Origin of the sequence: Azospirillum aestuarii (assembly GCF_016632405.1) — a bacterium.
GTDB classification, from domain to species: domain Bacteria; phylum Pseudomonadota; class Alphaproteobacteria; order Azospirillales; family Azospirillaceae; genus Azospirillum; species Azospirillum aestuarii.
Genome location: NZ_JAEPIV010000030.1, coordinates 1 through 56,160, shown reverse-complemented (window position 1 = coordinate 56,160; position 56,160 = coordinate 1). Strand labels below are relative to the sequence as shown.

50 protein-coding genes and 2 pseudogenes (1 of these 52 only partly in view) are annotated in these 56,160 nt (G+C 69.5%); 28 read left to right on the top strand and 24 right to left on the bottom strand.

Annotated features, from left to right (window positions below; all coding sequences use genetic code 11):
* The 3 genes in view from JJL56_RS28485 to JJL56_RS28475 are tightly spaced (at most 27 nt apart) and all read left to right on the top strand, a layout consistent with a single transcriptional unit that may run on beyond the window.
* Positions 1-846 carry the 3' portion of an ATP-dependent 6-phosphofructokinase gene (locus tag JJL56_RS28485; RefSeq protein ID WP_014239910.1) on the top strand. Its footprint begins 240 nt before the window's first position, so only the last 846 of its 1,086 coding nucleotides appear in the window; its start codon lies off the left edge, out of view; its stop codon occupies positions 844-846.
* Between the two features lie 27 nt (positions 847-873).
* Positions 874-1,332, top strand: coding sequence for a TIGR02444 family protein (locus JJL56_RS28480; protein ID WP_200487168.1), 459 nt, complete (start codon positions 874-876; stop codon positions 1,330-1,332).
* A gap of 13 nt (positions 1,333-1,345) precedes the next feature.
* On the top strand, positions 1,346-1,933 hold the full coding sequence (locus JJL56_RS28475; protein ID WP_200487167.1) for a GNAT family N-acetyltransferase: 588 nt from the start codon (positions 1,346-1,348) through the stop codon (positions 1,931-1,933).
* On the opposite strand, the gene JJL56_RS28470 is transcribed toward JJL56_RS28475, so the two are convergent.
* Positions 1,917-2,309, bottom strand: a complete 393-nt coding sequence (locus JJL56_RS28470; RefSeq protein ID WP_145628508.1) for a hypothetical protein — start codon at positions 2,307-2,309, stop codon at positions 1,917-1,919. The two genes, JJL56_RS28475 and JJL56_RS28470, sit on opposite strands and share 17 nt — an antisense overlap.
* Before the next feature lie 216 nt (positions 2,310-2,525).
* On the opposite strand from JJL56_RS28470, the gene JJL56_RS28465 reads away from it, so the two are divergent.
* Positions 2,526-4,313, top strand: a complete 1,788-nt coding sequence (locus JJL56_RS28465; RefSeq protein ID WP_200487165.1) for a tetratricopeptide repeat protein — start codon at positions 2,526-2,528, stop codon at positions 4,311-4,313.
* On the opposite strand, the gene JJL56_RS28460 is transcribed toward JJL56_RS28465, so the two are convergent.
* The 5 genes from JJL56_RS28460 to JJL56_RS28440 all read right to left on the bottom strand — a co-directional run bounded on the left by JJL56_RS28460 (position 4,297) and on the right by JJL56_RS28440 (position 9,306).
* Complete coding sequence (locus tag JJL56_RS28460) at positions 4,297-5,661, bottom strand: flagellar hook-basal body complex protein (RefSeq protein ID WP_200487164.1); 1,365 nt, start codon at positions 5,659-5,661, stop codon at positions 4,297-4,299. The genes JJL56_RS28465 and JJL56_RS28460 overlap by 17 nt on opposite strands.
* Positions 5,662-5,860: 199 nt before the next feature.
* Positions 5,861-6,553: a carbonic anhydrase gene (locus tag JJL56_RS28455; RefSeq protein WP_014239916.1), complete on the bottom strand. Its 693-nt coding sequence runs from the start codon at positions 6,551-6,553 to the stop codon at positions 5,861-5,863.
* 57 nt (positions 6,554-6,610) lie between these two features.
* Positions 6,611-7,204, bottom strand: a complete 594-nt coding sequence (locus JJL56_RS28450) for a UbiX family flavin prenyltransferase (RefSeq protein ID WP_200487163.1) — start codon at positions 7,202-7,204, stop codon at positions 6,611-6,613.
* Positions 7,205-7,362: 158 nt separating this feature from the next.
* Entirely contained in the window at positions 7,363-7,980 is a 618-nt protein-coding gene (locus JJL56_RS28445; protein ID WP_145628520.1) for a DUF1013 domain-containing protein, read from the bottom strand.
* Positions 7,981-8,301: 321 nt separating this feature from the next.
* Complete coding sequence (locus JJL56_RS28440) at positions 8,302-9,306, bottom strand: NAD(P)H-quinone oxidoreductase (protein WP_145628523.1); 1,005 nt, start codon at positions 9,304-9,306, stop codon at positions 8,302-8,304.
* 206 nt (positions 9,307-9,512) lie between these two features.
* Here JJL56_RS28440 and JJL56_RS28435 point away from each other — a divergent pair, with 206 nt between their 5' ends.
* The gene (locus JJL56_RS28435; protein ID WP_200487162.1) at positions 9,513-9,701 is read left to right on the top strand and encodes a DUF1192 family protein; all 189 of its coding nucleotides are present in this window, start codon (positions 9,513-9,515) and stop codon (positions 9,699-9,701) included.
* A 54-nt stretch (positions 9,702-9,755) separates the two neighbouring features.
* On the opposite strand, the gene JJL56_RS28430 is transcribed toward JJL56_RS28435, so the two are convergent.
* Together JJL56_RS28430 and JJL56_RS28425 are read right to left on the bottom strand one after the other, a co-directional pair.
* A complete protein-coding gene (locus JJL56_RS28430; RefSeq protein WP_145628529.1) occupies positions 9,756-10,595 on the bottom strand; it encodes a DUF2189 domain-containing protein in 840 nt (279 codons plus the stop codon).
* Positions 10,596-10,740: 145 nt separating this feature from the next.
* Complete coding sequence (locus tag JJL56_RS28425) at positions 10,741-10,947, bottom strand: DUF4169 family protein (protein WP_200487160.1); 207 nt, start codon at positions 10,945-10,947, stop codon at positions 10,741-10,743.
* A 219-nt stretch (positions 10,948-11,166) separates the two neighbouring features.
* Between JJL56_RS28425 and JJL56_RS28420 the strand changes: the two genes are divergently transcribed.
* The 11 genes from JJL56_RS28420 to JJL56_RS28370 all read left to right on the top strand — a co-directional run bounded on the left by JJL56_RS28420 (position 11,167) and on the right by JJL56_RS28370 (position 25,947).
* Positions 11,167-14,613 (top strand): AsmA family protein, encoded by a 3,447-nt coding sequence (locus JJL56_RS28420; protein WP_200487159.1) that lies wholly within the window; start codon positions 11,167-11,169, stop codon positions 14,611-14,613.
* Positions 14,614-14,730: 117 nt separating this feature from the next.
* A complete protein-coding gene (locus JJL56_RS28415) occupies positions 14,731-15,066 on the top strand; it encodes an accessory factor UbiK family protein (protein ID WP_145628538.1) in 336 nt (111 codons plus the stop codon).
* A gap of 199 nt (positions 15,067-15,265) precedes the next feature.
* The gene (locus JJL56_RS28410) at positions 15,266-15,769 is read left to right on the top strand and encodes a type III secretion system chaperone family protein (RefSeq protein ID WP_014239927.1); all 504 of its coding nucleotides are present in this window, start codon (positions 15,266-15,268) and stop codon (positions 15,767-15,769) included.
* A 5-nt stretch (positions 15,770-15,774) separates the two neighbouring features.
* Positions 15,775-16,602, top strand: a complete 828-nt coding sequence (gene proC / locus JJL56_RS28405; RefSeq protein WP_200487157.1) for a pyrroline-5-carboxylate reductase — start codon at positions 15,775-15,777, stop codon at positions 16,600-16,602.
* Between the two features lie 6 nt (positions 16,603-16,608).
* Positions 16,609-17,091 (top strand): YbaK/EbsC family protein, encoded by a 483-nt coding sequence (locus tag JJL56_RS28400; RefSeq protein ID WP_200487156.1) that lies wholly within the window; start codon positions 16,609-16,611, stop codon positions 17,089-17,091.
* A 151-nt stretch (positions 17,092-17,242) separates the two neighbouring features.
* Positions 17,243-18,898: an acyl-CoA synthetase gene (locus JJL56_RS28395; RefSeq protein ID WP_145628546.1), complete on the top strand. Its 1,656-nt coding sequence runs from the start codon at positions 17,243-17,245 to the stop codon at positions 18,896-18,898.
* Positions 18,895-20,115: a GNAT family N-acetyltransferase gene (locus tag JJL56_RS28390; protein WP_345772655.1), complete on the top strand. Its 1,221-nt coding sequence runs from the start codon at positions 18,895-18,897 to the stop codon at positions 20,113-20,115. Before JJL56_RS28395 ends, JJL56_RS28390 begins: the two co-directional genes overlap by 4 nt.
* 122 nt (positions 20,116-20,237) lie before the next feature.
* Entirely contained in the window at positions 20,238-22,640 is a 2,403-nt protein-coding gene (locus JJL56_RS28385; RefSeq protein WP_145628549.1) for a methyl-accepting chemotaxis protein, read from the top strand.
* 107 nt (positions 22,641-22,747) lie between these two features.
* Positions 22,748-23,983: an O-antigen ligase family protein gene (locus JJL56_RS28380; RefSeq protein WP_200487154.1), complete on the top strand. Its 1,236-nt coding sequence runs from the start codon at positions 22,748-22,750 to the stop codon at positions 23,981-23,983.
* Entirely contained in the window at positions 23,980-24,924 is a 945-nt protein-coding gene (locus tag JJL56_RS28375; protein ID WP_200487153.1) for a glycosyltransferase family 9 protein, read from the top strand. The genes JJL56_RS28380 and JJL56_RS28375 overlap by 4 nt, the downstream gene beginning before the upstream one ends.
* 60 nt (positions 24,925-24,984) lie before the next feature.
* Positions 24,985-25,947, top strand: coding sequence for a lysylphosphatidylglycerol synthase transmembrane domain-containing protein (locus JJL56_RS28370; protein WP_200487151.1), 963 nt, complete (start codon positions 24,985-24,987; stop codon positions 25,945-25,947).
* Here the strand turns inward: JJL56_RS28370 and queG are convergent.
* The 11 genes from queG to JJL56_RS28315 form a co-directional block, all read right to left on the bottom strand.
* Complete coding sequence (gene queG / locus JJL56_RS28365; protein ID WP_145628560.1) at positions 25,919-26,980, bottom strand: tRNA epoxyqueuosine(34) reductase QueG; 1,062 nt, start codon at positions 26,978-26,980, stop codon at positions 25,919-25,921. The genes JJL56_RS28370 and queG overlap by 29 nt on opposite strands.
* 75 nt (positions 26,981-27,055) lie before the next feature.
* Positions 27,056-27,520: a preQ(1) synthase gene (gene queF, locus JJL56_RS28360; protein ID WP_200487150.1), complete on the bottom strand. Its 465-nt coding sequence runs from the start codon at positions 27,518-27,520 to the stop codon at positions 27,056-27,058.
* Positions 27,513-28,715, bottom strand: coding sequence for a tRNA guanosine(34) transglycosylase Tgt (gene tgt / locus JJL56_RS28355; protein ID WP_200487149.1), 1,203 nt, complete (start codon positions 28,713-28,715; stop codon positions 27,513-27,515). The genes queF and tgt overlap by 8 nt, the downstream gene beginning before the upstream one ends.
* Positions 28,715-29,734: a tRNA preQ1(34) S-adenosylmethionine ribosyltransferase-isomerase QueA gene (gene queA, locus JJL56_RS28350; protein ID WP_200487147.1), complete on the bottom strand. Its 1,020-nt coding sequence runs from the start codon at positions 29,732-29,734 to the stop codon at positions 28,715-28,717. The genes tgt and queA overlap by 1 nt, the downstream gene beginning before the upstream one ends.
* Before the next feature lie 57 nt (positions 29,735-29,791).
* Positions 29,792-31,138 carry an ABC1 kinase family protein gene (locus tag JJL56_RS28345; RefSeq protein WP_145628577.1) on the bottom strand — a complete coding sequence of 449 codons (1,347 nt, stop codon included), beginning with the start codon at positions 31,136-31,138 and terminating at the stop codon, positions 29,792-29,794.
* Between the two features lie 51 nt (positions 31,139-31,189).
* Entirely contained in the window at positions 31,190-31,582 is a 393-nt protein-coding gene (locus JJL56_RS28340) for a type II toxin-antitoxin system VapC family toxin (RefSeq protein ID WP_200487146.1), read from the bottom strand.
* A gap of 46 nt (positions 31,583-31,628) precedes the next feature.
* On the bottom strand, positions 31,629-31,865 hold the full coding sequence (locus JJL56_RS28335) for a FitA-like ribbon-helix-helix domain-containing protein (RefSeq protein WP_145628583.1): 237 nt from the start codon (positions 31,863-31,865) through the stop codon (positions 31,629-31,631).
* Positions 31,866-31,941: 76 nt separating this feature from the next.
* Positions 31,942-33,366, bottom strand: coding sequence for an FAD-binding oxidoreductase (locus JJL56_RS28330; protein ID WP_200487145.1), 1,425 nt, complete (start codon positions 33,364-33,366; stop codon positions 31,942-31,944).
* A gap of 179 nt (positions 33,367-33,545) precedes the next feature.
* Complete coding sequence (locus tag JJL56_RS28325; protein WP_186453042.1) at positions 33,546-33,947, bottom strand: bacteriohemerythrin; 402 nt, start codon at positions 33,945-33,947, stop codon at positions 33,546-33,548.
* Positions 33,948-34,027: 80 nt separating this feature from the next.
* Positions 34,028-35,833, bottom strand: coding sequence for a M3 family oligoendopeptidase (locus JJL56_RS28320; RefSeq protein ID WP_200487171.1), 1,806 nt, complete (start codon positions 35,831-35,833; stop codon positions 34,028-34,030).
* A gap of 152 nt (positions 35,834-35,985) precedes the next feature.
* Positions 35,986-36,342 (bottom strand): hypothetical protein, encoded by a 357-nt coding sequence (locus JJL56_RS28315; protein ID WP_200487144.1) that lies wholly within the window; start codon positions 36,340-36,342, stop codon positions 35,986-35,988.
* Between the two features lie 291 nt (positions 36,343-36,633).
* Here JJL56_RS28315 and JJL56_RS28310 point away from each other — a divergent pair, with 291 nt between their 5' ends.
* Positions 36,634-37,758: an extracellular catalytic domain type 1 short-chain-length polyhydroxyalkanoate depolymerase gene (locus JJL56_RS28310; RefSeq protein ID WP_200487143.1), complete on the top strand. Its 1,125-nt coding sequence runs from the start codon at positions 36,634-36,636 to the stop codon at positions 37,756-37,758.
* Positions 37,759-37,941: 183 nt separating this feature from the next.
* Entirely contained in the window at positions 37,942-39,864 is a 1,923-nt protein-coding gene (locus tag JJL56_RS28305; RefSeq protein WP_200487142.1) for a propionyl-CoA synthetase, read from the top strand.
* A gap of 61 nt (positions 39,865-39,925) precedes the next feature.
* On the opposite strand, the gene JJL56_RS28300 is transcribed toward JJL56_RS28305, so the two are convergent.
* Positions 39,926-40,222 carry a DNA-binding protein gene (locus JJL56_RS28300; RefSeq protein WP_145628603.1) on the bottom strand — a complete coding sequence of 99 codons (297 nt, stop codon included), beginning with the start codon at positions 40,220-40,222 and terminating at the stop codon, positions 39,926-39,928.
* Between the two features lie 323 nt (positions 40,223-40,545).
* Between JJL56_RS28300 and JJL56_RS28295 the strand changes: the two genes are divergently transcribed.
* The 6 genes from JJL56_RS28295 (at position 40,546) to JJL56_RS28270 (ending at position 45,474) form a co-directional block, all read left to right on the top strand.
* On the top strand, positions 40,546-41,055 hold the full coding sequence (locus JJL56_RS28295) for a sigma-70 family RNA polymerase sigma factor (RefSeq protein ID WP_014239953.1): 510 nt from the start codon (positions 40,546-40,548) through the stop codon (positions 41,053-41,055).
* Positions 41,055-42,002 (top strand): anti-sigma factor family protein, encoded by a 948-nt coding sequence (locus JJL56_RS28290; RefSeq protein WP_186453044.1) that lies wholly within the window; start codon positions 41,055-41,057, stop codon positions 42,000-42,002. Before JJL56_RS28295 ends, JJL56_RS28290 begins: the two co-directional genes overlap by 1 nt.
* Positions 42,003-42,172: 170 nt before the next feature.
* A complete protein-coding gene (locus tag JJL56_RS28285; protein WP_200487141.1) occupies positions 42,173-42,838 on the top strand; it encodes an SGNH/GDSL hydrolase family protein in 666 nt (221 codons plus the stop codon).
* 40 nt (positions 42,839-42,878) lie between these two features.
* Positions 42,879-44,549 carry a tetratricopeptide repeat protein gene (locus JJL56_RS28280; RefSeq protein ID WP_200487140.1) on the top strand — a complete coding sequence of 557 codons (1,671 nt, stop codon included), beginning with the start codon at positions 42,879-42,881 and terminating at the stop codon, positions 44,547-44,549.
* On the top strand, positions 44,546-45,274 hold the full coding sequence (locus JJL56_RS28275) for a hypothetical protein (RefSeq protein ID WP_200487139.1): 729 nt from the start codon (positions 44,546-44,548) through the stop codon (positions 45,272-45,274). The genes JJL56_RS28280 and JJL56_RS28275 overlap by 4 nt, the downstream gene beginning before the upstream one ends.
* Positions 45,253-45,474 (top strand): hypothetical protein, encoded by a 222-nt coding sequence (locus JJL56_RS28270; protein WP_211112000.1) that lies wholly within the window; start codon positions 45,253-45,255, stop codon positions 45,472-45,474. Before JJL56_RS28275 ends, JJL56_RS28270 begins: the two co-directional genes overlap by 22 nt.
* A gap of 57 nt (positions 45,475-45,531) precedes the next feature.
* Here the strand turns inward: JJL56_RS28270 and JJL56_RS28265 are convergent.
* The 3 genes and pseudogenes from JJL56_RS28265 to JJL56_RS28255 form a co-directional block, all read right to left on the bottom strand.
* Positions 45,532-49,038, bottom strand: a pseudogene (locus JJL56_RS28265) (indolepyruvate ferredoxin oxidoreductase family protein); the annotation flags it as partial.
* Between the two features lie 313 nt (positions 49,039-49,351).
* Positions 49,352-50,359 (bottom strand): response regulator, encoded by a 1,008-nt coding sequence (locus JJL56_RS28260; protein ID WP_145628619.1) that lies wholly within the window; start codon positions 50,357-50,359, stop codon positions 49,352-49,354.
* A gap of 181 nt (positions 50,360-50,540) precedes the next feature.
* Positions 50,541-50,978 (bottom strand): CBS domain-containing protein, encoded by a 438-nt coding sequence (locus JJL56_RS28255; RefSeq protein WP_145628624.1) that lies wholly within the window; start codon positions 50,976-50,978, stop codon positions 50,541-50,543.
* A gap of 198 nt (positions 50,979-51,176) precedes the next feature.
* Between JJL56_RS28255 and JJL56_RS28250 the strand changes: the two genes are divergently transcribed.
* The 3 genes from JJL56_RS28250 (at position 51,177) to JJL56_RS28240 (ending at position 55,305) form a co-directional block, all read left to right on the top strand.
* Positions 51,177-52,103, top strand: coding sequence for a cation diffusion facilitator family transporter (locus JJL56_RS28250; RefSeq protein WP_145628627.1), 927 nt, complete (start codon positions 51,177-51,179; stop codon positions 52,101-52,103).
* Positions 52,104-52,283: 180 nt separating this feature from the next.
* Entirely contained in the window at positions 52,284-52,865 is a 582-nt protein-coding gene (locus JJL56_RS28245; protein ID WP_200487136.1) for a cation transporter, read from the top strand.
* Between the two features lie 238 nt (positions 52,866-53,103).
* Positions 53,104-55,305: an anthranilate synthase gene (locus JJL56_RS28240; protein WP_200487135.1), complete on the top strand. Its 2,202-nt coding sequence runs from the start codon at positions 53,104-53,106 to the stop codon at positions 55,303-55,305.
* 21 nt (positions 55,306-55,326) lie between these two features.
* On the opposite strand, the gene JJL56_RS28235 is transcribed toward JJL56_RS28240, so the two are convergent.
* Positions 55,327-55,575, bottom strand: a complete 249-nt coding sequence (locus JJL56_RS28235) for a DUF2312 domain-containing protein (RefSeq protein ID WP_012973951.1) — start codon at positions 55,573-55,575, stop codon at positions 55,327-55,329.
* A 424-nt stretch (positions 55,576-55,999) separates the two neighbouring features.
* Between JJL56_RS28235 and JJL56_RS28230 the strand changes: the two are divergent.
* Positions 56,000-56,160, top strand: a pseudogene (locus JJL56_RS28230) (NAD(P)(+) transhydrogenase (Re/Si-specific) subunit alpha); the annotation flags it as partial.

Sequence of the window (56,160 nt, the reverse complement as noted above, 5' to 3'; positions counted from 1 at the left end):
GGCGACCCCTTCGCCTACCCGATGGCGGACGGCACGCAGAAGGACCGGTCGGACGAGATCATCGGCGGCTACCGCGAGCTGGGGCTGGACGCGCTGATCGGCATCGGCGGCGACGGCAGCTTCGCCATCCTGAAGAAGCTGGCCGACAAGGGCGGCTTCCAGATGGTCGGCATCCCCAAGACCATCGACAACGATCTCGGCCTGACCGAGGTGTCGGTCGGCTACGACACCGCCGTCGGCGTGGCGGTCGAGGCGCTCGACCGGCTCCAGCCGACCGCGGCCAGCCACGCCCGCGTCATGGTGCTGGAGGTGATGGGCCGCGACGCCGGCCACATCGCGCTGGCCGCGGGCATCGCCGGCGGCGCCGACGTGGTGCTGATCCCCGAGATCGCCTATTCCATCGAGAAGATCGCCCAGAAGATCAAGCAGGTGCGCTCGACCGGCCGCAACTTCGCCCTGGTCGTGGTGTCGGAGGCGGTGAAGACCGTCGACGGCACCGGCGTGCAGAAGCTGTTCCAGGGCGGCCAGAAACGCTACGGCGGCATCGGCGACTACATCGGCGAGAAGATCGCCGAGGCGACGGGGGCGGAAACCCGCGTCACCGTCCTGGGCCACGTCCAACGCGGCAGCATGCCCAGCCCGCGCGACCGTCTGGTCGCCTCGGCCTTCGGCGTACACGCCGTGGACCTGATCGCCGAGGGCAAGTTCGACCGCATGGTCGCCTGGTCGGACCGCGGCGTCATCGACGTTCCGATCACCGAGGCCATCGCCAAATACGCCTGCGTGGAGCTGGACGGCGCCATGGTCAAGACCGCCCGCGGCCTGGGCATCAGCCTGGGCGACTGAGCGGGGCTTGTGGGGAGGCAGGCGGCGATGTCGGAAAACCCGCTCTGGGACTTCTCGCTCGCCGTCTACGGACGGCCCGGCGTGTCCGCCGCCTGCCTCGATCTTCAGGACCGGCTCGGCCAGGACGTGAACGTCCTGCTGTTCGCCGCCTGGGCGGGTATGGCCTGCAAAGCCGACCTGCCGGCGGACGAGCTGGCGCGGATCGACTCCGCGGTCGCTCCCTGGCGGGCCGAGGTGGTTCGCCCGTTGCGCGCCGTCCGCCGCCGGGCGAAGGGGGAGGATGACGCCCTCTACCGGCGCCTGAAGGCGGCGGAGCTGGAGGCGGAGCGCGTCCAGCAGGATCGCCTTTTCGCCCTGTCCGGACTCACGCCCGCGCCGGGTGGCGGCGTCACACTGGCGGCGGCCAACCTCTACCGGCTGGTGCCGGAGGGGGACCCGGCGGTGATGACGTTGCTGGCGGCGCTCGGCACGCCGCCCGAGCCCTGACGGCACCGGTGCGATGACGACTCCGGCCATCCTCACCTCCTCCCGGCTGATCCTGCGCCCTTGGCGTGACGGGGATGGCGATGCCTTTCACGCGCTGTCGCAGAATCCCGTGGTGATGGAGCATTTGCTGCCGCTTCCCGACCGGACGGCCAGCGACGCGGTGATCCGGCGCATCGGCGAGCATTTCGACCGGCACGGCTTCGGCTTCTGGGCGGTGGAGCGGCCCGGACGCAGTCCCTTCATCGGTTTCGTCGGGCTGGCCCGCGTGACGTGGGAGGCGCCCTTCGCCCCGGCCGTGGAGGTGGGGTGGCGGCTCCACCCCGACCATTGGGGGCAGGGGCTGGCGACCGAGGCCGCCGGGCTGGCGCTGGCCCACGGATTCGGTGCGGTCGGTCTGGACGAGATCGTGGCCTTCACCGTGCCGGCGAACCAACGGTCGCAACGGGTCATGGAGCGGCTGGGGATGGAACGCGACGCGGCGGGCGACTTCGATCATCCGCGGGTTCCTGACGGGCATCGCCTGAAGCGGCATGTCCTCTACCGCATCGGGCGCGACCGTTGGCAGGCTGGGATCAGCGCTGGTGTCAGCGGACCAGGATGAGGCTGTTGCGGTCGCCCGTCTCGTCGGAGACCTGGAAGGGCTTGCCGACGTAGAAGGCCTGGCAACGCTTGCCGCCGGACAGGCGGGTCAGTCCGGCTTCCCACTCCTGCCCGCGCGGGCCGAGGATGCGCAGTTTCAACTGGTCGAGCAGCGGGAAGATCTGATAGCCCTCGAGGTCGAGCGGCTCTCCCTTCGCGGAAAAGGCGTCCTGGTTCAGCGTGAGGGTCTTGCCGTTGAGGTCCAGCTTGACATCCTGCGCCCACGGGCAGCCGCCGCCGGCGGGCTTGTCGCTGGCCGCGGCCGGGTCCACGGTCAGAACCGCCGGGACGAGGGCACAGGTCAAGGCGAGCGCGCAGATGTTCAAGGTGCTTTTCATCGGCAAAGTGCTTTTCATGGGCGGGACGCGGTCCTCGCGCTGAATACCCCGGTATGCTTCGGGGCGATGGATGCAGCATAATTTTAGCAAAAGTGAAATGCAACGCGGGGCTTCTCGTGGGTGGGTTGCGGGAACGGCAGGACTTGTGACAAATCCGGCAGCGGGTCCGCATGGTCCACCGGCTTCCAGTACCCCTCTCACCATCGGTCACTTCCCATGGCGACGATCATCGAGGCCCTTCTGGCCGCCATCGAGCATCACCAGTCGGGCCGTCTGGCCGAGGCGGCGACGCTCTATGGACGGATTCTGGAGGCCGATCCAGAGCAGCCCGATGCCGCCCAGTTTCTGGGCGTGCTTTACGCGCAAGTGGGGCGTCCGGCGGATGGAGCGTGCCTGTTGCGCCGGGCGCTGGCGCTGCGGCCCGACTCGGCGGGCGGGCAATCCAACCTGGCCGGGGCGCTTCAGACCATGGGCGACGCGGCGGGGGCGGAGGCCGGTTACACCCGCGCCCTGCGGCTGGACCCGTTGCTCGCCGACGCCCACGCCAGCCGGGCCGGCGCCCTGCGCGACCTGAACCGGGTGCCGGAGGCCGCCTGCTCGGCGCAGCGGGCGCTGGCGCTTCTTCCAGCCTCGGCGGAGGCCTTGGTGAACCTCGCCGAAACGGCCCTGGCCGGACGGCGGGCGGAGGACGCGGAGCGGGCGGCCCGCCGCGCCGCCGCGCTGGCGCCGGGATCGTCGGCGGCCTTGATGATGCTCGGCTCCGCCTGCGCGGCGCGGAAGCGCTGGGACGAGGCGGAGGCCGCCTACCGCGTGGCGTTGGACCTCGCCCCCGGTTATGGCGCGGCGTGGGGAAATCTGGGGTCGCTGCTCGCCGGGCAGGGCAGGTTCGACGAGGCGCTGGAGGCCTTTGCCACGGCCGAGAGGCACGGCTTTTCCGGCCCGTCCCTGTGGGCGGCGCGCGGCAACGCGCTGCTCGCCATGGCCCGACCGGTGGAGGCGCTCGCCGATTTCGACCGGGTGCTGGACGTACGACCCCACGACGCCGGGATGCGCTGGAACCGCGGCTTCGCCCGGTTGCTGGCCGGGGATTGCGAGGGCGGTTGGCCGGAGTTCGACTGGCGCCGCAACGACGCGCGGGCGGAACCGCCGTGGCGCCGCTTCGTGCAGCCCACCTGGAGCGGCGGCGACATCGTCGGGCGCACCATTCTGCTCTATGCCGAGCAGGGGATGGGCGACACCCTGCAGTTTGTCCGCTACGTCCCGCTGGTGGCGGAGCGCGGGGCGCGGGTGATCCTTGAGGTGCAGCAGCCCTTGATGAGCGTGCTGGCGGGCTTGCCGGGAGTGAAGCGGTTGATTGCCCGCGGCGATCCGTTGCCGGACTTCGATCTGGAATGCCCGCTGATGAGCCTGCCGCGTGTCTTCGGTACCAAGCTGGACGACGTGCCCGCCGCCGTGCCGTATCTGCGCCCCGATCCGCAGCGCGCCGCCGCCTGGGGCGAGCGGCTGGCGGGCGGGCAGGGGCTGCGGGTCGGGCTGGTCTGGGCGGGCAACCCGCGCTTTCCCGGCGACGCGCTGCGCTCGCCCCGGCTGGCCGGGCTGCGGCCGGTACTGGACGTGCCGGGCGTGCGCGTCTTCGGGCTTCAGAAGGGGCCGGGGCGGGAGGATCTGGAGGGGGTGGGCATGCCGGCGTCCTTCACCGACCTCGGGCCGGAGATCGCCGATTTCGCCGACACCGCGGCGATCATGGCCAACCTGGACCTCGTGATCTCCTCCTGCACCGGGCCGGCCCATCTGGCCGGAGCGCTGGGCGTGCCGGTCTGGGTGGTGCTGCCCCTTTCGCCGGATTGGCGCTGGCTGCTGGGGCGGGAGGACAGCCCCTGGTATCCCTCTGCAAAGCTGTTCCGCCAGACGCGCGTCGGCAACTGGGCGGAGGTGGCCGGGCGGGTCGCCGAAGCGCTGCGGATCGCGGCTCTTAAGACGTCGCCTTTTAGGATTTCAGGGTGATCGTCGTCGTGGTCATCTCGTCGGCGGTGGACACCAGCTTGGAGGCGGCGGAGTAGGTGCGCTGCGCCTGGATCAGCGTGGTGAACTGCTCCTCGATCTTGACGTTGGAGCCCTCGACGCTGGCCGTGCTCAGCGACGCCCCGACGGTCTTCGGCGCGCTGGTGCCGGTTTCGTTGGTCAGGTTGCCGAAGGAGTTCAGGCGGATGGCGCCCGAATTGGCGCTGGTCCGGAACATGGTGCCGGACACGCTTTCCAGATCGGTCGGGTTGATCACCGTCGCGTCGGGGATGCGGTAGATGTAGCGCTGCCTGCCGCCCTGGAAGTTGGCGGCGACGAAGCCGTCCGCGGTCAGCTCCGCCCCCTGATAGGTGCCGGCCCGGATGCCGTTGTTACCCTGGACGATGCCCAGATCCATGCCGGCGATGGTCGTGATGGAATTGTTCATCTTCCCGTAGGAGCCGAGATCCAGCGTCGTCTGGGCGAAGTCGCCGCCGGGATTCAGCGTCAGGGTCACCGGGGCGCCGGTGTCGCCGCCGGTCAGCGTGCCGTTGCGGGCGAAGTTCAGCGTGCCGAGCGATTGCCACGTGGTGGGGTCGTTCACGTTGCCGTTGCCCACCGGTTTGCCGTCGGCGCCGATGACGCCGGCGTTGAAGACCTGCCATGTCGAGGTGCCGTCCTCCGCCTGCCCGGTCTTCAGGAAGCGCAGGGCCATCGCCCCGTCGGCGCCGTTCTTGTCCACCATGTTCAGAACGACGCCGGTGGTGTTGGCCGTGGTGATCTGGCCGGTTACGGGGGCTTGGTCGTACGGCAGGTTGAGGTTCAGCGACGCCTGGGTCGAGGCCTCCCGGTAGTCCTGCAACCCGCTCAGCGAAACCGGGGTCATGCTGCTCAGGCTGCCGAAGGAGCCGGTGCCGCTGGCGGGGTCGAGCTTGAAACCCATCAGCGCCTTGCCAGCGCCGTTCACCAGACGGCCCTCCTTGTCGGGAGAGAAGTCGCCGGACCGTGTCAGGAAGACCGAATCGTCGCTCGTCCGGGTCGCGGTCGTACCGGCCTGGGCATCCAGGTCCTGGACGAGGAAGAAGCCGTTGCCGACGATGGCCGCGTTGGTGGTGACGCCGGTCTGGGTGACGGTGCCGCCACTGTGGTCCAACCGCTCGAAGGCGCGGACACCGTTGCCGGGGTCCTTGTTGCCGCTGCGGTCGCTCAGCACGAAATCGGCGAACTGGGTCTCCGACGCCTTGAAGCCGGACGTGGAGGCGTTCGCGATGTTGTTCGAAATGGTGCCCAGGGCGCGGTTCTGCGCCGTCAGCCCGAGAACGCCATTGTTGAAGATCGTGGTGATGCCCATGGTCCGGCCGCCTCATTCCCGTCGACGCGCGTCCGTTGGAACGCACCGCGCAAAGAACTGCAACCGTCGTGCCAAAAGGCGAAAGAGGGCTTTGTGCGGCCCTCAGGGCGATGGGATGGGCAGAAATTTCCCGGCGGACTTGGCTCCTCACCGTCCGCTGGGCAGCTTTCGCCCACCCGGCACCTTCAATCGACCGGCCTCAATCGACCGGTTCGAACATCTTGGTCTGGGAGTTGATGGCCCACAGGTCGCCGCTGTCCAGGTCGAACCACCAGCCATGCAGCTCCAGCGTTCCGGCCTCCACCCGCTCGCGGACGAAGGGGAAGGTCATCAGGTTGTCGACCGACGTGCGGACGGCGGCGCGCTCGATCACGTCGGGCTTCTGCTGAAGACGCTCGAACTCGGCCTTGCGCCGCTCCTCGTCGGTATCCCCCTGGGCGGGCGGGATGTAGGGATCGAGCGCCGCGCTGGCGATGGACACCCAGGGCGACACGAAGTCGTTCTGGTCCGGTTCGCCCTTGCGCAGACGGATCAGCCCCTGGATGCCGCCGCACAGGGCGTGGCCAAGGACGATGACGTGGCTGACCTGAAGCACCCGCACCGCGTATTCGATGGCCGCCGAGGTGCCGTGGTAGCTGCCGTCCGGCTGGTAGGGCGGGACGAGGTTGGCGACGTTGCGGACGACGAACATCTCGCCCGGCTCCGCCTGGGTGAGCAGAGCCGGATCGACGCGGCTGTCGGAGCAGCCGATCATCAGGATCTTCGGCTTCTGCCCCTCCTCGACGAGCTGACGCATGCTGTCGGGCCGGCGCTCGTAGTAACGGGCGCGGAAACCTTTCATCCCGGCGAGAAGCTGACGAATCGGAACGTCCTGGTCGCGGGTGTGTGGCATCGTTCTGATACCCCTCTTCGGTCGGGATTTAGCGGATGCGGTATAGCCCAGGCCGGGTCATGTTTCCAGAACCTCCGCAGGCGCCGGCTCGCCCCAGCGGCGGACGATGCCCGCGTCCAGCCCGAACAGGTCGAGCGCCCGTCCCACGGTGTGGTCCACCAGATCGTCGATGGTTTGCGGGCGGTTGTAGAAGGCGGGGACCGGCGGGGCGATCACCGCGCCCATCTCGGCCAGCTGGGTCATCGTGCGCAGGTGCCCGAGATGCAGCGGCGTCTCGCGCACCATCAACACCAGCGGGCGCCGCTCCTTCAGCGTGACGTCGGCGGCGCGGGTCAGCAGGGTGGAGGTCACGCCCGTGGCGATCTCGCTCATCGTGCGGATGGAGCAGGGGGCGACGATCATGCCCATGGCGCGGAAGCTGCCGCTGGCGATGGCCGCGCCGATGTCGGCGGCGGCGTAGGACACGTCGGCGAGAGCGCGCAGCTCCGCCACCTTCATGTCCGTCTCATGGGCCAGGGTGACCTCGGCGGAGCGGCTGACGACGAGGTGCGATTCGACGCCGGTCCGGCGCAGCACGGACAGAAGCCGGATGCCCAGGATCACGCCCGAGGCTCCGCTGATGCCGACGACAAGACGGGAGGGTGCAGTCATGCCGAAGAAGTAGCGCGTGGGCGGTGTGTCGTCCAGAGCGCGGTCTTCGCGCGCCGCGCGCCGCGCGCCGCGCGCCGGGGCGGAGGGACGGGCCGCTCCCGGCGCACAAAAGCAAAAAGCCCCCCTCCCGCCGGGGGAGAGGGGCCGGGGAAGCGGCGTCAGCGCGCCTCCTGCCGTTCCGAATAGGACGACTCGTCGCCGTAGCCGTCTTCGCCGTCCTGCGCCTCGCGCTCCTCCTGGGACAGCGGAACGCCGCCGCGGCGGACGGCCAGGGCCAGCGCCTCCTCCAGCTCGCGCTGGGTGCACAGGCCGAGCAGCACCGGATTGCGCGGCTTGATGTTCGGGGCGTTCCAGTGCGTGCGGTCGCGCACCGCCGCGATGGTCGGCTTGGTCGTACCGATCAGGCGGCAGAGCTGGGCGTCCGACAGCTCCGGATGGTGCTTCAGCAGCCAGGAAATGGCGTCCGGCTTGTCGCCGCGCTTGGTGATCGGGGTGTAGCGCGGCCCCTTGGACCGGGCCGCCGGCAGCGGCAGGTCGGGGACCAGCAGCTTCAGGCGCAGATCCTGGTTGCGCTCGCAGCGTTCGATCTCGCCCTTGGTCAACTGACCGTTGGCCACCGGGTCCAGCCCGACCATGCCGACCGCCACCTCGCCATCGGCGATGGCCTGGACCTCCAGGGAATGCAGGCCGCAGAAGGCGGCGATCTGCTCGAAGGTCAAGGATGTGTTCTCGACCAGCCAGACGGCCGTCGCTTTCGGCATTAAGGGCAGTGCCATCGTCCCTCCTGACAACTCCAACCCGATCGCACCCGCTGGCGGGTGGCGCGATCGGCCATACTTTACCGGATGGTCCCGAGCTTCGCCCTCCATATAGGGCCGGAACCGTTCGATGTAAGCGTGCTCGGGCAGGCGGCCGGGAAAACCCGGACACCGATCCTTCTGCTAACCGTCTTGGCGCGCTTTAGCAAGCCCACCCGGCTGTCCGGGAACAAGAATGAAGCGAAAAAAATGCTTGAAAGGGAATTCCCGGCTGTGAAACCGGGGAATGCCCTTCGCAATCCAATGGTTCGCGGGTGCAGCGACGGTCAGCCCCCGGCCTCAGGCCACCGTCATGACGATCTTGCCGATGTGCGCGCTCGATTCCATCAGGGCGTGCGCCTCGGCCGCCTGCTCCAGCGTGAAGACCTTGTGGATCACCGGCTTGACCGTACCGCCTTCCAGCAGCGGCCAGACCTTCTCGCGCAGGGCGGCGGCGATGCGGCCCTTCTCCTCGACCGAGCGGGCGCGCAGGGTCGAGCCGGTGAGGGTCAGACGCTTGGTCATCACCGGGAACATGTTGATGGAGACCTTCGGCCCCTGGAGGAAGGCGATGGAGACATGCCGCCCGTCCGGGGCCATGATGCCGATGTCGCGGGCGATGTAGTCGCCGCCGACCATGTCCAGCACCACGTCGACGCCGCGCCCGTCCGTTTCCTTCTGGATGACGGCGGCGAAGTCCTCGGTCTTGTAGTCGATGGCGCGGTCGGCCCCGAGTTCCTCGCAGGCGCGGCACTTCTCGGCGCTGCCGGCGGTGGTGAAGACCTTGGCGCCGAAGGCTTTGGCGAGTTGGATGGCCGTGGTGCCGATGCCGCTGGAGCCGCCATGGACCAGCAGGGTCTCGCCGGGTTTCAGCGCGCCGCGCTCGAACACGTTGGTCCAGACGGTGAAGAAGGTTTCCGGAACGGCGGCGGCCTCGACCATGCCGTAGCCTTTCGGGACGGGCAGGAGCTGCGGCGCCGGAACCACGCAGTACTGGGCATAGCCGCCGCCGGCGATCAGGGCGCAGACCGCGTCGTCGGCGGCCCACTCCATGACGCCCTCGCCCAAGGCGACGACGCGCCCGGCGATCTCCAGGCCGGGCAGGTCGGAGGCCCCCGGCGGCGGGTCGTAGCGGCCCTGGCGCTGCAGCATGTCCGGACGGTTGACGCCCGCCGCCTCCACCGCCACCAGCACCTCGCCGGGGCCGGGCACCGGGGCTGGGCGCTGCACGGTGCGCAGGACCTCCGGGCCGCCGGGTTGCGAAATCTCCACGCAGGTCATGCTGTCCGGCAGGGCGATGCCCATGGTGTCTTCCCCATTCCTCGTTGACGCGGCGTCCACCGATCCGATCCGGTCGTCTCCAATCCAGGCGGCCGGGCCGTTTGTGTCCGCAGGCGTCCAAAGTTAGAATTCCGCACCGGCGCTGACAAGCACGCCCCGCCGGCCTTTCCGATGGGCGGGAAGCGGACGGCGCGGGGCAGGGATGCGCGGATGCGGGAGGACGAGCCCCTATGGACATCGATGATCTGGAGCCGCGCAAGACCAAGCCGGCGCTGAAGGACCTGAGCGCGCTGGGCGTGGCGGAACTGAAGGACTACATCGCCAAGCTGGAGGCCGAGATCGCCCGCGCCCGCGCGGCCATCGCCGCCAAGGAGGCGCAGAAGAACGCCGCGGAGGCCTTCTTCAGGAAGCCGTCCTGAGAATGGGAAAAGCCCCTCGCCCGGGATGGGAGAGGGGCATCGGGCTGAATGACCTCAATCCGCGCCGACCAGATCGCGGTAGCAGTGCCAGGAGGCATGACCGATCAGCGGCAGGGCCAGCGCCAGGCCGAGGAAGCCGGTGACCATCCCCGCCGCCGTGAACAGCACGATCAGGAAGGCCCAGCCGGCCATGGTCCGCAGATTCGCGCGCAGCACCGCGACGCTGGTCGCCATGGCGGTGAAGCTGTCGGTCTCGCGGTCCAGCAGCATCGGGATCGACACCACGCTGACGGCGAAGACCGCCGTGGCGATGACGCCACCGACGATGGTGCCGGTCAGCAGGAACGGGATCGTCTGGGCCGAGAAGAAGATGCGGTCGACCAGCTGGTCGAAGGCCGGCGGTTCCGTCGCGAAGAACAGCGCGAACAAGAGGAAGGCGATCCGTATCCAGGCCAGCATGGCCAGCATCAGCGCCAGCCCGATCCCGGCGATCTGCACGCCGTTGCGGCGGTAGGCCCCGACGACCTTCATCAAGGTCGGCGTTTCCCCCCGCTCCAGCAGGCGGCTGGTCTCGTAGAGGCCGACGGCGAACACCGGCCCCAGCAGCATGAAGCCCGCCGCCATCGGCAGAACCAGATACTGCATGTCCTGCATCGACAGAACCGCCACAAGCGCGAGGCTGGACAAGACCGCCAGCAGGCCGTAAGCGGCGCTGATCGTGGGGCTGGCGCGCATGTCGCGCCAGCCGGCGCTCAGCCACACCCAGGGGCGGTCGACGTCGACGCTGCGGATTCGCGGAAGATAGGATGCCGGCTTGTGGAATTCGGAGGGTTCTTTGCGCCGGACCGGCCGATGGAATTGGGACGCACCGCGGTGAGACGACATGTCGACCATGTTGATGGTCCTCCCCTTTGCCCATTGCGCCTCTCGTGAGGGGGGAGTGTAGCAAAGCGGACCGCTGCGTTCCAGATTGTCTTATGGACGAATTGTTTGAATGCCTAATTGTCACAAAAGCGATACCAAAGCACGAGCTTGGCGGTCACTCGCCGGCCTTTTCGCCGCCGGCCTTTTCGCCCTCAACCTTCTTGCCGTCGAGATCCGCCTTGCGGCGCTCGGCGTCCTGATGATCGCGCAGCTTCTCGGCCTTGGTGCGCCCGAAGCGGACGCGGTTCTCCTCGGCGGTTTTTTCGCGCTCTTCCTTCTGGCGCATCTTCCGGAAGCGGTTCAGGTTTACGACATCGGCCATGGGGCGCGTCTCCTGAGGGCGGGGCATATCGTCTTTTGGGCAACTCGGCCGTTGGAATGCCCAAATTGCTTGTTTTCTTTCGGGACGATAGTTTAGCGGAACCCCGTGCCACCCGGAAGACCGGAGCGTGCGCCGGGGGTTCCCGCGGCTTGAGGCGGACATTTTTTGGCAGGAATACGGCGACTCAACAGCCGAACGGTGGGGAAGGCGGGGCAACCGGTGAAGAAACTCCTGATCGCGGCGGTGATTCTATTGGGCCTGCTGGTGGCCGCGGTGCTGATCGTGCCCAGTGTGGTCGACTGGAACGCCTACAAGGCCCAGATCGCGGACAAGGTGTCCGCCGCCACGGGCCGCAGGGTGGAACTGAGGGGCGACATCGGCCTGTCCCTGCTTCCGGCCCCGGCGCTGACGGTGCGCGACGCGCGGCTGGCCAACGCGCCCGGCGGGTCCGAGGAGGACATGGCCCGCCTGAAGGAGCTGGATGTCCGCGTGGCCCTCGGCCCGCTGCTCGGCGGCCACATCCAGGTGCAGAGCATCAAGCTGATCGACCCGACCTTCCTGTTCGAGACGTTGCCCGACGGGCGCTTCAACTGGGATCTGTCGGGCGCCGGCGCCGGCCGTGCGGCGGGCGGCGAGCCGGGCGGATCGGGCGATGGTCTGGCCTCGGCGGTCAGCTTCGATCAGGTGACGGTGCAGAACGGCACCATCCAGTACCGCGACGCCCGCACCGGTCAGTCGGAGGTGATCGACCAGATCGACGCGCGGATCGTCGCCGGCAGCTTCACCGGGCCGTTCCAGGGGCAGGGCGGTTTCCGGGCGCGCGGCGTGCCGCTGCGCGGGGAGATGTTCGTCAGCCGCCTGATCGACGGCGCCGCCGTCCAGGTCCGGGCGGCGCTGTCGATGGCCGACACCGACGCCACGTTGCGCTTCGCCGGGATCGTGACCAACCCGCCGGGCAGCGGCGGATCGCGCGCCCAGGGCGACCTGCGCGTCGAAGGAAGCGACCTGTCCCGCGCGCTGGCTCTGGTCCGCAACGGCTCGGCGGCTGGTGAGGGCAAGAAGGCAAACGCGCTGCTTGCCCAGTCCTTCGGCATCCGGACGGCGGTCGAGGCGTCCCCGACCGGGGCGAGCTTCACCAATCTGGAGGCGCAGCTCGGCGACACGCGCGCCACCGGCACGGCGACCCTGCGCAGCGGAACGCCGGCAAGGGCGGAACTGACGCTGGCCCTGAACCGGCTCGACCTTGACGCCTGGCTGGACCGCGCGGGCGCCGGCGGCGGTTCGGACGCCGCCGCCCAGCCCGCCGCCCGCAATGGAAACACGGTCAAAAGCGCGCCGCCCAACGTTCCGTCCGGCGCCGCCCCGGCCCCGGCCAGCGGCACGACCCCGCCCGGCGACTTCGCCCTGCCGGACGCGCTGGACGCCAAGCTCGATCTCGCCGTGGACGGCATCACCTACAACGGCAGCGTCATCCGACAGGGGCGGGTGGAGGCCAGCCTGACCGGCGGCACGTTGAACATCGACCGGTTCAGCGCGCTGCTGCCCGGCGGCTCCGACATCGTGGCGGCGGGGGAGCTGGTGGCGGCCAACGGCCAGCCAAACCTCAATCTGCGGATGGAGGCGAACGCCGACAACCTGCGCGCCGTGCTGGAATGGCTGCGGGTGGACGTCCGCGCCGTTCCGGCGGACCGGCTGCGCCGGGCGTCGGTCGCCGCGCAGTTGCAGGGACGGCCCGGGCGGCTGGACGTGAACGGCCTGGATCTGCGGGTGGACGCCAGCCGCCTGACCGGCGCCATCGCCTACGTGGACCGCGGGCGGCCCGCCTTCGGCGCGCGGCTCGATCTCGACCGGCTGAACCTCGACGCCTATCTGCCCCAACCGGGCGGCGATGCGGCGCCCCAGGCCGCCCCTGCCGCCAAGGGCGGGGGCAATGGCAACGCCGCGGCTCCCGCTTCCGCCAACGGTGCCGCCCAGGCCCCCGCGCGCAACGGGCGTTCCCCGATGACGCCGGCCCGGCTGCTGGCCGGTGTCGACGCGAACCTGGAATTGTCGGTCGGGCAACTGACCGTGCGCAACACGCCGGTCCAGGGGATGCGGCTCGACGCCACCGCCGCGGGCGGCGCCCTGTCCATCAAGGAGGCGACGGTGCAGGACGCCGCCGGGGTGAAGCTCCGCCTGGACGGACAGATCGCCGGGCTGGAGCCGTTGCGCGGCGCGCATCTGACGCTGAACGCCGAGGCCGCCAGCCTTGACGGGGTGGCGCGCGCCGTACCCTGGCCGGAGGGCGTCCCCGCGCCGGAGCGGCTGGGCGCGGTGAAGGCGCAGGCCCGCCTGTCGGGCGATGCCGAGCGTCTGGCGATCGAGTTGGGAGCGGAGGCGGCCGAAGGGTCGCTGGAGGCGGGCGGCACCCTGCTGAACGTCGAAAAGAGCCCGTCCGTCGATTTGAAGCTGCGTGCCAAGCATCCGGAGCTGGCCCGGCTGGCCAGCCTGTTCACCGAAGACGCGGTGCCCGGCTCCTACGGCCCGATGGACCTCTACACGGAGCTGGCGGGGACGCGGAAAGCCTTCACGTTGGGCAACATCCAGGGCGTGCTGGCCGGCGTCACGATCAAAGGCAAGGCCAGCGCCGATCTGAATGGCACCAAGCCGCGGGTGGAGGCCGACCTGCAGACCGGCGACCTGGAGCTGGACCGGCTGGCGGCGCTTCCCGCCGCCGCCCGGCCTGCCGGCGCCCCGTCTCCGGCGGCCGAGGCGCCGCCGGGCGCGCCCGCCGCCGCGACGGGGGATTTCAGTGGGTTGCGCCGCTTCGACGGGCGCTTCGCGCTGACCTCCTCCGCCCTCGTCAAGGGTGGTACACGGATCGAAAACCCGGCCCTGCGCGCCACCGTGACCAACGGCGTGCTGACGGTGGAGCGGTTCGACGGCACCCTGATGGGCGGCCAGCTCGGCGCCACCGGCCGGCTCGCCGCGCCGGGGAACCAGACGCCGACCGTGGAAGCCACCATCACCCTGTCCAAGGCCAAGTTGGCCGAGGCGGTGGGCGGCGGCCTGGGTGGCGGAGCGCTGGAGATCGCCGGGGGCGTGCTGGACGCCGAGGCCAACCTGACGACCAGCGGGGCCGGCGGCGACGCCATGCTCAAGGCGCTGGCCGGTCAGGGCCGCATCAGCGCCCGCGATGGCCTGCTGCGCGGCTTCGACCTCGGCGCCCTGCGCGACCGGTTGACCAAGCTGGAGCGTCCGCAGGAACTGCTGGGCGCGGTGATGGGCGGGCTTCAGGGCGGGGAGACCCGCTTCGCCCGGCTGGACGGCAGCTTCGCCATCGACAAGGGCGTGGCGCGCACCGAGGACATGCACCTGACCTCCGACCTGGGCGAGGCGGCGGCGGCGGGGCAGGTCAACCTGCCGGCGCAGACCATCGACATGCGCGTCCGCCTGACCGTGCAGTCCGACCAGTCGCTGCCGCCGCTGACCGTCCGCATGACGGGCGCGCTCGACAAGCCCACCCGCTCCTTCGAAATGCAGGAGGTGCAGGAGTATTTCGCCCGCCGCGCCGCCGAGGGGTTGTTGAACAAGGTGGTGCCGAAGGATCTGCCGATTCCCGGCGGCGGCAACGCTCCGAAACCCGACGCGCTGCTGAAGGGGCTGATCGACGGGCTGCGGCGTTGAGTGAGGGCGCGCGTGACGCATCGCGTCCAAGCCCCCGTGACGCATTGCGTCCAAGCCCGTTGAAGTTCCGAGGGGCGGGTCCCATAATGCGACAGACAAGAAGCGGATTTTGAGTCGATGCAGGTGGACAATAAGATTCTGGACGATCTGGCCCGCGTTGCGGGTGGCGCGCTCGGCGCGCTGTCGTCCCTGCGCGAGGAAGCTGAGGCGCAGATGCGCCAGCAGTTCGAGCGCGTTCTGTCGCGGATGGATGTGGTGAGCCGCGAGGAGTACGAGGCCGTCCGCGCCATGGCCGCCAAGGCCCGCGAGGAGCAGGAGGCGATGGCCGAGCGGCTCGCCGCGCTGGAGGCCACGGTGGCCGGCCTGCAGGCCGGACGCGAACCGAAGCCGGCGCCGGGCGCCGCCGCTCCCGCGGTCGGCCCCATCGCCGGAGGGGGCACCGGGCCGGTCTGATCCGGCCCCGCCGCGACTCCAATCCTTCACGGATGCACGGCCGAAAACCAGTTGCGCCGGCCAGACCCTTTTGGCACGGTGCATTGGGTGGTATGCATCCGTCTGCCAGCTACAACATCTCGGGGCTCCCCTTCTTGTGCGAAGGCGGACAGGCCTCGGGGCGGTTCCGTCCACCGCGCCTTTACAGGAGGACGCCGAAATGTCGGCTGTTGCCGTCGACACCCCCTCTTCCGCGCACAATCCCCTGGACATCGTCGAGGAGATCGTCACCGCCAACGAATGGCCCTTCGAGCGGGCCGGCGAGGACGAGCTGATCGTCGAGATCGGTGGGCGCTGGTGCGATTACCGGCTCTATTTCGTCTGGCAGTCCGACGTCAGCGCGATGCAGTTCTCCTGCCAGTTCGATATGAAGGTTCCGGCGGCGCGCCGGTCCTCGGTCAACGACCTGCTGGCGGAGGTGAACGCGCGCATGTGGCTCGGCCATTTCGATGTCTGCGCCGAGGAGCACACCCCGATGTTCCGCCAGACCATGCTGCTGCGCGGCTCGCGCGGCGCGACGGTGGAGCAGCTGGAGGACCTCGTCGAGATCGCCCTCTCGGAGTGCGAGCGCTTCTACCCCGCCTTCCAGTTCGTGATCTGGGGTGGCAAGTCGGCGTCCGAGGCGGTGTCGGCCGCCATCCTCGACACCGCCGGGGAGGCGTGACCGTCATGACGGAAGGTGGGACGCGGGGTTGCACGTTGCTTCTGGCCGGTTGCGGCAAGATGGGCGGCGCGATGCTCGACGGCTGGCTGACGGCCGGTATCGCGTCGAGCGTCGCCGTGGTCGAACCGTCCGGCCTGCCGGAATCCCTGCGCGGCAACCCCGCCGTCATCCTGGCGAGCGGCCCGGACACCTTGCCCGCCGGCTTCGCGCCGGACGTGGTGGTCCTTGCGGTGAAGCCTCAGGTGATGGACTCGGTCCTTCCGGCCTACCGGGCGTTGGTCAATCCCGGCACGGTGTTCCTGTCCGTCGCCGCCGGCAAGACCATCGCCTCCTTCGAAGCGGCGTTGGGGGAGGGGGCGGCCATCGTCCGCTCCATGCCCAACACGCCCGCCGCCATTGGCCGCGGCATGACCGTCGCCGTCGGCAACCCGCTGGTGACCGGGGCGCAGAAGACGCTGTGCGATTCGCTGCTGCGCGCGGTCGGCGACGTCGCCTGGGTCGATGACGAGTCGCTTCTCGATCCGGTGACCGCCGTCTCGGGCAGCGGCCCGGCCTACGTCTTCCTGATGGTCGAGGCCATGGCGAAGGCCGGGGAGGCCGCCGGACTGCCCGCCGAGCTTGCCATGCGTCTGGCGCGGGCCACCGTTGCGGGGGCGGGCGAGTTGCTTCACCGGTCCCCGACCGCCGCCGCGGACCTGCGCAAGGCGGTGACCAGCCCGAACGGCACGACCCAGGCGGCGCTCGACGTGCTGATGGCCGGGGACGGGATTCAGCCGCTGCTCGACCGTGCCGTCGCCGCCGCCGCGAACCGCTCCCGCGAACTGGCGAAGTAAGGTGTCATGGCGGCCCTCAGCCCCTCCGCCCAACGGGTCCAGGTCTTGCTGGACGGCTTCGGTCACGGCCACCGCGTGGTCGAGCATGAGGGTAGCACCCGCACGTCGGAGGACGCCGCGAACGCCGTCGGCTGCGCCGTGGCGCAGATCGCCAAGTCCCTGATCTTCCGCGCGAAAGACAGCGGTCGCCCGGTGCTGGTGGTGGCCAGCGGGGCCAACCGGGTGGACGAGAAGGCGGTGGGCCGGCTGATCGGCGAAAAGATCGAGCGGGCCGATCCGGACTTCGTCCGCGAGGCCACCGGCTTCGCCATCGGCGGGATTCCGCCCATCGGCCACGCCGTGCCGCCGCTCGTCCTGATCGACGCCGACCTGATGGGCCTCGACGCTATCTGGGCCGCCGCCGGCACCCCCAACGCGATCTTCCGCCTGACGCCGGCGCAACTCGTCGCCATCACCGGCGGGCGGGTCGAAGCCGTCCGCAAGGGTTGACCGCGCGCGGAGCGATGCGGTCAACCGGGCAGGATGCCGCAGCGCGGCATGACCGCGCATCGCCGGGCCACCCCTCTTCCAAGCCTCTGGATTCTCTGGCAAGACTCATTCCAACGAGTTCTTGAACAGAGACGCATCAGGGAGGCCCCCCGTGACTGACGCCCGGCACAACCCGTACGAGACCGACCTCGACCAGAACGCCGCCAACACGGTGCCTTTGTCGCCGCTTTCCTTCCTGCGCCGCACCGCCGCCGTCTACCCGCAGCGCATCGCCGTGATTCACGGCCCGGTCCGCCGCACCTGGGCGGAAACCTACGAGCGCTGCGTGCGCCTCGCCTCGGCGCTGGCGAAGCGTGGCATCGGGCCGGGCGACACGGTCGCGGTGATGGCACCCAACACTCCGGAATCCTTCGAGGCCCATTTCGGCGTGCCGATGACCGGCGGCGTCCTGAACGCCCTGAACATCCGCCTGGACGCGGAGGCGCTGGCCTTCATCCTGGAGCATGGCGAGGCGAAGGTGCTGCTGACCGACCGGGAGTTCTCCGGCGTCATCTCCAAGGCCGTCCACATGCTGGAGCCGAAGCGCCGCCCGATCGTCATCGACATCGACGACCCGCAGGCCAAGGGCGGCGAGCTGATCGGCGAGCAGACCTACGAGCAGTTCCTGGAAACCGGCGACCCCGCCTATGAATGGCCGATGCCGGCCGACGAGTGGCAGGCCATCGCCCTGAACTACACCAGCGGCACCACCGGCAACCCCAAGGGCGTCGTCTACCACCACCGCGGCGCCTATCTGAACGCCATGGGCAACGTGCTGACCTGGGCGATGCCGCACCACCCGGTCTATCTGTGGACTCTGCCGATGTTCCACTGCAACGGCTGGTGCTTCCCCTGGACGGTCACCGCCATGGCTGGCACCAACGTCTGCGTCCGCACCATCACCGCCAAGGGCATCTACGACGCGCTGGCCGACCTCGGCGTCACCCACATGTGCGGCGCGCCCATCATCATGGGCCTGATCGTCAACGCGCCGGAGGACCAGAAGCGCGAGATCCCGACCGGCGTGAAGATGATGACCGCCGGCGCCGCCCCGCCCGCCGCGGTGATCGAGAAGATCGAGCGGCTGGGCTTCGACGTCACCCACGTCTATGGACTGACCGAGGTCTACGGCCCGGTCACCATCTGCGCCTGGCACGAGCACTGGAACGACCTGCCGCTTGAGGAGCGCGCGGCGCTGAAGGCGCGGCAGGGCGTGAACTACGCCACGCTGGAAGGGCTGATGGTCGCCGACCCCAACACGCTCCAGCCCACCCGCAAGGACGGCGTGACGATGGGCGAGATCTTCATGCGCGGCAACACCGTCATGAAGGGCTACCTGAAGAACCCGCGGGCCACGCAGGAGGCCTTCTCCGGCGGCTGGTTCCACACCGGCGACCTCGGTGTCTGGCATCCGGACGGCTACATCGAGCTGAAGGACCGCTCCAAGGACATCATTATCTCCGGCGGCGAGAACATTTCGACCATCGAGGTCGAATCGGTCCTCTACAAGCATCCGGACATCGTCGAGGCCGCCGTGGTCGCCCGCCCGGACGAGAAGTGGGGCGAGACGCCCTGCGCCTTCGTCACCGTGAAGGAGGGCAAGCAGCTGACCGAGGCCGAGGTGATCGCCTATTGCCGGGAGCATCTGGCCCATTTCAAGTGCCCGCGCACCGTCGTCTTCACCGCCCTGCCGAAGACCTCGACCGGCAAGATCCAGAAGTACGTGCTGCGCGATCAGGCCCGCGCGCTGAACGGAGCGAAGGGGTGACCGCTGTAGCCGGGGGCTTCGGCCCCCTTCTGCCCGAGGAACGGGCGGATGCCGCGGCCCTGGTCCGCCAGGGTTTCGGCATTCCCCGCGAGTATTTCGACCGGTCGGTGGACCTGTTCGGGCCGGGCGTGATGCGCGGCCTGCGCGCCGGACCGGAGGCGGGCCGCGCCGGGCAACTCGTCGCCTGCGCCGCCGTCTGGCCGATGGACCAGTGGTTCGGCGGGCGCCCGGTGCCGTCCTGCGGCGTGGCGGCGGTGGCCGTCGATCCGGCGGAACGCGGGCGGGGCTACGGCACCGCGCTGATGCGCGGCCTGCTGGATGAGGCGCGGGCCGGGGGCGCCGCGCTGTCGGTGCTCTATCCGGCGACCCTTCCGGTGTACACCCGCCTGGGCTTCGGGCGGGGCGGGGTGTCCTTCGACTGGAGCGCGCCGCCGGCCGCCCTGTCCGCCGGGCCGTCGCCGGAGGACGGATGGATTCGCCGGACCGACGCGAGCGACGCCAGCGAGCTTGCGGCGCTACGCCGCAGCCTGCTCACCACCGGCAACGGTCTGGTGGAGCGCAATGAGGGGCTGTGGAGCTTCGCCCTCTGCCCGGACGGCGCTCCGTCCGATGTTTACACTTTGGGTGGTCCAAGGGGGCCTGAAGGATATGTGGCGGTGGCGCCGCCGTCGGAGCGAAAGCTGATGGTTGCGGATCTCTGCCTGCTCAGCCCGCGTGCCGTGCGGCTGGCGCAGAGCTTCCTGGCCGGCTACCGGGCGCAGGTCGACCGCGTCTCCTGGCGCGGCGGACCCGACGACCCGCTGGTCCTGATGGCGCCGGACAGTGGCCCGCGCGCCGACGCACGCGATGAATGGCTGCTGCGCATTCTCGACCTTCGGCGCGCCCTGGAAGCCCGTGGATATCCACCTGGGGTTGCCGGCGAATTGACGCTGGACGTCACGGATGCGGTGATTCCAGAGAATTCCGGCACTTTCCGGTTGCGCCTGTCCGATGGAAAGGCTGGCGTGGACCGGATTCCGGAGAAGACGGGCGGCGGCGGAAAAGCGGCCGTATCGGGGCTTTCCCTGTCCATCGCGGCCCTCGCCGCCCTCTACACTGGCCACAAAGGCCCGCAGATTCTCCGGCAGGTTGGCCTTCTGCGTGGCGGCGAAGACGCGATGGCGCTTGCGGCGCGGTTCTTCTCGGGACCGGCGCCGTGGATGCCGGACCGGTTCTGAAGCGGTGTTACCAGTTGCGTTTATCAAACCAGAAATTAACCCTTTCTGATGTATCCCTTAAAGACAAAGGCATGACGACGGCCGGCGCATGAGGCCGTCCGATCCGGGGGGAGCCCGATTTCATGACGATTGGAACGCGGATTGCGCTCGGTTTTGCGGCGGTCCTTCTGATGACGGTCGCGGTGGCGTTCGTCGGCTGGAACAGCCTGCGCACCTACGCCGGACGTGTCGATCTGGCGGCCCACACCGCCGAACTGGACGCCCGGCTGAAAACCGTGCGGATCGAGGAAGCCCGCTTCGTTACCGAGCGCGACTCCAAGGCCGCCGACAATGTGCCCGGCATGCTGGACCGGCTGCGCGACGAGGCGCAGGGTACCCGCTCCGCGCTGGAGGATGCCGGCAGCATCAGGCTGGTCGACGATATCCTGGCCGGCATCGCCGGCTATCGCAGCGCCTTCGCCAACTTCGTCGCCCAGGACAAGGAGGCACGCGTCCGCACCCAGAGCATGGAGACGCGCGCCCAGGCCCTGCGGGAGATCGCGGAAAGGATCGGCAACCAGCAGTCCGAGCGCTACGACCAGAACATGGTCAGCCTGAAGGACGCGGAGCACGCCGTGCGGCAAAGCCGCGACACCTCCGACCGCGCCGACCGGCTGATCGAGATGGTGCTGGAGGCGCGGCGCCTCCAGTCCGACTTCGCGCACACCCGCAATCCCGCCACGATGGCGGCCGCCGGGGAGGCCATCGCCGCCCTGCTGGCCAACGCGGAGACCATCGAGAAGGATCTCGTCGGCACCAACGACGAGGAGTTGGCCCAGCGGATCGTCACCATCGCCGGCGCCTACCGGATGGTGTTCGAGCAAGCCGGCGCCGAAGGTGCCGGCGACCCGGCCAGCGGCCGCATCCAGGCGCTGGATCGCCATGCCCACGAGATCCAGAACCTCGCCCACGAGATGCAGGAGAACCAGGCGATGGTCTCCAGCGCGTTGCAGGAGGCCGCGAACTTCGCCCAGAGCGAAGTGAACGAGGCCGTCCAGCTGCGCGGCATCGCCATGCGTCTGATCCAGGGTGCTCAGTCCGCGATGCTGGGCCAGCGCGACTTCATCCTGATGAGCGGCGAGGACGCCCGCGCGCGGGTGCACGGCGCGGTGAAGGAGATGCTGGCGCTCGCCACCCAGGCCGGGGCCGTTCTGGTCGATTCGGAAGGCCGCGCGCTGATCGCCGCGATCACCGAAGCGGCCCAGGCCTTCGACGGGGAGTTCGCCGCCCTCGTCACCACCAGCGAGAGCCAGCATGCCGCCTCCAAGACCATGGCCAAGGCCGCGGGCGACGTCAGCGAGCAGGTGAACCGTCTCGTCTCCATCCAGCGCGACGACCGCGAGAACGGGCGCAGCGGGGCGGAGCTGATCATCATCATCGGCGCCGCCGTGGCACTGGCGCTCGGCATGGTCATGGCCTGGATCATCGACCGCGCCATCACCCATCCGATGCACGCCATGACCAAGGCCATGGGCCGGCTGGCCGAGGGCGACCTGACGGTGGACATCCCCGGCGGCGACCGCAAGGACGAGCTGCGGGCCATGGCCGACGCGCTCAGCGTCTTCAAGGAGAACGCCCTTGAGATGCAGCGCATGGAGGGCGAGCGGGAGGAGATGCGCCGGCAGATCGACGCCGACCGCCGCCGCACCATGAACGAGTTCGCCAACGGCTTCGAACAGGCGGTGTCGGGCGTCGTCCTGTCGCTGACCGAGTCCGCCGGCAATCTGGGGCGCGACGCGCAGGAGATGTCGTCGGACGCCGCCCTGACCACCGCCAAGTCGAGCGCCGTCGCCGCCGCGTCGGAGCAGGCGTCGAGCAACGTGCAGACCGTCGCCGCGGCGGCGGAGGAGCTGTCCTCGTCCATCGCCGAGATTTCCCGCCAGCTCAACAGCAGCTCGCAGGTGGCGGTGGGAGCGGCGGCCAAGGCGACGGAGACCAACGGCATCGTCGAAGGTCTGGCCGAGGCGGCGCAGCGCATCGGGCAGGTGGTGGACCTGATCGGCGAGATCGCCGAGCAGACCAACCTGCTGGCCCTGAACGCGACGATCGAAGCCGCCCGCGCCGGGGAGGCCGGCAAGGGGTTCGCCGTGGTGGCGACCGAGGTCAAGAACCTCGCCGGCCAGACCGCCAAGGCGACCGAGGAGATCTCCAGCCAAGTGGCGCAGATGCAGGCGGCGACGGGCGGGGCGGTGGGCGCCATCCGCACCATCTCCGACGCGGTCGGCACCATCAGCGGCACGGTCACCGAGATCGCCCGCGCCATGGAGCAGCAGGGGCTCGCCACCCGCGAGATCGCCCAGAACGTCAATCAGGCCGCCGAGGGTACGCAGGAGGTGATGCACCACATCGCCGAAGTGACCAACGCCGCCACCAAGACCGGCGGCGCCGCCGACGCGGTCCTGAGCGCCAGCCGCACGCTGGCTTGTCAGGCCGAGCATCTGCGCTCCGAAGTGCAGGGCTTCCTGAACAAGGTGCGGACCGCCTGATCGCGGTACGCCGGGGAGCCGGGGGCCGAAAAACCCCCGGCCCGTTCCCGTTGCTTTCACACGGAGCATCTGTTAAGCCGCGCCGTGCCTCACGGACGCGAGATCTCATGGCTTTCCCCTTGTCACAGCGCGACTCCGCCCGGGGGATACCCGACGCGATTCTGGCGGGTCTGGCCGGCGTGGCGGTGGCGGCCCTCGGCCCTCTGGCCGCCATGGCGCCGCGCGGTTTGCCGGTCTGGGCCATCCTGATCGCGCTGGTCGGGCTGGCCGGCCTAGCCCGTCGCGGCGCCCTGGGGCGGCTGCAACGGGCGATGCCCGGCACGGCGGTGGTCCTGGCCTTCCTGGCCCTGGCCTCCCTCTCCATCCTGTGGAGCCCGTCGCCGCGCGCCGGGCTGACGGTGGTGGAGATCGGCTACATCGGCCTTGGCGCGCTGGCCGGCGGGGCGTGGCTGTCCTCCCTGCCGGGGGTGGAGGCGCGGCGGCTGACCGGCCTGTTCCTGGTGGGCGTGTTCGTCGGCGTCCTGCTGTTCGCCGTGGAGGCCGCGCTGGATTTTCCGCTGCACCGCTGGTGGAACCATGTGCCGGCGGGCGTCGAGATCGCCGAGACCAACGTGCCCAAGCGCACGGCGGTCCTGCTCTGCCTGATGGTCTGGCCGGCGGCGATGGCGCTCGACCGGGCCGGGCGGCGGGGGCTGGCCGTCGCACTTCCCACAGTCTTCGCCGCGGCCTGCCTGTTGCTGACCAGCCGGTCGGCCATGCTGGGCATTGCCGTCGGCGGGGTAGCCTTTGCGCTCGCCGTCTGGTCGCCGCGGCTCGTCCGTGGGGCGCTGGCGGCGGTGTTGGGGGTGGCCTTCGCCTTCGTGCTGCCGCTGGTGCTGCTGTTCGACCGCGTGTTGAACCTGGACGGTGCCGACTGGCTGTTCCGGTCGGCCCAGCACCGGGTGGAGATCTGGGGCATGGCCGCCAGCCGGGCGCTGGAGACGCCCTTCTTCGGGCAGGGCATCGACGCCTCCCGCGCGCTGGAGCCGGAAGGGGCGGTGTCCCGATTCGGCACGCTGACCGACAGCCTGCTGCCGCTGCACCCCCACAACGCCTTCCTGCAGGTCTGGCTGGAGCTTGGCGCCTTCGGCGCCGCGCTGGCTCTGGCGGCGGCCTTGCTCCTGCTGCTCGGCACCGGGCGGCTGGAACGGCGGCTGCAACCCTTCGCGCTGGCCCTCTTCGCGTCGGCACTGGCGATGGCGAGCACGGCCTACGGCATCTGGCAGGCGTGGTGGATGGGCGGCATGCTGGCGGCCGGCCTGATGCTCCGGCTGGCCGCGCGCACCCCGGCGAGGGGCGAATGACGGGCGCGCACGGCAACGGTCGCCGCCGCGTCCTGGTCATCAAGCTGGGGGCCTTCGGCGACTTCTTCCTGGCCCAGACCGCCTTCTCGGCCATCCGGCGGCACCACGCCGCCGACCATCTGGCGCTGCTGACCCTACCGTCCCTGGCTCCGCTCGCCCGCCTCAGCGGCCTGTTCGACGAGGTTCTGGAGGACCCGCGGGAGCGGTCGCTCGGGGCCTATCGGCGCGTCCGCCGCCTGCTGCGCGCCGGGCGTTTCGACCGGGTCTACGACCTCCAGGCGCAGCGGCGTACTGACCGCTACTTCTGGCTGCTCGCCCCCGGTCCCTGGCCGGAATGGTCGGGCACGGCCTGGGGCGCCTCGCACCGCGATCACTATCCGGGCCGCCGCAAGGTGCCGGTGATCGAGCGCTACACCCGGCAGTTGGCGCCCTTCGGCATCGTGCCGGACGCGGTGCCGGACCTGTCCTGGCTCGACGCCGACACCGGCGGTTTCGGCATCGCCGCGCCCTACGCCCTGCTGATCCCCGGCTCCTCCCCCGGACGTCCCGACAAGCGCTGGCCGGTGGAGCGCTATGGCGAACTGGCGCGCGCGCTGGCGACGCGCGGCATCACGCCGGTCGTTCTGGGCACGGCCATCGAGGCGGACCTCGCCCGCTCCATCACCGCCGCCTGTCCGCAGGCCGTCGACCTGACCGACCGCACCAGTGTGCCGGAGATCGCGGGGCTGGCCCGCCGGGCCTGGGCAACGGTCGGCAACGACACCGGCCCCACCCATCTGGTCGCCGCCGTCGGGTGCCCGACGCTGGGGCTGTACTGTGACGCCTCCGTTCCCATCCATGCGAACGGGCCGCGCATGGTCATCCACCACCGCCCGTCCTTCGTCGACATGGACGCGGCGGGTGTGCTGGCGGCAATGGACGCTCTTCCGCCGGGCCGGTAGAGTGCCGCCGATCGTTTTGCAGGAGCCATGAAGGATTTGAGCAGCCAGGACGCCAGTGTCATGCCCGCCGAAGCGGTCACCATGCCCGCCGGAAGGCCGGGCGGGCGTCTGATGCTGCTCGCCAAGCTGGCGGTGACTCTGGTGGTTCTCGGCGTGCTGGGCGCCAAGGCCGACTGGCCGGCCCTGCTGGCGCGCGTCGCCGGGGCGGACCCCGTCTGGCTGGCTGCCGGCTTCACGGTGAAGCTATTCGCCGTGGTGTGCGCCGGCGAGCGCTGGCGCGACGCCCTGCGCGCCGCGGGCGAGCGGGTCTCGCACGGGCTGGCGATGCGGCTGATGTTCACCGGCCTGTTCTTCGGGCAGGTGCTGCCGGGGGCGCTGGGCGGCGACGTGGTGCGCGGCTGGCTGACCTACCGGGGCGGGGCGTCCTCCACCGCCGTAATGCTGGCCCTGGTGCTCGACCGGTTGCTGGCCCTGGTCGGCTGCGTGGCGCTTTTGTTCCTCGGCCTGCCGCATCTGGTGGCGACGGCTCCGCCCTCCGTTGCCTGGGCCGGGCCGGTGGCGGTGGTGCTGCTCGCCATCGCCATGGTCGTGGGGCTCCAGGCGGATCGCATCCCGCTGCCGGGGGTCCTGCTGCGCCCACCGGTCCGAGCGGTGCAGGCGCAGGTCACGCGGCTGCGCGCGGCGCTGGTCAGCCGCGCGGCGCTGGCCGGGCTGCTGCACAGCGCGGCGGTTCACGCCTGCACCGTCTTCGCGGTGATCGCCTACGCCCACGCGCTGGGCATTCCCGTGCGGGTTCTGGACGCGCTGGCCGTCGTGCCGATGACCATCTTCGCGGCGGCGCTGCCGATCTCTCTGAACGGCTGGGGCGTGCGGGAGGGGGCCTTCGTCGCCGGCTTCGCGCTTTACGGCCTCGGCGCAACCGACGCACTTGCCCTGTCGCTGATGATCGGCCTGTCGGTCACCCTGTCGTCGCTGCCCGGTGGCCTGCTCTGGCTCAGCCTGAAGGGCTCTGCGCGGCCCTGAGCCGGGCCAGCGCCCAGCCGGCGGCGTCGCGCACCACCTCGCTCGGGTCTTCCAACAGGCGTTCGGCCACTGCGGCGTGGCGGGCGTCGCCGCTGTTGCCCAGAGCCACCAGAACGTTGCGCACGAAGCGGTCGCGCCCGATCCGCTTGATCGGGGAGCCGCTGAAAACCTGCCGGAAGCCCGCATCGTCCAACTGCGCCAGATCGGCCAGCCGTGGCGCCGTCAGCTCCGCCCGTGGCAGGAAAGCCGCCTCGCGCGAGCGCTGGGCGAACTTGTTCCACGGGCAGGCGGCCAGACAGTCGTCGCAGCCGTAGATGCGGTTGCCCATCAGCGGGCGCAGTTCCTCGGGAATCGGCCCCTTGTGCTCGATGGTCAGGTAGGAGATGCAGCGCCGCGCGTCCAGCTGGTTGGGCGCGGGGAAGGCGGCGGTGGGGCAGGCGTCCAGGCAGCGCCGGCACTGGCCGCAGCGGTCCACCCCCGGCGAGTCCGGCGGCAGTTCCAGCGTCGTGTAGACCTCTCCCAGGAACAGCCAGGAGCCGTGGGACCGCGACACGAGGTTGGTGTGCTTGCCCTGCCAGCCCAGCCCGGCCTTCCCGGCCAGCGGCTTTTCCATCACCGGGGCGGTGTCCACGAAGACCTTCAACTCCGCCTTGAAGCGGTGGGCGATCCATTGGCCCAGCGTCTTCAGCCGGCCCTTGATGAGGTCGTGATAGTCGCGGTTCTTCGCATAGACCGACACGATGCCCCGGTCGGGATGCGCCAGCAGGGCGCGCGGGTCCTCCGCCGGGGCGTAGCTGGTGCCGAGCGCGATGACGGTCCGCGCCTCCGGCCACAGGGCCTGGGGATGGGCGCGCTGGTCGGCCCGGTCCGCCATCCAGCCCATGTCGCCGTGCCGGCCCTGGCGCAGGAACTCGGCCAGCCGTGCCCTGGCGTCCTCGCCCAATTCCGCCTTGGCGAATCCAACGGCGTCGAAGCCGAGCGCCAGAGCCCGGTCGCGGATGGCTTCACGGATGGAAATGTCAGGGTCGGGCATGGCGATGGGTTTGATACTGCGGAAGGCGGAAGCTTCCCTCTCCCGCCCTGGGAGAGGGGGCAGGGTGAATGAGGATCAGCCGCGGCCGCGGTAGGTCTGGACGTCCTGCGACGGAATCCACACGCCCTTCGGCGGTTCGCCGGTGGCGTAGAACACGTCGATGGGAATGCCGCCGCGCGGGTACCAGTAGCCGCCGATGCGCAGCCACACCGGCTTCAGCTCGTCCACCAGACGCTTGCCGATCCCGACGGTGCAGGCCTCGTGGAAGGCGCCGTGGTTGCGGAAGCTGGTCAGGAACAGCTTGAGCGACTTGGATTCCACCAGCCACTCGCCCGGCACATAGTCGATGACCAGATGGGCAAAATCCGGCTGGCCGGTGATCGGGCAGAGCGAGGTGAATTCCGGCGCTGTGAAGCGCACGACGTAGTGGTCACCGGGGTTCGGGTTCGGCACGCGCTCCAGCACCGCCTCTTCCGGCGTCTTCGGCTGGACGGTGGCGCCGCCGAGCTGGGTCAGGCCGGAGTAAATACTCTCAGACATCGGCGGATTCCTTCTTCGCGGGCTTCGCCGGCTTGGCCGGCTTCACCTTCAGGGAGGCCAGAGGGTCTTCGGTGGCCGGGACATCGCCCTCGTTCAGGCGGGCCTCCAGCGCGCTCGCGACCTCTTCGAAGCGGCCGTCCTCGATGGCCTGCCGAAGCTCGGCCATCAGGTCCTGGTAATAATGCAGGTTGTGCCAGGTCAGCAGCATCGGCCCCAGCATCTCGCCCGCCTTGAACAGGTGGTGCAGATAAGCCCGGCTGTGGTTCCGGCACGCCGGGCAACCGCATTCCTCGTCGAGCGGGCGCTCGTCATGGGCGTGACGGGCGTTGCGGATGTTGATGGTGCCGCGCCGCACGAAGGCCTGACCGGTGCGGCCCGAGCGGGTGGGCATCACGCAGTCGAACATGTCCACGCCACGCCGTACCGCGCCGATCAGGTCGCTGGGACGGCCCACGCCCATCAGGTAGCGCGGGCGCTCCTTGACCATCAGCGGCTCGGTGAAGTCGAGCACGGTGAACATCGTCTCCTGGCCCTCGCCCACGGCCAGCCCGCCGATGGCGTAGCCGTCGAAGCCGATGTCGCTCAGGGCCGCCACGCTCTCCGCCCGCAGGTCCGCGTAGACGCCGCCCTGCACGATGCCGAACAGGCCGTAGCCGGGGCGCTCGACGAAGGCGTCCTTGCTGCGCTTGGCCCAGCGCATCGACAGGCGCATGGACGAAGCCGCCTGCGCCTCCGTCGCCGGGAAGGGGGTGCACTCGTCCAGGCACATGGTGATGTTGCTGTCCAGCAGATGCTGGATCTGGATCGAGCGTTCCGGCGTCAGATGGTGCTTGCTGCCGTCGAGGTGGGATTTGAAGGTCACCCCCTCCTCGGTCATGGTGCGCAGGTCCGACAGGGACATGACCTGGAAACCGCCGCTGTCCGTCAGGATCGGCTTGTCCCAGTTCATGAAGCGGTGCAGGCCGCCCAACTGCCCGACGCGCTCCGCCGTGGGGCGCAGCATCAGATGGTAGGTGTTGCCGAGCAGGATTTCCGCGCCGGTGGATTTCACCGCGTCGCTGGTCATCGCCTTGACGGTGGCGGCGGTGCCCACGGGCATGAAGGCCGGCGTGTTGATGGCGCCGTGCGCGGTGGAGACCCGCCCGCGCCGGGCGCGCCCGTCGGTCTTCAGAAGCTCGAACCCGATCCCGGTCATCACACCCTCCGGAGCAGCGACGCGTCGCCGTAGCTGAAGAAACGATAGTTCTGGCCGATGGCGTGCGCGTAGGCCGCCTTCATCGTGTCCATGCCCGCGAAGGCGCAGACCAGCATGAACAGGGTGGAGCGGGGCAGATGGAAGTTGGTCACCAGAAGGTCCACGATCTTGAAGCGGTAGCCGGGGGTGATGAAGATGTCGGTGTCGCCGCTGAAGGCCCGGATGCTGCGGTCGTCCAGCCCCGCCGTCTCCAGGATGCGCAGCGCCGTGGTGCCGACCGAGACGATCCGCCCGCCCGCGGCGCGGGTGGCGTTGATGGCCTCGGCGGTTTCGGGGGAGACCTCGCCCCACTCGCTGTGCATTCGGTGCTCGGCGATGTCGTCCACCTTGACCGGCAGGAAGGTGCCGGCCCCGACATGCAGCGTCACTGGCACGCGGCGGACGCCGCGCGCGTCGAGCGCCGCCAGAAGCTCCGGCGTGAAGTGCAGGCCGGCGGTGGGGGCGGCGACGGCGCCCTCGCGCGCGGCGAAGACGGTCTGATAGTCCGCCGCGTCCTGCTCGTCCGCCTCGCGGCGGATGTAGGGGGGCAGGGGCATTCGGCCATGGCGGTGCAGCGCCTCCATGAGATCCGCTCCGCCCTTGGAGAAGCGCAGGCGCACCTCCATCCCGTCCTTGGCGACGACCTCGGCCGCGAAGTCGTCGGCGATGGCGATCACGTCGCCGGGCTTCAGCCGCTTGCCGGGGCGGGCGAAGGTCGCCCACTCCCGCTCGCCCTCGCGCTTGTGGAGCGTGATCTCCACCCGCACCTCGCCGCGCCGGCCGTCCAGCCGGGCGGGGATGACGCGGGTGTCGTTGACGACCATCAGGTCGCCCGGCTCCAGCAATTCGGGCAGGTCGCGCACGACGCGGTCGTGCAGGCGCTCCGCCACGTCGAGCAGACGGGCGGCGTCACGCGGCTTGGCCGGATGCTCGGCGATGCGGTCCGGCGGAAGGTCGAAGTCGAAATCGGCGGTCTTCATGGGAGCCGCTCGTATAGACCAAAGCGGTGGGACGGGGGAAGCATTACGAGTCGGCATTCACTCGGGCAAAGGGAGGGCCTGGGCGGTCAGGGCGGTGGTCTGGCGGGCGTGCAGGACGTCCACGTCGAAGCCCTGGATCATCTCCTGGAACAGCCGGTACCAGTTCACCTCGGCCTGGAGATGCAGGAAGACGGAGCCCAGCCCGATGGCCGCGCGGTCCATGAAGACGAACTCCCGCGGCACCTCCACCCCGCCGACGCGGCGCAGCTCGGCATGGACCTTGGCGGCGGTCTCGCGGCCGTAATGGCCGGAGTTGGTTTCCTCGATGCGGCGGCTGCGGTCGTCCATGATCGGGGCGTAGACGAAGCGCGCCCAGATGTTCAGCACGTCCACCAGCTCCTTGGTCGGGTTGCCGAAGCCCCAGGTGCGGTAGGCCTCCACCGCCTTGTCCTGGTTGCCGGTCTGCAGCGCGTCGTAGAGGTCGATCACCCCCTTCACGAAGCGGGCCGGGAAGACGCGGACGCAGCCGAAATCCAGCAGGTTGATGGAGCGGTCGGGCCGCACCGTGTAGTTTCCCAGATGCGGGTCGCCGTGGATGATCCCGTAGCCGTAGAAGGGCACGTACCAGGCCCGGAACATGTTCATCGCCAGCGCGTCGCGGGCGTCCGGATGATCCTTCACGAACTCCAGGATCTTGCGGCCCTCCACCCATTCCAGGGTCAGCAGGCGCCGGGTGGACAGGTCGGGCACCACCGCCGGGACATGGACGCCGGGCGTGTCGGCCAGCATCGCGCGGTAGAGGCGGGCGTGCTTGGCCTCGCGCTCGTAATCCAGCTCCTCGCGCAGCCGGGCACCGATCTCGGCCTGGATCTGCTTGGTGGAAATGGCGCTGTCGGTGCGCTCGAAGATGGCGAAGATCAGGCCGAGCTGGCGCAGGTCCGCCTCCACGGCGGAGGCCATGTCGGGGTATTGGAGCTTGCAGGCGAGGTTCTGTCCGTCCAGCCCGACGGCGCGGTGCACCTGTCCCAGCGAGGCGGCGGCGGCGGCACTCTGTTCGAAGTGCCGGAAGCGCTTGTGCCAGGCGGGACCAAGCTCGCTGGCCATGCGGCGCTTGACGAAGGGCCAGCCCATCGACGGCGCGTCGGCCTGGAGCTGCGACAGCTCCTGCACATACTCGCGGGGCAGGGCGTCGGGGATGGTGGACAGCAGTTGCGCCACCTTCATCAGCGGTCCCTTCAGCCCGCCCAGCGCGGCGCGCAGTTCGGCGGCGTGGCGATCCCGCTCCAGGGGGATGCCCAGCACCCGTTCTCCGGCGAAACGGGCCGCAAGGCCCCCCACGGCGGTCCCGACCCGCGCATACCGCGCGATCCGGCCGCCAAGCCTGTTCTCATCGGTGTTCGGCATGCCGAATAGGTGGGTGTGCAGAGGGCGAAAGGCGAGTCCCCTGGTGTCGCCTCAGGCGGCGGTGCCGATCCGGACCAGGCCCGGCAATCCGCTTCGGGCGGCGGCTTCCGCTAATTTGCGGTCTGCGGTCACCAGTCCCGCGTTCGTCGACCAAGCGAGAGCCAGATAGAGGCAATCGACCACGGGATGCCGAAGCGTGCTGCTGAGGTTGAGCGCACGCTCCGCCACATCCACCGCCGGAGTCAGCGTCAGCGGGAGTTGGGCGACCAATCCACGCAAGCGGCCCAAGAGCGTGTCGGCATCCGACTTCCCCAAAGTGCCCGTGTGGACTCGCTTGGCCAGCGCCGCAGCCGCTTCGATGAGCAGAATATCGGGTGCCAGCAGCGGCTTTTCCTGGCAAGGAACGCAAGTGCGTCTGAGCTTGCGTCTTCCCTGATGATCCATTTCACGGCGACACTGGCGTCCACGACGACCGCTTGGTCCACCACGCTCACCGGTCGCGCCATTCGCGGATCAGCGGCGTGCTGTCGGGAAGCACACCATACTTGCGGGCAAGTTCGTCCTGCTCCCGCTGGAGTTCCTCAATGAGCGCCGCACGGCCGGGGCGTGCGGCGTGCGACAGGATGGCACCGACTTCCTCCTCGACCGAGCGTCCGTTGATCGCGGCGCGTTCGGTCAGAGTCGCGTGCAGCGCTTCGTCGATTTCGAGCCTGACGATCTTGCCCATTTCGCTCTCCCGGGGATCGGTGACACTGTAACCCGCTTGCGCGGGATGGCGCCACCGTTCCGCAGGGTCACCGAACTCACCCGACCGGCGCGATGTTCTGGTTCACGCAGAACAGGTTGGTCGGGTCGTATTTCGCCTTCAGCGCCCGCAGGCGTTCGTAGTTCGGCCCGTAGGCGGCCTGGACGCGCTGTTCGTCGTCGGTGACGAAGTTCACGTAGACCCCGCCCGTGGCATAGGCGGCGGTCCGGTCGGAGACGCCGCGCGCCCATTGGATGCAGGCGCTGTCCTCCGGCGGGGTGTTCCAGCGCGCGTGCACGTTCATCACGAACAGGGCGTCGCGGTGCGGATAGGCGGTGGCGTCCGCCGGCACGCGGTTGGCCGCTGCGCCGAGCAGGCCGACGAAGATCTCGCACTGGTCGGAGGGCAATCTCGCGGCCTCCTCGACCAGCACATCGATCAACCCGTCCTCAAGCCCCGTGAAGTTCTGCGATTTCCAATAGTTCCGTGCACCCGGCACCAGAAGCGGGTCGAAGGCCGCCTGCCACGCCGCGTAGGGCATGAGGCCGACATGCTCCCCGACGGGCGTGCCCAGCGACAGCACCGGCTCCAGCGCCTTGCGGGCCGCCGCCTCGTCGTCGCCGGCGCAGATGACGGGCATGACCACCACCTCCTTGCCGTGCACGTCCGGCGGCAGGAAGGGCAGGGGCGGCGCCTTGCGCAGCACCATCCAGGCGGTTGCCTCGTCCGGCAGGGCCGCCGTGGCGTCGCGGTAGCGGCGCATCAGGTCGCCAGCCCCGGCGAAGGGATGGACGACCAGCCCGGCGAACACCATCGGCCCCACGGGATGCAGGCGGAAGGTGAAGGAGGTGACGACGCCGAAATTGCCGCCACCGCCACGGATGGCCCAGAAAAGGTCGGCATTCTCGTCGGCGCTGGCGCGCAGGAACTTTCCGTCGGCGGTGACCACGTCGGCGGCCAGCAGATTGTCCACCGTCAGCCCGTACTTGCGGGTCAGCCAGCCGAATCCGCCGCCCAGCGTCAGCCCGGCGATGCCGGTGGTGGAGTTGATGCCGACCGGCACGGCCAGCCCGAAGGCCTGCGTCTCGCGGTCGAGATCGCTCAGCGTGGCGCCGGGCGCCACCCGCGCGGTCAGGCTGACCGGATCGACATGGACGAAGCGCAGGGCGCCGAGGTCGATCAGCAGGCCGCCGTCGCACAGGGAATTGCCGGCGATGTTGTGACCGCCGCCGCGCACGGAGACCAGCAGCCCGTTCTCCCGCGCGAAGCGAACCGCCTGCATAACGTCCGCGGCCCCGGCGCAGCGGGCGATCAGGCCGGGCCGGCGGTCGATCATGGCGTTCCAGATCGTCCGGGCCTCGTCATAGCCCGGCGACTGCGGGGTCAGCAGCGGGCCGCGCAGACGGGCCGCAAGATCGTTGACGGCTTCCTGGGAAAGGGTCGCGTCCCGCCGGTCGGCGGTGCGAAGCGTGAAATCGCCCATCGAGCACCTCCCACGTCAAAGCAGCAATTTTCGCGAATATCCGGAGCGGATTGGCGCAACAAGGGTAAAGTTTCGCCCGTGTTCAGGCCATCCGGGAAAGGACTCCCTCCGGTGTTCTTCCGGACGGAGCCACGCCTCAATTCGGTGTCTGCGCGGCTTTGACGGTGGAGGGCGGTGGATCAGCCGCCCTGGCTGCGAATCCAGGCGGCGGTGGCGCTGTCCATGGTGTTCTTGTGGTTGATGAACCACTCCGGAACGACCTCGGTCAGATAGCCGCGGACCAGGGCCAGATTGCCGGCGGCCATGCGCTTGGCGATGCCTTCCAGCTCCAGCCGGACGCGGTTGTGCTCGTGCACATGAATGGGCGTCGGCGGGAAGCCGTACTGGTGCATCAGCTCCTCCTCGCGGGCCAGATGGTCGCGCAGGTGCTGGGCGAAGGCGGTGAAATGGGCAGGCAGGTCGGCGTCCGACGCCGTGGCGGCCTCGGCGAGAAGCTCGATGGTTTCCTTGTGGTCGGCGTCGATGATGGCGTTGCCGACTTCCAGGGACGGGCTCCAGGCGGGGATCGAGAGGGTGGACATGGTGCTCTCCGAAGGGATCGTTGGAGGCACCATACCCATCCCACAATTATGGATTCTTGACGTCCGTCAAGAAAACCAGGTCAGGGCTGATTTTCCAGCTCGTCAACAAAGCCGCGGATGACGTTCAGCCCCTTCTGCCAGAAGGCCGGGTCGCTGGCGTCGAGCCCGAAGGGGGCCAGAAGCTCCTGGTGGCGCAGCGTGCCGCCCGCCGACAGCATCGCCAGATACTTCTCCGCGAAGCCCGTCTCCGACTCCTGATAGACCGCGTAGAGCGAATTCACGAGGCAGTCGCCGAAGGCGTAGGCGTAGACGTAGAAGGGCGAGTGGATGAAGTGCGGGATGTAGGACCAGTAGTTCCGGTAGCCCTCATCGAAGCGCAGCGCCGGGCCGAGGCTCTCGGTCTGCACCGCCATCCAGATCTCGCCCAGCCGTTCGGCGGTCAGTTCGCCCTCGCGGCGCTCGGTGTGGACACGGCGCTCGAAGTCGAAGAAGGCGATCTGGCGGACCACCGTGTTCAGCATGTCCTCGACCTTGGAGGCCAGCATGATCTTGCGGCGCTTCGGGTCGGTCTCGCGGTCGAGCAGGGCGCGGAAGGTCAGCATCTCGCCGAACACCGACGCGGTTTCCGCCAAGGTCAGCGGCGTGTCGGACAGCAGGTGCCCTTGTCCGCCGGCCAGGATCTGGTGCACGCCGTGGCCCAGCTCATGCGCGAGCGTCATCACGTCGCGCGTCTTGCCCTGGTAGTTGACCAGCAGATAAGGGTGGACGCTCGGCACCGTGGGGTGGGCGAAGGCGCCCGGCGCCTTGCCGGGGCGCACCGGCGCGTCGATCCAGGCGTTGTCGAAGAAGCGCTTGCCCAGTGCCGCCAGATCCGGCGAGAAGCGGCCATAGGCGCCCAGAACCAGATCGCGCGCCTCGTCCCAGCGGATGCTGCGGTCGGCGTCGTCGGGAAGCGGCGCGTTGCGGTCCCAGTAGTCCAGATGGTCCTGCCCGAACCACTTGGCTTTCATCGCGTAATAGCGGTGGGACAGGGCCGGGTAGGCGTCCTTCACCGCCGCGGCCAGCGCGTCCACCACCTCGTCCTCGACGCGGTTGGACAGGTTGCGGGCCGACGTGGGCGCCTTGTAGTTGCGCCACTTGTCGTCGATCTCCTTGTCCTTGGCCAGCGTGTTGGTGACCAGCGCGAACAGGCGGATGTTGTCGCCCATCACCCGGCCGATCACCGTCCCGGCCTCCTTGCGGACCTCCTGCCGGCGGTCGGACAGGCGGTTCAGCGCCTCCGCGCAGGTCAGCTCCTTCCCGCCGATGGGGAAGCGCAAGCTGGCGATGGTTTCGTCGAACAGGCGGTTCCAGGCGGCGCGCCCGACCACATGCTTCTCATGGAGCAGCCGTTCGACCTCGTCGGAGAGCTGGTGCTCGCGGAACAGGCGCACGTCGCGCAGCCAGGGGGCGTAGCGGGCGAGGTCCTTCGACGCCTTCAGCTTGGCGTCCAGCACCTTGTCCTCCAACCGGTTGATTTCCAGCGTGAAGAAGACGAGGTGGGTGGAGATGCCGTTCACCCGCTCCTGCGCCGACTGGTAGAACTTGGCGATGGCCGGGTCGGTCATGTTGCCGTTGTAGACCAGCCCGGCGTAGGACATCGCCCGCGACAGCACCTCGTCGATGCGCTCGTACTCACGGATGGCGGCGGCGAAGGCGTTGCCGTCCAGCCCGGCCAGTTTGCCGGCGTACTTGCCGTGGAAGTCCTTGGACGCGCCGTCCATCCGGTCCAGATCGGCCTTCAGCTCCGGCGAGTCCATCCCCGGATAGAGGTCCGTCAGGTCCCAGGAGGGCAGGGCGCCGAGGTCCGGGCCATCCCCCGTGGCGGCCAGGGCGGTGTCGGGCATGCCGGTCTGCGGACCGCCAAGGGGAACGCCAATCGGGTGCCGGGTGGCGCTGCGGGTCATCTGTCCCTCCTTCTGGGCTTTGGCCGTTCTGTGCTTGGAACGGGATATAAGCGCCGCGCGGGTTCGGGGGAAGGCTGCGCTGCGGCGCCCGCTCAGGGAGCCTGGCTGTCCTGCGCGCGGCGGATCGCCGCCTCCACGCATTGCAGGTGCAGCTTCTTGCGGGCGAGCTGGCGGGTCCGCCGCTCCTCAAGGTCGGTGGTCGGCATCGCCTCGATGGCGCAGCCGCGCCAGCCGTTGGCGTCGAGCGCGCGGGCGACCTCCGCGTAACCGAAATAGCCCTTGTCCGGCTGCTCCCATGGGGCGCGGAAGTCGGCGCGGCGCAGGACGAAGCGGTTGGATTGGCTGGACCCGCCGAGACTGGTCAGCCGGGCCACGATCAGCCGCTCGCCGTTGGTGTGGACGACGGTCAGGATCGGGCGGATGCCGAAGACGGGCGGGTCGCTGCTCATAGTGACATGCATAGCGTTCCGGCGCTGGTTAGGCCAGCAACAATGGCCAGCGATAACTGGATGCGATGCCGATATCCGCGCCAGTCGATTTTCGCTCGGATAATCATCCACTCTTAACGAAGAGTAAGCCAAGATTGGCCGCGAGATTGTAGAATAACATACCGCAGTATGATTGATCAAATTGGTGCGGAGATTGGCTTTCTGATAAGTCATCATTGCTTTATATGCTGCCTTGTTCGCAATCGTGGCAGGCGGCATCATCGGTCCTTACGGAAAAACGGAGAGAGCATTATGGCGCTAGGAGCATGGCTGCGCGTGTCGCTGGCGGTGGCGATCATCGGGCTATCGACCCTTTTGTCGGGGCATGCCTCGGCGCTGTCACCGCGTCAGTATCGTTGGGACGAACTGCCGGGCGATGCCTTCAACGCCCAGGGCAGTGCGCTCAAGGCGAGTGTTTACGTATCCGTGGGCGCGCGGGTGCGGGGCAAGGCTCCGCTTCTGGTCCTTCTTCACGGCTGCGAGCAGGATGCGTCGTCTTTCTTCACGGATTCCGGATGGATGGACATAGCTGACCGCTACGGCCTTATCGTCCTGCTGCCGGAGCAGCAGCACAATGCCTTTGCAATGGTCGGAGGGGCCTCCCGCTATGGCAACCCGCTCGGCTGCTTCAATTTCGCCGACCGCCTGACCAGTCCGCTGAAGGGCGGTGTCCCACGGGAAGCGGGGGCTATCGTCTCCATGGTCGACGCGGTGCGCGCGGGCAAGGGGCTTGACCGCGACGGTCCCCGAATCGAGGACGGGCGCGTCTATGTCACCGGCCTGTCGGCGGGGGCGGGCATGGCGGCAACCCTGCTGGCCGACTTCCCGCAGGTCTTCGCGGGCGGGGCTCTCTTCGCTGGCGTTCCGGCACTGTGCGCCCAGAGCATGCAGTCGGCCGCGTCGCTCTGCGGCATCTCGGTTATGCGCGCCTGCGGCGAGGTGAAGGCGCGCTCCGGCGGCTATGACAGCCGCGAATGGACGAAGGCGGTCCAGCGCGCCCGACACCCCGTCGGGCGTCCGCGCGTGCTGATCGTCCAGGGGACGGCGGACTGCACCGTGGACCCGCAGAACGCCCTCTATCTGACCAACCAATGGACGGCCTTCCATGGGCTGAAGGCGGATGCCCCCGTGGTCATCGGGCAGGAGCCGTCCTGGCCGGCGCGCGCCGTGCGGCAGGGCTACGCCCCGGCGGGCGCCAACGCCCTGTGGGTGGAGACGGTGCTTCTGAAGGACGTCGGCCACGTCATGCCCATCGACACCGGCAACCCGCAGCGCCCCTGCGGGCGGGTGCGGGTGTCGGAGACGAAGACCGACATTGAGGATGTCGGCCTCTGCGGCGCGGCGCTGGCCGCCGGCTTCCTGCAACTGGAACAGTAACACCCGCCGGAAGGGCGGCGGGCGGGTTCGGCACTCACCAAAGTGGTGCGACAGCCCGCCGCACCTTCCGGAATGCCGTTTGCCAAACGATGCAGATCTGACGCAGATTGGGGCCGCTGCGTGAACGTTCATTGCGCGGCTGCGGAGAAACGCGAACCAAACAAAATATAAGGGACGCCCCCCATGAGCCAAAGCTCGGCCGATCACTACAACCAGATCCACGCCCGTTCCCTGTCCGATCCCGACGGATTCTGGGGCGAGGCGGCGGAAGACATCACTTGGATCAAGCGTTGGGACAAGGTGCTGGACGATAGCAACGCGCCCTTCTACCGCTGGTTCACCGGCGGCGTCCTGAACACCTGCTACAACGCCGTCGACCGCCATGTGGAGGCCGGACGCGGCGCCCAGGCGGCGATCATCTACGACAGCCCGGTCACCAAGACCGTCCAGACCATCACCTACGCCGAACTCCAGGATCAGGTCGCCCGCTTCGCCGGCGCGCTGCGCGCCCAGGGCGTGGAGAAGGGCGACCGCGTCATCCTGTACATGCCGATGATCCCGCAGTCGCTGGTCGCCATGCTGGCCTGCGCGCGTCTCGGCGCGGTGCATTCGGTGGTGTTCGGCGGCTTCGCCCCGCACGAGTTGGCGACCCGCATCAACGACTCCCGGCCGAAGGCCATCGTCTCGGCCTCCTGCGGCATCGAGCCGAACCGCATCGTCAAGTACAAGCCGATGCTCGACGCCGCCATCGAGCAGGCGGAGCACAAGCCGTCGAGCGTCATCGTCTTCCAGCGCCCGCAGGAGACCGCGACCCTGGTCGAGGGCCGCGACGTGGATTGGGCGGAAGCCGTCGCCAAGGCCGAACCGGCGGAATGCGTGCCGGTGGCCGCGACCGACCCGCTCTACATCCTCTACACGTCGGGCACCACGGGCCAGCCGAAGGGCGTCATCCGCGACAACGGCGGCCACGCCGTGGCGCTGAAGTGGACGATGAAGAACATCTACAACGTCGAGCCGGGCGAGGTGTACTGGGCGGCGTCGGATGTGGGCTGGGTGGTCGGCCACTCCTACATCGTCTACGGCCCGCTGCTGCACGGCTGCACCACGGTGGTGTTCGAGGGCAAGCCGGTGGGCACGCCGGACGCCGGCACCTTCTGGCGGGTGATCGAGCAGCACAAGATCGGCACGCTGTTCACCGCCCCGACCGCCTTCCGCGCCATCAAGCGCGAGGACCCCAACGCCGAACTGCTGAAGAAGTACGACCTGTCGCACTTCCGCGCCTTGTTCCTGGCCGGTGAGCGGTCGGACCCCGACACCCTGCATTGGGCCGAAGACAATCTGAACGTTCCGGTGATCGACCATTGGTGGCAGACCGAGACCGGCTGGGCGATCTCCGGCAACCCGCTGGGCGTGCATCTCTTCCCGATCAAGTACGGCTCCGCCACCCGCCCGATGCCGGGCTGGGACGTGCAGATCCTGAACGCCGAGAACAAGGAAGTGCCGCGCGGCGACATCGGCGCCATCTGCGTGAAGCTGCCGCTGCCTCCGGGCACGCTGCCGACGCTGTGGAACGCCGACGACCGGTACAAGACGTCGTACCTGTCCGACTATCCCGGCTACTACCAGACCGGTGACGCGGGCTTCATCGACGACGACGGCTACGTCTACATCATGGCCCGCACCGACGACATCATCAACGTCGCCGGCCACCGCCTGTCCACCGGCGGCATGGAGGAGGTCCTGGCGAGCCACAAGGACGTGGCGGAATGCGCGGTGATCGGCGTCGCCGACGACCTGAAGGGGCAGGTGCCGCTGGGCTTCCTCTGCCTGAAGGCCGGCGTGACCCGACCGCATGAGGAGATCGTCAAGGAGGTCGTCCAGCTCGTCCGCGAGCAGATCGGCCCGGTTGCCGATTTCAAGCGCGCCGTGGTGGTGGAGCGCCTGCCGAAGACCCGCTCCGGCAAGATCCTGCGCGGCACCATGCAGAAGATCGCCGACAATCAGGACTACAAGACCCCCGCGACCATCGACGATCCGGGCATCCTGCCGGAGATCGCCGAGGCGCTGCAGTCGCTGGGCTATGCCAAGGCGCATCAGGCCGGCTGACCCGTTCCTGCGGTTGACGCCCCTCCTCCGGCGTGGTCCGGGGGAGGGGTTTCCTTTGCGGCTACGCCTTGTCCAGCGCGGTCAGGGAATCGTCCAGTTCGTCCAGCCGGGCCTGCTCGGCTTCCAGTTCCGCCAGCGCGCGGCGGGCGTTGGCGATGTCGAGATCGAGCTGGTCGCGCCGCCGCCGAATCAACTCTTCCAGCGGGGTCAGCTCCTCCATGGCCAGCGCCTGGGCGATGGCCGCGTTGCTGCCGCCACCCAGCGCCAGCCGCACCATGCGGGTGCTCGGGCGGATGCCCTGAGCCTCCAGATGGCGGGCTGTAACCAAAATCTCGATGGTGTCGTGATGGCGTGCCATGGCCCCGCCCTTATGACGCAATGCGATGGATTGTGCCAAGCCGCGCGCCGGAATCGCTGGTTCATCCGCGCGCAGCGGCGATTTGCCACAAGGCGGCGCCCCGAGGGGGCAGTTTTCGGCCCTGCCACCTTTCCGCCGAATTTTTGCTGCACGGGCATCAAAGTCTGGAATAAACGATGAGCGGGGGGCGTTCATCCTGGCGTACCGGGTCCTGAATGGGGCTCGGCCCTGGGAGGCCGCGCCGCCCGTTCCTACCTGAAGGAGTGCCATGATCCGCCACCCGGCGGGCCGTGGAGCCTTCGAGGCAACAATCGGGTGCGCGGTTGAGCACGTTCGGGGTCGAGCTGGAAGTCCACATTGCGTCGCTGCGCCGCTACGCGCGCGCGTTGCTGCGCAACCGTTCGGATGCCGAGGATCTGGTGCAGGAGGCGTTGACGCGGGCAGTGGCGCGCGCCGACACCTTCAAGGCGGGGACGAACCTGCGGGCGTGGCTTTTCACCATCCTGCACAACGTCCATGTGAATCAGGTCCGCTCCAAAGCGTCGCGGCCCGACGAGGTCGATGTGGACAGCGTCGAGTCGAAGCTGGTGACGCCGGCCCGGCAGGAGGAACGTGTGGAGTTGCGCGAGATGATGCGCGCGCTCGACGACCTGCCGGAGGAACAGCGCAAGGTGCTGCTCCTCGTCGCGCTGGAAGGCCTGAAATACGAGGAGGTCGCCGAGACGCTCGGCGTGCCGATCGGGACCGTCATGTCGCGCCTCTCGCGGGCGCGCGAGGCGGTCAGGGCGAAGCTGGCGAACGAGGGCTCGGTGGCCCTCAGGCGGGTGAAGTGATGAACGCGCATTGCGTAACGGACGACGAACTGCATGCCTACGTGGATGGGCAACTGGCTCCGGAACGCCGGCTCTTCGTGGAGCGATGGCTGGCCGACGACCCCGATGCCGCCCGCCGGGCGGAGGATTACCGCGCCCAGGCCGCGCTGCTGCACGAACTCTTCGACCCCGTGCTGCGCGAGCCGGCCAGCGGCCCGGTCGAGGAGCTGACGGGCAAGCTGCGCGGGCGCATGCCCGGCAACGACAACGCCGGCCCCTGGCACGCCCGCTCCTGGGTGCGCATGGCCGCGGCGGTGATGCTGATCATCGGCGGGGCCGGCGGCGGCTGGCTGGGCCGTGGCGCCGTCGACCAGTCGCCGGTCGTCCAGCAGCGCCAGACGCTGCAGACCTTCGCCGAGGAGGCCACCCAGGCCCACCGCTTCTACACCTCCGACGAGCGCTTCCAGGTCGAGCTCGGCGCCGACAACCAGGATGAGCTGAACAGCTGGCTGTCCAAGCGCGTCGGGCGCGACGTCTTCGGCCCGGACCTCGGCAAGGTCGGGCTACGCCTGATCGGCGGCCGGTCGCTGCCCACCGAGCTGGGAGCCGGCGCCCAGTACATGTACGTGAACGAGGCCAACAAGCGCGTCACCCTGTTCGTCGGCGCCCCGCGCTCCGGCAATCCGGCGAAGTTCGGCTTCTCGCAGAACGGCGACGTGGCGACCATCTACTGGGTGGAAGGCCCGCTGGCCTACGCGCTGGCCGGCCGGATGTCCAAGGAGGACCTGCTGCGCGTCGCCGAGGCCGTCTACAACGACGTCAAGGCCGGCCCGCGCCGCCCCGAGCCGCAGCAACAAAACCAGCAGAACCAGCAGCCCCCGCAGGACCAGCCGCCGCAGCCGCAGCAGGACCAGCCGCCCGCCGGGGTCCAGCCGATCAGCGACACGCACAAGCCGAAGGACAGCTGAGGCGGGGAAGCGGAGATTTTTGCGAGGGGCGGCGCCCCTCGCGCGCTTTTCCGAGATGACGGGACTCTTGGGGCGCATAAGTTGAGATAACGGTCCCCTCTTCGTTTCCCGGTTTACTCCCACCCCGCCCCCGCTCCACAATGCGTCGGCGACGGCGTGGAACGTGGAGCATGCGGGACTGGTACTTCATCGGCGACAGCCACGTGCAATCCTTCGAGATCGCCGCGACGATCCGCCTGCTCGATCGGCCGGCGCGCTGTCTGCTGGTTCCGGGAGCAACCTCGATCGGCCTGCGCAACCCGGAAAGCCAGACCCACGCGGTCACTCTCTTCAAGGACGCGCTGCTGCCCGCCGATCCAAACGCCATTCCGGTGATCCAGCTCGGCGAGGTCGATTGCGGCTTCGTCATCTGGTGGCGGGCGCAGAGGCATGGCGACTGTGTCGAGCGGCAGTTGGAGGATTCGGTGTCCGCCTGCGCCGCCTTCGTGGACGATCTGCTGGCGGGCGGCTATCCCACGCTGGTGCTGACCGGGGCGGTGCTGCCGACCATCCGGGACGGCGAGACCCGCGGCAAGGTCGCGCGCGCCCGGCACGAGATCACCGCCACGCTGCGCCAGCGGACCGAGCTGACCCACCGCTACAACGCCCGCCTGCGCGACGAGGCGGAGGCGCGCAGGCTGCCCTTCGTCGACATCACGCCGCGCATCACCGATCCGGAGAGCGGTCTGGTCGCGGAGGCGTTCCGCAGCCCGAATCCCGGTGACCACCACCTGCACCCCATCCGCGCCGCCGGGGTTTGGGCCGAAGCCCTGAACGCACTGGACCTGCCGCCCTGATGCAGCCCACCATGATCCGATCGTCATCCCAGGAGGCCGCGTGACCGACGCGATGGAGTTTCTCCGCGCGGGCGCCGCCGCGCTCCAACGGGGCGACCGGGTGGGGGCGGAGCGCAGGGTCATCCGCGCGCTGGCGCTGGTCCCCAGCCACGGCGAAGCCTGGAACATCCTGGGCGTGCTGGCCGTCTCCGCCGGCGACCCCGCCGGAGGGGAGGAACGCTTCCGCCGGGCGTCCGCCTGCGCGCCGGACAACCCCAACTATTCGCGCAGCCAGGCGGAATGCCTGAAGCGCCAGGGGCGGACGGACCGGGCGGCGGCCTTGCTGGCCGGCGCCGTGCGTCGCGGCGTGCTGTCGGCCGATCTCGCCTGCGACCTCGGTGACCTGCGGCTGGGCATGCGGGATGTCGCCGCGGCGGCGGCGCTCTACCGGCTGGCGCTGGCGCTGGCCCCAGGCCACGCCCGCAGCCTGAACAATCTGGCGGAGGCGCTGAGCAAGGCGGAGCGGCTGGACGCGGCGGCCGACGCCTTGGCCCGGTTGGCGGTGCTGCGTGGCACGGCGGCCGCCTGGGGGGCAGCGGGGGCGGCGCTGCTGGCGGCGTGGCGGCAGGACGAGGCGCGCGCCGCGCTGCGCCGGGCCGTCGCGCTCGACCCGTCCACGGCCGAGCACTGGGCCAACCTGGGCTTCGCCGGGCTGGGACGGCACGCGGTCGCCCTGGCGGAGGTCGCCTTCGACCGCGCCTTGCGCCTGTCGCCTGGGATGGAAACGGCGCGGGCGGGGCGGGGGGCGCTGCGGATGCTCTGCGGACGCCTGCGCGACGGGGCGGTGGATTACGAGGCGCGGCTGAGCCTGCCCGCCTTCCTGCCGTCGCGGTCCTACAGCCGGCCGGTCTGGGACGGTCGGATTCAGCCGGGCAAAACGCTGCTGATCCACGCCGACCGCGGTTATGGCGACGCCATCCAGTTCATCCGCTACGCCCCGCTGCTGCGGGCCCAGGGGATGCGCGTGGTCTTCCACGGGCCGGAGGGTCTGCTCGACCTCTTCCGCGCGTCGGAGCTGGTGGATGGCCTGTCCGGTCTCGACGGACCGCCGCTGGCCCACGACGTCCAAATCCCCATCATGAGCCTGATCCACCGGATGGGCACCGATCTGGACAGTGTGCCCGCCACCGTTCCCTATCTGCGGGCGCCCGACGCGGCGGCGCGGCGTTGGGCGGATCGTCTGGCCAACCTGCGGGGTGTGAAGGCGGGGCTGGTCTGGCACGGCTCGGTCGCCTTTCCCTACCATCGCCAGCGCTCGCCGGGGCTGGAGGCGGTGCTGCCGCTGACCGGCATCCCCGGCGTGACGACCGTCCTGCTCCAGGTTGCCAACGGGCGCGCGGACCTTGAGCGCCACACCCCGCTCGGCCCGTTCCTTGACCTGGGGACGGAGCTTCGCGATTTCGCGGACACCGCCGCGGCGATCCAGGCGCTGGACATCGTGATCAGCCCCTGCACCGCCGTGGTCCACCTCGCCGGAGCGCTGGGAAAGCCGGTTGCGGTGCTGCTCGACCAGGGGGCGGAGTGGCGCTGGATGTGCGGACGGGTGGATTCGCCCTGGTATCCGACGGCACGCCTCTACCGCCAAGCCGTGTTCGGCGACTGGACGGAGCCGGTGGAACGGCTGCGCCGCGATTTGGCGGCGCTGAACGGACCCTTGCAGGATCGACCATGAACACACTGTGCGTGACCGGCGCCAACGCGCGTTACTTCATCACCACGCTCGCCTTGCTGGAGGGGCTGACGGGGCGTTTTCCGCTGGAGCGGGTGCGCGTCTGCGATTTCGGTCTGACCGACGGGCAGCGCGCGTACCTGCGCGCCGCCGGCCTGCTGCTCGACCGCCCGAAGATCCTGCCGACGGACGCGCATCCCTATCTGTGCAAGGGGCACCTGTCGGAATATTGCGCGGGCGAGGCGTGGGACAACCTGCTGTGGCTGGACGCCGACATGATGGTGGGAGCCCTCGACCTCGCCATGGCCGAGCGGCTGGCGGATGACCTCCGGCGCTCCGGCAAGGCGCTCGCCACCACCGACACGGTGGACCGCATGACCTTCGGCGGGATGATGGACGAACTGCACAGCGGAGGCCATTACGTCACGCCGGCGGAACGCCTGTTGCGGGACCGCGGGATCGACCCGGACTCGCCGTACCTGATGTCGGCGCTGATGCTGAGGGTGTCGCGCGGGTTGCTGGCGGAATGGGCGGTGACCTGCCGCAGCGTCGCACAGCACGCGCTGTGGGAACAGAATGTGCTGAACGCGCTGGTCCATCCCGATCCCGCCTGCGTGGAGGTGCTCGACGCGCGCCTGTGGCAGGTCTACGACGCGCCATTGGCCGACGTGACGATGTGCCGGACCCGCGGAACCGCCACGGCTTCGTGCTCGACGGGCATCCGGTGATGGTCGTCCACGCCGCCTCCCGGAAGGGGCATCACCTGGACGCCGACCTCTCGCTGAACTTCGGGGAGCATGTGCTGAAGGGCTATCTGCGCACCTTTGCCAATCCGGCCCTTCAGCAACAGCACCTGCGCCATCTTGCCGCCGCCGTCACCCGCAACCGCGCCGCCCTGGCGGAGATCGGCGTCCTGCAGCCGCGCTGAGGGTGCGGGAGGCAGGCCGCCCCCCGCACCCGGTCGCTTCGGTCAAAAACCTTGCGGTCACTCCGCGGCCATCGGCTGCGGGGCGGCGGGCTGGCGGAAGCCGTCGAGCAGAGCGGCCTCCTTCGCCTTGGCCGCCGCGACGTTGCGGGCCTTCACCGGACCATAGCCGCGCATCTCCTGCGGCAGGCGGGCGATCTCCACCGCGGTGGCGTGGTTGTCGCGGGTCAGGCCGTGCAGGATCTCGCCCATGATGGCCTCGTACTCCGCGATCAGTCGGCGCTCCATGCGGCGCTCCGCCAGCCAGCCGAACGGGTCGAGCGGGCTGCCGCGCAGGCGCTTCCCCCTAGCGAGCAGGCGCAGGGCCTTCAGCATCCACGGGCCGAAGCGCTTCTTCTTCGGCTCGCCGCCATCCTCGCCGGTCTCGCCCATCATTGGCGGGGCCATGTGGAAGACCAGCTTGTAGTCGCCCTCGAACATCCGCCCGACCTGCTCGACGAAGCCGGTGTCGGTGTAGAGCCGGGCCACCTCATACTCGTCCTTATAGGCGAGCAGCTTGAAATAGCCCTTGGCCACGGCCTCGGTCAGGGCGGTGGAGCCGGGGATCTTCTGCCCCTCGACGCGCCGCGTCCAGTCGACCAGCGCGTGGTAGCGGCTGGCGTAGGCCGCGTCCTGATAGTCGGTCAGGAAGGCGGTGCGGCGGGCGATGGCCTCGTCTAGGCTGGACGAGGGGCGGCGCTGGTCGAGGATGAACAGGTCGTGGGCTGCGGCCTGCTCCTGCGGCGGGTTGGCGGCGGCCTCCACCGCGGCCAGATCGACGGCGGCGCGGCGGCCCCAGTTGAAGGCGTCGGTGTTCATCGTCACCGCCACGCCGTTCAGCTCGATGGCCTTCAGGATCGCTTCCGCGGCGATCGGGATCAGCCCCTTCTGCCACGCGTAGCCCATCAGGAAGGGGTTGGTGGCGATGCTGTCGCCCATCAGCGCGGTGGCCAGCTTGGTGGCGTCGAAGGCGTTGACCGCCCCCTCGCCGCAGGCCTTGCGGATGTCGGCCACCAGATCGCGGACCGGCACCGTGAAGTCCGGCTTCTTCAGGAAGTCCACGGTGATGGTGTCGTGGGTGTTGATGACCGCGCGGGTGTGGCCGTGCGCCATCTTCGACAGGGCGTCGCCCGCCCCGGCGACAATCAGGTCGCAGCCCACCACCGCGTCGGCCCCGCCCGCCGCGATGCGGACGGAATGGATGTCCTCCGGCGTCGCGGCGATGCGGATGTGGCTGGTCACCGCGCCGCCCTTCTGGGCAAGGCCGGTCATGTCGAGAACGCCGACGCCCTTGCCCTCGATGTGGGCGGCCATGCCGAGCAGGGCGCCGATGGTCACCACGCCGGTGCCGCCGACGCCGGTGACGTAGATGCCCCAGGGCCGGTCGAGCGCGGGCAGGGTGGGGGTGCGCAGGTCGGACGGATCGGCGCCGGCCTTGGCCGCGGCCGGCTTCGGCTTGCGGAGTTGCCCGCCCTCCACCGTCACGAAGCTCGGGCAGAAGCCCTTGGTGCAGGAATAGTCCTTGTTGCAGCTCGATTGGTCGATCTGGCGCTTGCGCCCGAACTCGGTCTCCAGCGGCACCACCGACACGCAGGAGGATTTCACGGAGCAGTCGCCGCAGCCCTCGCAGACCAGCTCGTTGATGATCACGCGCTTGGCCGGGTCGACCATCTTGCCGCGCTTGCGGCGGCGGCGCTTCTCGGTGGCGCAGGTCTGGTCGTAGATCAGGGCGGTGACGCCGGAAACCTCGCGCATCTCCTTCTGCACGCGGTCCAGGTCGTCGCGGTGCTCGACGCTGGTGTATTGCGGCAGGCCGTCGCCGATGCCGTACTTCTCCGGCTCGTCGGAGACGACGACGATGCGGCCCACGCCCTCGGCGCGGAGCTGGTTGGCGAGCGACTGGACGGTCAGCGTGCCATCCACCGGCTGGCCGCCGGTCATCGCCACGGCGTCGTTGAACAGGATCTTGTAGGTGATGTTGGACTTCGCCGCGATGGCCTGCCGGATCGCCAGGATGCCGGAATGGTAGTAGGTGCCGTCGCCGAGGTTGGCGAAGATGTGCTTCTCCTCGGTGAAGGGCGCCTGCCCGACCCAGGGCACGCCCTCGCCGCCCATCTGGGTGAAGGTGTCGGTCTTGCGGTCCAGCCACGTCGCCATGTAGTGGCAGCCGATGCCGCCCAGCGCGCGGCTGCCCTCCGGCACATGGGTGGAGGTGTTGTGCGGGCAGCCGGAGCAGAAGGTCGGCTTGCGGATGACGCGGGCCTGATGGGCCTTCTGCTTTTCCTGCGCATCCAGGAAAGCGACGCGCCGCTTCAGGTTCTCGTTGTCGACGAAGCGCTCCAGCCTGCGCCCGATGACCACGGCGATCTGGGCCGGGGAAAGCTCACCGGCGGAGGGGAGAATCCACTCGCCGTGCTCGTCGAACTTGCCGACCACCTTCGGGCGGACGTCGGGGTGCCAGTTGTAGAGCTGCTCCTTGAGCTGGTTCTCGATGACCGCGCGCTTCTCCTCGACCACGACGATCTCGTCGAGGCCCTCGGCGAAGTGGCGCACGCCGTCGCGCTCCAACGGCCAGGGCATGCCGACCTTGTAGACGGTGAGGCCCCAGTCGGCGGCCATCTCCTCGGTGATGCCCAACTCGTCGAAGGCCTGCCGGACGTCCAGATAGCTCTTGCCGGTGGTGACGATGCCGAAGCGCGGGCGGGGGGAGGACACCATCACCTTGTCCAGCCGGTTGGCACGCGCGAACGCCAGGGCGGCGTACAGCTTGTGCTTCATCAGCCGGTATTCCTGCTCCAGCGGCGGGTCGGGCCAGCGGATGTTCAGGCCGCCCGGCGGCATCGGGAAATCGGCGGGGATGATCGGGCTGACGCGGTGCGGGTCGATATAGACCGACGCCGAGGTGTCCACCGTCTCGGCGATCGTCTTCATGGCGATCCAGCAGCCGGAATAACGGCTCATCGCCCAGCCGATCAGGCCGTAATCCAGGATCTCCTGCACGCCCGACGGGTTCAGCACGGGGATCATCGCATGCATGAAGGCGTGTTCGGACTGATGCGGGAAGGTGGAGGACTTGGCGTTGTGATCGTCGCCGGTCAGCACCAGCACGCCGCCGTTGCGCGAGGTGCCGGCGGCGTTGGCGTGCTTGAACACGTCGCCCGACCGGTCCACGCCCGGCCCCTTGCCGTACCACATGGAATAGACGCCGTCGTACTTGGCGCCGGGGAACATGCCGACCTGCTGGCTGCCCCAGACCGCGGTGGCGCCCAGTTCCTCGTTCACGCCGGGCTGGAACTGGATATGGTTCTTCTCCAGGAACTTGCGCGCGTTCCACAAATTCTGGTCGAAGCCGCCCAATGGCGATCCGCGGTAGCCCGAAATGAAGCAGGCGGTGTTCAGCCCGGCGGCAAGATCGCGCTGGCGCTGCATCATCGGAAGGCGCACCAGCGCCTGGGTTCCCGTCAGATACACGCGGCCTTGTTCAAGCGCGTACTTGTCGTCCAGAGTCACGGTTGCGAGAGCCATTGTTCCATCCCCTTCATGGCGCCCTGAAAAGCGCTGTTCGGGGCGCGTTCGCCGCGCCGCTTCTTGTGTTTGTTCGCTAGGCAAAAAGGTAATGAAAGCTGTCTTATTCGGCAACCGGCGCCGGGGCTCCGTGCGTAAAAAGCAAGGAACGGTCCGGCGCTCGCAGCGCTGTGAAACGGACGGGCGGGAATCGCCCTCCGGCGGGACATTCCCGCTCGCGTTCCAATGTGTTTGACCGCTTCCCCCACCCCGACCCTCCCCTGCGTCAGCGGGGGAGGGTCGGGGTGGGGGCCACCTTACCCGATATGGGAAGCTTTCAGCCGGGCGGCAGGGAAGATCGACCGGCCTCGCCCCCGTGATCGGGCGCGCCGAAGGCGCCATCCGGCCACAGGTTGGGGCCATTGCCGTCGCGCAGGCTGAGGCTGCGCACCATCGCGCGCAGGGCGCCGATCATCACCCGCAGGGCGGCGGAGGAGTCCGCCCCGCCGCCGATGCTGATGGTCCAGCGCAGGGCGTCCATGTGGGCCTGCACCGCCTCCTGGAAGCTCTCCCCGTCATGCTCCACCCAGGTAATGCAGGTGGACAGCGAGGCGATGATGGCGGTGGCCGCGGCGTTGCCGGTGGCGGCCAGTTGCAGGTCGGACACCGCGTGGCGCAGCCGCGTGCCCAGCGCGTCGGGGCAGGCCAGCGCCTTCTCCAGCCGGTCGAGCGCCAGCACCAGACGGACCATCTTCGGGTCGGTCGAGCGCAGCGGCCCCGTTCCCGATCCCGACGGGCCGGGCAGGCGCGGCGGCGGAGGCGGCAGGCGGAGGGGGGCGGGGGCGGAGGAGATCGCCGGGCGGGCCGGCGCCGGGTGGGAGGGGGGCGGCGTGTTGTTGTTCATCGGCTTCGCCGTGGCCGCCTCGCCGTGGGGGCGGCCGCTCCGGCGCGGGTTGTTCAGCACGGTTTCGATCCGCCGGGCGATGGTGGCGGCGGAGGCCGGCTTGGCGAGGACGGTGTCCGCCCCGGCGTCCCAGGCGGCGCGCACGGTGGCGACGTCGGCGTTGGCGGTCAGCACGATGATCGGCAGATCGGGGCTGAGGCAGCTGGCGGAGCCGCGCACCCAGCGGACGAGCTGCCCGCCGCCCACCGGTTCCATCACCCAGTCGGTGACCATCAGGTCGTAGGGCTCCCGGCGCAGCAGCTCCATCGCCTCCTGCCCGTTGGCGGCGGGGGCGACCTGACCGACCCCCCAATGCTCCAGCATGTCCCGCAGAGCCCGCAGCAGCAGCGGGTTGTTCTCGACGACCAGGATCTTCAGGTGGGTCGGGTAGCGGCGGGGCATGTCGGGTCCGAAGGTTCGGGAACGAGGCGTTACCGAATATCCGAACGCCGCCCTGGGATTTCAGGACGCGGAGACGTGTTAGCGCCAATCGGCGCACGACCGGGGGAGCCTTTTCGCCTCATGGAGTGCGCTTGGTCTTCGGCTCCCCCGTCCGGGAACTCGGTCGAGGTCCGGGGTGCCTCTAGCGGACCAATGCCAGATCCTTCAGGACGGCCACCTCGTGGGCCTGCTCGTCCAAGCGTGCCTTCACGGCGTCGCCGATGGAGATGACGCCGGCAAGGTCGCCCGCCTCGTTGCACACCGGCACATGGCGGTGGCGGCGCAGGGTCATCATCTGCATCAGGTCCTTGATCGTGTCCTCCGGCCGGCAGGTCTTGACCTGACGGGTCATCAGATCCTCTACCGGCATATCCAGCGCGTCGGCGCCATGCATCGCCACGGCTCGGACGATGTCGCGCTCCGACAGGATGCCGGCCAGGCGGCCCCGGCGATCGCACACCACCAGGGCGCCGATGCGCCGGTCGGTCAGCGTGCGGGCGGCGGTCCGGATGGTTTCGGACGGCAGGATCGAGGCGACGGTATGGCCTTTGCGGTTCAGAACCTCGGCAACGACGGTCATGTCCACCCTCCCTCTTGGGGTTGGCGAATCGGTGGGGTCCGATTCGAAATGAGCCTGGAGCGGCCGGCGGTTCCGGCAAGGGCTTGGCGGTCCGGAGTGGAAAATCGGTTTTGCCGCCTTGCCGGGGCCGCTATGCATAAGCGGCTGGCGACGGGTGACTTGTGCAGGTGACTTATGGACGGAGAAGGGAGCGCGCGCATGACCACCGAGCAGAAGGTTCTTCGCCTGTCCATCGCCGTCACGGTGCTGCTGGCGGGGGCCGGCATCCTGTTCGGCCTGCTGTCGGGCTCCTTCGCCATTGTCTTCGACGGCATCTATTCGCTGGTGGACGCCAGCATGACGATGGTGACGCTGCTGGTGTCCAACCTGATCGCCGCCTCGACCAGTGCTGGCCCGCGCCGGGGCAAACTGGCCGAGCGCTTCACCATGGGCTTCTGGCACCTCGAACCCATGGTCCTCGGGTTGAACGCCACCCTGCTGATGGGGGCGGCGATCTACGCGCTCATCAACGCCGTGGGCAGTCTGATGACCGGGGGCCGCGACCTCGCCTTCGACCACGCGATCGTCTACACGGCGGTGACCGTTGTCGTGGCGGCCGGCATGGCGGTCTTCGCGACGCGGGCGAACCGGACGGTCCGTTCCGACTTCCTGGCGCTCGACGCGAAGTCCTGGATCATGGCGGCGGCGCTCACCGCGGCCCTGCTGGTCGCCTTCGTCTTCGGCCACCTGATCCAGGGCACCCGGCTTCAGTGGGTGTCGCCCTACATCGACCCGGCGGTGCTGGCCCTGGTCTGTCTGGTGGTCATCCCGATCCCGGTCGGCACGATGCGGCAGGCGCTGGCCGACGTCCTGCTGGTCACGCCCCCCGACCTCAAGCGGCACGTCGATGCCGTCGCGTCGGACACCGTGCGGCGCCATGGCTTCGCCTCCTACCGCGCCTACGTCGCGCGGGTGGGCCGGGGACGGCAGATCGAACTGTTCTTCATCGTCCCGAGCGGCTGGCCGCCGCGCATGTTGGAGGAGTGGGACAAGATCCGCGACGAGGTCGGCGCGGCCATCGGCGGCGAAGGTCCCGACCGGTGGCTCACCATCGTCTTCACCAGCGACCTGGAATGGGCGGAATGACATCCTGTCCTATGGACGGGCCGGACCGCGTACATTAGCTTTCCATGAGAAACGGAGCGCATGGCGCGGGCGGAGGGTGACGGGATGGCCGGCAATTGCTGTGGAGGCTCCTGTGGGAGTGGCGGGGGCGGCGGGCGTCCGAACGGCGGACGGCAGGCCGACTATCGCCGGACCCTGCGCATGGCGCTGCTCGTCAACGGGCTGATTGCCGCCGTCGCCCTGGCCGCGGGGCTGGAGACGCAGTCCATGGCCTTGCGGGCGAGCGCGCTGGATTTCCTGGCGGTCGCGCTGACTCACGGCGTCGGCTTGTGGATGATGGGGCGGGGGCTGGAGTCCCGCGGCTGGGCCACGCTGGCGAGAGGGCTGGCGCTGACCCTCCTCGGTTTGGGTGTGGTGGCCGCAACGGCTTGGAGCGCCTACGCCGGCACCGTTCCCGACGCGCCGGTGATGAGCCTCGTCGCACTTCTCGGGATGGGGGCGAGTCTGTCGGCGGCGGTCCTGCTGTTTGCCGGACGGCGCGGCGGATTGACGCTGCGCGCGGTCTGGCTGTGCGCCCGCAACGGCATGCTGACCAACGCCGCGGTGATGATGGCGGCGGCGGGCGCCTGGACGATGGGTCAGGGCTGGCCGGACCATCTGGTCGCCGCGGTCATCGCCGCCACGGTGCTGTCCGGCGCCATGTCGGCGCTGCGGCAGGCATTGGGAGAGTTGCGCGCGTGGCACGCGCCCGCCGACCCGACCGGGCTGGGGAAGGGGGCTTGACAGGGCCGCATCCCTGTGGCGAACTCGGTGCCATGATTTTCGCTGCGCCCTCCCTGTCGCGTCGTTGGTGGTGGCCCGTCTGACCGGGCCGGCCAGCCGACGCGCGTGAGCGCACACATCCTCAAAAGGCCGCCCGGAGCTTCCGGGCGGCCTTTTTCCTGACCAGGGAATCACAGGTGTCGAGCAAGGGAACTCCGGGTGTCCGTCCGTCCACGGATCGACCATCGGAGTCCCCGCCATGTATCCCGCCGATCTCCTCGCTTCTCCCGACCTCCTCGAACCGCTGAGTTTCCGGACGCGCGGTGGCGTGACCGTGACCCGGCGCGCCACGGCGCTCGACCCGCGGAACGCCCTCGATCCGGTGATCGACGCGCTGGACCGCCGCCGCGGCCTGCTGCTGTGCAGCGGGGTGGAGGCACCGGGCCGCTACCGCCGCCACGCGTTGGGCTTCACCGACCCGCCGCTGGCCGTCACGGCGCGCGGGCGCACGCTGCGCCTCGACGCGCTGAACGCGCGGGGCCGGGTGCTTCTGCCCGCCATTGCCGAGGCTCTGCGCGGCCTGGAGGCGCTGGTCGGGCTGGAGGAGGCTCCGTCGCGCCTCGCCGCGCTCGTCCGCAAGCCCCGCCACCCCTTCCCGGAGGAGGAGCGGAGCCGCCAGCCCTCCGTCTTCACGGTCCTGCGCGCGGTGCTGGACCTGTTCGCAGCCCCCGCCGACCCGCTGCTCGGGCTCTACGGGGCCTTCGCCTACGACCTCGCCTTCCAGTTCGAGCCGATCCGCCTGCGGCTGGAGCGGCCCGACGACCAGCGCGATCTGGTGCTGTATTTGCCGGACCGGCTCGTCGCGCTGGACCCGGTGACGGGCCTCGCCCGGCTCGTCGAGTATGAATTCGCCATTGGGGCGGGAAGCACCGAAGGGCTGGAGCGTGACGGGCGCGACCATCCCTACCGCCCCGACACCAACGCCGAAACCGCCTGCGACCACGCTCCCGGTGAGTATCAAGGCGTCGTCGAGACCGCCAAGGCCGCCTTCCGCTGCGGCGACCTGTTCGAGGTGGTGCCCGGCCAGACCTTCGCCGAGCCCTGCGCCGACGCGCCTTCGGCGGTGTTCCGGCGGCTGCGCGCCGCCAACCCGGCGCCCTACGAAGCCCTTGCCAATCTCGGGCGGGGGGAGTTCCTCGTCGCCGCCAGCCCGGAAATGTATGTGCGGGTGTCCGGCGGGCGGGTGGAGACCTGCCCGATCTCCGGCACCGTGGCGCGCGGGGCCGACGCGCTGGGCGACTCCTCCCAGATCCTGCGCCTGCTGACCTCGGCCAAGGACGCGGCGGAACTGACCATGTGCACCGACGTGGACCGCAACGACAAGGCGCGGGTGTGCGAGCCGGGGTCCGTCCGGGTGATCGGGCGGCGGATGATCGAGCTGTATTCGCGGCTGATCCACACCGTGGACCATGTGGAGGGGCGTCTGCGGCCCGGCATGGACGCCCTGGACGCCTTCCTCACCCACACCTGGGCGGTGACGGTGACCGGGGCGCCCAAGCGCTGGGCCATGCAGTTCCTGGAGGACACCGAACGGTCGCCGCGCCGCTGGTACGGCGGGGCCTTCGGGCGGCTGGGCTTCGACGGCGGGATGGACACCGGCCTGACCCTGCGCACCATCCGCATGGCCGAGGGCGTCGCCCATGTGCGGGCCGGGGCGACCCTGCTGTCCGACAGCGATCCGGACGCCGAGGACGCCGAATGCCGCCTGAAGGCTGCCGCCTTCCGCGACGCCATCCGCGGAACGGCGATGAGTTTGGTTCCCGCGCTTCCGGCGGCTCCATGTGGCGCGCGGGGCAAGCGGGTGCTGCTGGTGGATCACGACGATAGCTTCGTCCACACGCTGGCCGATTATCTGCGCCAGACCGGCGCGGTGGTGACGACGCTGCGTCATAGTCACGCGCGGGCGGCGCTGGCGGAGCAGAGGCCGGATCTGGTCGTGCTGTCCCCCGGTCCGGGCCGTCCGGCGGATTTCGACGTGGCGGGCACCATCGACGCGGCGCTGGCGCTCGGCCTGCCGGTGTTCGGCGTCTGCCTGGGGCTGCAGGGGATGGTGGAGCGGTTCGGCGGCGCGCTGGACGTGCTGCCGGAGCCGGTCCACGGCAAGGCCGCGGAGGTCCGGGTGCTCGGCGGCGCGCTGTTCGCCGGCCTGCCGGAACGGCTGACGGTCGGGCGCTACCACTCGCTGGTGGCGCGGCGCGACCGGCTGCCGGCGGACCTCACGGTGACCGCGGAGACCGCCGACGGTCTGGTGATGGCTGTGGAGCACCGGCGGCTTCCGCTCGCCGCCGTGCAGTTCCACCCCGAGTCGATCCTGTCGCTCGACGGTGGGGCCGGTCTCGCCCTGCTGGGGAACGTGATGGACCGGCTGGCCGCCGGCGTCCTCGCGGACGCGGCGGCGTGAGGAGTGAAGGGCCGGGGGTGGTTACTCCACCATCCCCAGCGCTTCCTTGTAGAGTTCGAGGATGGCTTCCTGCTCCTGGCGGTCGGCCTTGTCCATTTTGCGCAGCCGGATGATCTGGCGGATGATCTTGGTGTCGAAGCCGGTGCCCTTGGCCTCGGCATAGACTTCCTTGATGTCCTCCTGCAGGCCGCGCTTTTCCTCTTCCAGGCGCTCGATGCGCTCCACGAAGGATTTCAGGCGATCCGCCGCAATGCCGCCGACGTCGGACATGATAAGGGTAACCTCAAATTGGGTGCTTCCGGGGAATCCGGCGCGGACGATATCGGCGGGCGCCGTCGATGGCAAGCGACTCCCGGCGTCGTCGGCGCGGATGCCACAGGCCGCGTCCATCTGCGTCGTGGCCTCGGCCGGGTGTGCCCGGATAGTGGGATGCGCCCGCGGCGACGACCGCCGCCTCGGATGGGCGCCTGATGCGAAAGACCGATGGCGGGACCTTGCGAAAGCGGCGACCTTGCGCTTTCCGTTGCACGCGGGCGTGCCAACCCTCTCCGGGCTGTTGCGCCGCACCCATCACCGCTGGTAATACCATCGACGCTCTTGAGCTTCACAAAGTCACATAAATCCGGCATTGATGCCGACGGTCCAGGCCGATTGCACGCAAATCGGCCACTTGCGGCAGGGGAGATAAAGAACCATGAAAATCGCCATACCCAGGGAGCGGCGCGCGGGCGAGAATCGCGTCGCGGCTTCTCCGGAGACGGTCAAGAAACTCAAAGCCCTCAGCCTGGAAGTGGTCGTGGAGACCGGGGCCGGTCTGGGCTCGAACCTGCCGGACCGGGTCTATCAGGACGCCGG

Coding starts and splice junctions, on each gene's coding strand:
- JJL56_RS28480 (WP_200487168.1), top strand. CDS start 874: ATGTCGGAAAACCCGCTCTGGGACTTCTCGCTCGCCGTCTACGGACGG.
- JJL56_RS28475 (WP_200487167.1), top strand. CDS start 1,346: ATGACGACTCCGGCCATCCTCACCTCCTCCCGGCTGATCCTGCGCCCT.
- JJL56_RS28470 (WP_145628508.1), bottom strand. CDS start 2,309: ATGAAAAGCACCTTGAACATCTGCGCGCTCGCCTTGACCTGTGCCCTC.
- JJL56_RS28465 (WP_200487165.1), top strand. CDS start 2,526: ATGGCGACGATCATCGAGGCCCTTCTGGCCGCCATCGAGCATCACCAG.
- JJL56_RS28460 (WP_200487164.1), bottom strand. CDS start 5,661: ATGGGCATCACCACGATCTTCAACAATGGCGTTCTCGGGCTGACGGCG.
- JJL56_RS28455 (WP_014239916.1), bottom strand. CDS start 6,553: ATGCCACACACCCGCGACCAGGACGTTCCGATTCGTCAGCTTCTCGCC.
- JJL56_RS28450 (WP_200487163.1), bottom strand. CDS start 7,204: ATGACTGCACCCTCCCGTCTTGTCGTCGGCATCAGCGGAGCCTCGGGC.
- JJL56_RS28445 (WP_145628520.1), bottom strand. CDS start 7,980: ATGGCACTGCCCTTAATGCCGAAAGCGACGGCCGTCTGGCTGGTCGAG.
- JJL56_RS28440 (WP_145628523.1), bottom strand. CDS start 9,306: ATGGGCATCGCCCTGCCGGACAGCATGACCTGCGTGGAGATTTCGCAA.
- JJL56_RS28435 (WP_200487162.1), top strand. CDS start 9,513: ATGGACATCGATGATCTGGAGCCGCGCAAGACCAAGCCGGCGCTGAAG.
- JJL56_RS28430 (WP_145628529.1), bottom strand. CDS start 10,595: ATGGTCGACATGTCGTCTCACCGCGGTGCGTCCCAATTCCATCGGCCG.
- JJL56_RS28425 (WP_200487160.1), bottom strand. CDS start 10,947: ATGGCCGATGTCGTAAACCTGAACCGCTTCCGGAAGATGCGCCAGAAG.
- JJL56_RS28415 (WP_145628538.1), top strand. CDS start 14,731: ATGCAGGTGGACAATAAGATTCTGGACGATCTGGCCCGCGTTGCGGGT.
- JJL56_RS28410 (WP_014239927.1), top strand. CDS start 15,266: ATGTCGGCTGTTGCCGTCGACACCCCCTCTTCCGCGCACAATCCCCTG.
- proC (WP_200487157.1), top strand. CDS start 15,775: ATGACGGAAGGTGGGACGCGGGGTTGCACGTTGCTTCTGGCCGGTTGC.
- JJL56_RS28400 (WP_200487156.1), top strand. CDS start 16,609: ATGGCGGCCCTCAGCCCCTCCGCCCAACGGGTCCAGGTCTTGCTGGAC.
- JJL56_RS28385 (WP_145628549.1), top strand. CDS start 20,238: ATGACGATTGGAACGCGGATTGCGCTCGGTTTTGCGGCGGTCCTTCTG.
- JJL56_RS28380 (WP_200487154.1), top strand. CDS start 22,748: ATGGCTTTCCCCTTGTCACAGCGCGACTCCGCCCGGGGGATACCCGAC.
- JJL56_RS28375 (WP_200487153.1), top strand. CDS start 23,980: ATGACGGGCGCGCACGGCAACGGTCGCCGCCGCGTCCTGGTCATCAAG.
- JJL56_RS28370 (WP_200487151.1), top strand. CDS start 24,985: ATGCCCGCCGAAGCGGTCACCATGCCCGCCGGAAGGCCGGGCGGGCGT.
- queG (WP_145628560.1), bottom strand. CDS start 26,980: ATGCCCGACCCTGACATTTCCATCCGTGAAGCCATCCGCGACCGGGCT.
- queF (WP_200487150.1), bottom strand. CDS start 27,520: ATGTCTGAGAGTATTTACTCCGGCCTGACCCAGCTCGGCGGCGCCACC.
- tgt (WP_200487149.1), bottom strand. CDS start 28,715: ATGACCGGGATCGGGTTCGAGCTTCTGAAGACCGACGGGCGCGCCCGG.
- queA (WP_200487147.1), bottom strand. CDS start 29,734: ATGAAGACCGCCGATTTCGACTTCGACCTTCCGCCGGACCGCATCGCC.
- JJL56_RS28345 (WP_145628577.1), bottom strand. CDS start 31,138: ATGCCGAACACCGATGAGAACAGGCTTGGCGGCCGGATCGCGCGGTAT.
- JJL56_RS28340 (WP_200487146.1), bottom strand. CDS start 31,582: ATGGATCATCAGGGAAGACGCAAGCTCAGACGCACTTGCGTTCCTTGC.
- JJL56_RS28335 (WP_145628583.1), bottom strand. CDS start 31,865: ATGGGCAAGATCGTCAGGCTCGAAATCGACGAAGCGCTGCACGCGACT.
- JJL56_RS28330 (WP_200487145.1), bottom strand. CDS start 33,366: ATGGGCGATTTCACGCTTCGCACCGCCGACCGGCGGGACGCGACCCTT.
- JJL56_RS28325 (WP_186453042.1), bottom strand. CDS start 33,947: ATGTCCACCCTCTCGATCCCCGCCTGGAGCCCGTCCCTGGAAGTCGGC.
- JJL56_RS28320 (WP_200487171.1), bottom strand. CDS start 35,833: ATGCCCGACACCGCCCTGGCCGCCACGGGGGATGGCCCGGACCTCGGC.
- JJL56_RS28315 (WP_200487144.1), bottom strand. CDS start 36,342: ATGAGCAGCGACCCGCCCGTCTTCGGCATCCGCCCGATCCTGACCGTC.
- JJL56_RS28310 (WP_200487143.1), top strand. CDS start 36,634: ATGGCGCTAGGAGCATGGCTGCGCGTGTCGCTGGCGGTGGCGATCATC.
- JJL56_RS28305 (WP_200487142.1), top strand. CDS start 37,942: ATGAGCCAAAGCTCGGCCGATCACTACAACCAGATCCACGCCCGTTCC.
- JJL56_RS28300 (WP_145628603.1), bottom strand. CDS start 40,222: ATGGCACGCCATCACGACACCATCGAGATTTTGGTTACAGCCCGCCAT.
- JJL56_RS28290 (WP_186453044.1), top strand. CDS start 41,055: ATGAACGCGCATTGCGTAACGGACGACGAACTGCATGCCTACGTGGAT.
- JJL56_RS28285 (WP_200487141.1), top strand. CDS start 42,173: ATGCGGGACTGGTACTTCATCGGCGACAGCCACGTGCAATCCTTCGAG.
- JJL56_RS28275 (WP_200487139.1), top strand. CDS start 44,546: ATGAACACACTGTGCGTGACCGGCGCCAACGCGCGTTACTTCATCACC.
- JJL56_RS28260 (WP_145628619.1), bottom strand. CDS start 50,359: ATGCCCCGCCGCTACCCGACCCACCTGAAGATCCTGGTCGTCGAGAAC.
- JJL56_RS28255 (WP_145628624.1), bottom strand. CDS start 50,978: ATGACCGTCGTTGCCGAGGTTCTGAACCGCAAAGGCCATACCGTCGCC.
- JJL56_RS28250 (WP_145628627.1), top strand. CDS start 51,177: ATGACCACCGAGCAGAAGGTTCTTCGCCTGTCCATCGCCGTCACGGTG.
- JJL56_RS28245 (WP_200487136.1), top strand. CDS start 52,284: ATGGCGCTGCTCGTCAACGGGCTGATTGCCGCCGTCGCCCTGGCCGCG.
- JJL56_RS28240 (WP_200487135.1), top strand. CDS start 53,104: ATGTATCCCGCCGATCTCCTCGCTTCTCCCGACCTCCTCGAACCGCTG.
- JJL56_RS28235 (WP_012973951.1), bottom strand. CDS start 55,575: ATGTCCGACGTCGGCGGCATTGCGGCGGATCGCCTGAAATCCTTCGTG.